We start from the raw sequence: 56,447 nt of genomic DNA on the forward strand, positions 1-56,447 counted from the left end.
GGTATTCCCCCCGTAAAGTAAGCGTCGCGGGAAGTAGAATTTTCTATCAGCGGTACCTTAGGAAATTTGCATGAAGACCTCCCGATTCACGGACAGCCAGATCATCGCCATCTTGAAGCAGGCCGAAGCCGGCACACCGGTTCCGGAGCTATGCCGGGAGCACGGCATGAGCAACGCTAGCTTTTACAAATGGCGGGCCAAATATGGCGGCATGGATGCGGCGCTGATGACACGGATGAAGGAATTGGAAGCCGAGAACGCCCGCCTCAAGAAGATGTATGCCGAGGAACGCCTGAAGGCCGATGTCCTGAAGGAAGCCATCGAAAAAAAGTGGTAAGGCCATCTCACCGACGTGAGATGGCCATGCGTGCCGTGCGAGAACGCGCCCTGACGGTCAAGACGGCCTGCGCTGCCTTTGGCGTGAGCGAGACGTGCTATCGGTATCAGGCCAAGAGCTCGACGGAGAATGACGTCATCGCCGATTGGCTGGTCAAGCTGACCCACAACCAGCGCAACTGGGGGTTCGGTCTGTGCTTCCTGTACCTGCGCAACGTCAAAGGCTTTGGCTGGAATCACAAACGCGTCTATCGTATCTACCGGCAGTTGGAGTTGAACCTGCGCATCAAGCCCCGCAAGCGGCTGGTGCGTGAGCAGCCCGAACCGTTGGCGGTGCCATTGACGTTGAATGAAAGCTGGTCGATGGACTTCATGCACGACCAGTTGGCCGACGGCCGCAGCATTCGGCTGTTCAATGTCATCGACGACTTCAACCGGGAAGGCCTGTGCATCGACGTGGACTTCTCGCTGCCATCACCGCGAGTGATCCGCGCTCTGGATCAGGTCATCGAGTGGCGAGGGCCGCCGCAGGCGATTCGGTGTGACAACGGCCCGGAGTATGTCAGCGAAGCATTGAAGAACTGGGCCCGCAAGCGGGGAATCAGGTTGCAGTTCATCCAGCCAGGCAAGCCTCAACAGAACGCCTATATCGAGCGGTACAACCGGACTGTGCGGTATGACTGGCTGGCGCATTACCTGTTCGAGACCGTCGCCGAAGTCCAGGACTACGCGACAAAATGGCTATGGTCTTACAATCACGAACGCCCCAATATGGCGCTCGGTGGCATTACCCCGAAACAACGATCGGCCATCATGGCCTAGCCTCTACTTCCAGCGACCGCTAGAAATGGGGGGAATACCATTGGAGCGGCATCAGTCTCGCGGCGCGGGCGCCTCAGGACACGCGAGAAGATCATTGAGGGCCAATCGCGGGAGAGAACACTAGTAATGTCGGCATTCTCGAACGTGTCAGCTGCCTGGCGCTAGCAGGCTAGGATGCCAGACTGGCGTCTGCTCGATCGTGGCCGCTCCACGTCAGGCGCCACGCCATATTTGGGGTTTTTTCCACCAGTCCATGGTCCTGCAGGAGCAGGAGATGATGGGCCAGTCTGGAAGGATCGACATTGCCAATAGCTTTGCCAAGCTGAAGATCGGTCATCGATGCCTGGATCTCGGCCCGCAGCGCCAAGAGGATTCTATCCAACAAAGATTTGTCTCGCTGCATTTGCACCTCGGACCTTATTGGCTTACGCCGTGCATTGTTTCTTGCTTCGCGGATTGGAATGTTATGGGGATCCAAAACTATATTCTCGCCCGGACCTCGACGAAGATGGCCTATTCCAAGATGGCGTCAACAATGATCGCTGTTTCAGGGAACGCGGAAACGCCGCATTCCCTGAAAGCTTGTGACGATAGTTGATGCATGTACTCCCCTTGATGCTGCCGCTTTCTTCGCTGTCACAACGCTCCATCGCACTAGAGCTCTATTGCGACGAGGACCGAGCATACGCTGATATGCCGGAATGTGTCCGATTTACTTTTCACGACAATGTAGCAACATCATCGCGAGCCTTTGCCTCTCCATAGTCAAGCGCCGCATCGACGCTACGAAAGTAGTTGGCGCCGTCGATGAGATCGAAAGAATGTACGCTGTGAAGATCGCCTCTGACGGGCACGCAATCCGTACAAGCAAGCGAGTAGCGTACGACGTAGCCAACCGTTCCGGCCAACTGAGTGGGACCGTGGTGTTGCCCCGCTTCGATCAACACTTCATATTCACCAATCGTGGCGCGTCTTTGCATATCTGACCTCCGCTCATTCATCCGGCCCAAGAATAACGTCCACCGCGGCCCGTCCTCCCAGCTCCGCCACCAGGTAAGCCCAACGCCTGGAGTATGGCCCACCAAAGACTTTGATTCGCTTGCCAATCGCTGCAACGCCTGGCGGACTCATGGGCCCCTCAACCTGGAACCAGACGTCGAACATGTCCCTGGATGCCAGATTGAGATCAACATGGATATCGAAACCACGGTACTCCGTCACGCGATCCATAGCCATCTTCAACCTTCCATTGATTTTTTCGAAGTAATACACGACCAGTAGGGATTGAAGCTGATGTGAGTCCGGAGCAGTAGGATCCACCATCGGCACCTAGGGATTCGAACGCCACAGTGCAAGGCGACCGATCTTGCCGCCGAGCAATCCGCAGAGCCACCATCCGATCACCGCGTCAAGCATGACGGCACCAACATACGCACCAGCCGTGGCGCCGGCGGCGGCAAGCACGCCGACGAAAATTCCAGTGATCGCAACCTCTTCGAGGTACGTTGTCTGACTGACGTCCATCGTCGGCAATCCGTCGACGGGTTGATTGTAGCGCTGGACACCACGGCCCTGCGACGAGTGCCGGGCGCCGGCCAAATCGCGCGATCACGCTTGTGCCAGTCGTGCCGCGGCAGTATCTCTCAGACTGAAATACAGCAACGTGCGCATGGACCATTTTTCAACACTGCCGTCGCTATGCCAGCCCGGCCGCCGTGGGCACCGAGCTCCCATTGCCAGCAGGTAATCATTTCCACCAATATCGCATTGCTCAGAATTGTTACGGCATCTTCATCACGATGAGAGGACGGCTCCGCCCGCCTGAAACGTGGAAGAGCAGCAACGATTGCAGAGACCAGCTTTGCGATTGGTCTTGCGGACAAGAGTCCTCCACGCCAGACATCGACTCCATCGATCCTGGAGAAAGACTGGCTTGCTTTGCTACTAGGGGGCTGAGCGAACGGCGGTCGCCGCTTGGCATCTTGCATGAATTTTCCAGGGATCCCCATGAGTGACTTCAGGAGTCACCAGTCCTAAGACGTCATCGAGGGGGAAGGCCCGGAAACGAAGATAGGCGGACCAGAAGCACTTAGCTTCTGAAACACTTCACCTAGCAGTATAGGGGTGCGATGCACCCCGTCCTAACCCGCTTACAAATTGGTCAGGCAGGCGGTACACCACGCACCTCTGCGGTGCCCGCTGCCACAGATCGCTCGCTCACTTCTGGCGCTACACTAAATTGGATGGGTCAGAGCCGTTCTAAGCGGCCGACATCGTCTCCACCTCCATGTCGCACAAGGTCAGAAATGAACCGCCTTCGGTACTCAGTGAACTTGTCTTATGAGATCCTGGATCCCACAGGAGACTTTCTGTTGATTATCGAAGCTGCAAAGACCGCAAGACAGACCGTTGTCTCCGAGCGTCTGGCGCTCACGCCACCGGTTGACGCCGCTCGCTACACGGATCCGCTCTGCAACCGCCTGCTCAGGCTACGTGCGAACAAGGGCCCGCTGGCCATCCATTATGAAACTGTGGTAGACATCGATCACCGTCTGGACGACGGCATGTCGCTAGCGGAGGTACCCGTCGCCAAACTCCCCTTCGATGTACTCTCGTACCTGGCGCCGAGCCGGTATTGCGAATCCGACCGCATGATGGAGTTCGCCATGCGCGAGTTTGGCCGCATGCGCCCGGGTTATTCGCGCGTGTATGCGATTCGGGAGTGGGTGCGCAACCATGTGCGCTTTCTTTCGCGATCCACCAATGAGCGGACCTCGGCGATCGATACGATTGTCGAGCGCACCGGCGTATGCCGGGACTTTTCCCACCTGATGATCGCAATCTGCCGGGCACTGAGTATTCCGGCCCGTATGTCCAGCAGCGTGGACTATGGCGCCGATCCTGCGTTGGGCGCGCCGGACTTTCACGCGGTGGTCGAGGTGTTCCTTTCAGGCGGGTGGTACCTCCTCGATCCTTCGGGGGTGTCCATTCCCACTGGCCTGCTGCGCATTGGCACCGGACGGGATGCTGCCGACATTCCGTTTGCCGCCATATTCGGCAAGGTCGAATCGAAGCGGCCCTTTATCGCGATCCAACCTATATCTGACCCGGCTGCCGGGATCGACCTGCCGCTCGCAACGACAAGCGCCATCTCCACCTGGTAACCGGCATTAGCGCGCTTCACCCTTCATCCTCTCAATTTACATGGCGGCACTCCAATCCTCGTATGACGCAATCGGCTCCATGGCATCGTCGACGAACGATGCCGCACGTTCTGCGGCAGCCGACAGCCCCAGAAGAACATCTTCCCTGCCACCGTCCTCGGACTTCGGAGGCAGCAACATGTCTTCGAGCATCCCACGTAGTTCCGGGGTATCCAATGGCTTGCCAAGCCTCGTTCTTCTGCTCTAATAGTAGCGAACCTCCGAGCCCTGCTCGGCGGTAAATGGCAGGCCTCGGATTATCGAGCCTGTGTCAGGATTGATCATGGTGCGAGTCCCTCATCGGTCGGCATTCGTTGAATGAAGATATATCGACCTGCGGTGATGTCGCACCTTGCCGGGGACTTTCCTGGCTTACGACTTCTTCTTGGCAAGACCGTCGCCCCGAACCCGCGACTGAGCCGTGCTGAATGGGGTTGCCGGTATGGAAGGTTTCTTGGGTTGCTTTGGCTTTTTCGCTTCACGGTTACCGCGTAGTTGGCTTTTTGCCATAGGAACTCCTGTTGCATTGCTTGCCGGTTGGCAGCCTTAGCATACGCGCTTAGTCTTCGGCATAGGGAACTATCCGTCCCACTCATGATCCAGGCGTGAGAGTCCTGTCGCAGGCATTGCGACTGAGATATTCCGCCTCCCACCCAAACGCCCAAGCGCGGGCGCGAGCGATCGCAGCCTTGTTGCCCGTGGTTGAAACAGGTGCGCGCGCGACCCAATTTTCCGATGCCGCTGTAACCACCAGGACCTCCGGTGCCACGTCTCTCACCGCCCTACGGCGGAAAGCACACATCTGCCCAAGCCTCTTGCTACCGCTCCCTGAATTTTCTCCGATAGGTCGGACGACGACCGTTGAAGAAGGCACAAACTAGAACTCCCTTCGTCTGAAAGGACATCGTCATGGACACCCAAAGCTCTCCTGCCGCACCTCGCACACCTTGGAACAAGGGAAAAATCACGGGTCAGAAGCCGCCATTGAAGCTCAAGGAAATCTGGGCCGTTCGAACAAGGCTACAGATGTCCTCGAACGCGCGAGAGCTGGCGCTGTTCAACCTAGCAATCGATAGCAAACTTCGAGCTTGCGATCTGACTCGGCTGCTGGTCCAGGACATTTGCCACGGCGGCCACGTGACTGCGCGCGCAATAGTAACGCAGCAAAAGACCCATCGATCGGTGCAGCTCGAGATCACCGAGCAGACACATGAAAGCGTTGATGCCTTCGATTGGGCTCGTCGATCAAAGACGACCGACCAGTCCGCAGCAGAAAGACAGAAAGAGTCTCATTGACTGTCGCTGCGTCGTCCCATATAACCAACAAAGCAGGACCTTCAAGTGGCCACGACACTTGGAATCGTCCGTCAAAATCTTCTACGCCGCTCCTCTTCAACGCAGTCTCCTTGATCTTCTCGCCGCGCCACACTTTGCGAGGCACAGATTGCTGTAAGACAGCGGGGAGACAAGCACCCCTGGTCGCATGCGAGTTCCATACCTGCGTATCGAATGCGAGTTGTGGAAATTCACTTGCCGACGATCCAATCCTAGCTGCTGCCTATTTCGTTCCTGCGCCAGCATGGCTGACTAGCCTACTGCAGCGGGTCTGCCGTTCAATCTCTGGGGAGAAGGTGTGGTAGCAATTTACTCCTGCAGCTTTACTTTGCTTGTCCTCTCGCACTTCTTTGAATGGCACCAACGACGAAGCGGTGCACCAGGCAGGAGGTTTTTTTGGCTTGGTGCTATCAGCTATTCCACATCCTTGCTGGTAATGGTCTGTGCGGTTGGGGTAAAAATATTGACCCAAGATATGCGATGACAATCAGCGTCCACTATGCACGAACGAATCCATTGGCATTGCCATGCGTATCGAGGCATGTTCATACATACTTTGACATTCCAGGCCTCTTGCGTGCCCTTCCGAGCAAGCGCTCCAGAACCGAAATGGAGCTACATGATGGCCATCCGATATACGGCGGAAAGGGATGATCGGATGTTTGGTGAATCCTTTGACGAAGACGACTACTACACCTGTACGGCAGCGGAGCAGGCAGCCTTGTACTATGGCAACTTCGCTGTCGACGTTATTCATGGACTGGCTTAACCCAAAGATCGTAAAGATGCGCCATCGCACGCAAGGGGTTACTTGTCGCAATGCCGGCAAGCAAGTTACCGTCAGCGACAGCGAACAAATCAACGACGACTGGGGCGACAGCGATTGCTGATGGACTTTGACACGTATTGAGCGCACTACGATCGGAGGGACCAGGCCATTAAGCGCTCGTACGCCGCCCTGTGGGCGTCGAACTCACTCAGGAAAGTGGGATGTGCTGCAGACATCAGGCAGCCATGACGTTCAACGAGTACATATAACAGTTGCCGTACGATACTCATTGACGATCACGAGGTATGCCTGTACAAGAGATAGTGCAGGATCTTCAAGCGTAATCTCGAAGCGTTAGGTGCTCGCCCCGGCAACGCCACTTTCTCTCCAGTTTTCTCCTTGATCGTCATGCCTCGCCAGCATTTCTGGCTCGGTGAGAACTTTAAGGAGTCCGTACATGGAAACCGGTACTGTAAAGTGGTTCAACGATTCAAAGGGTTTTGGCTTCATTACGCCTGACGCAGGTGGAGACGATTTGTTCGCACACTTCTCGGAAGTGCAAGGCAACGGCTTCAAATCGCTCCAGGAGGGCCAAAAGGTTCGTTACGTCGCCGGTGTTGGCCAAAAGGGCCCTGCTGCAACGAAGATTGAACCAATCTGATCTACATCTCAAAGCCTGAGAAACCCCGCCAAGAAGAGAGGTGGGGTTTTTTGTTGCTACGGAAATCAATTGTCGTACATGATGCTGAAAGTGCCGAGCCGACACGCGCTTTGACACATGCATCGACACGATAGCGCATTGCACGCGCAGCAGTCCGTCTCACAGGCCGACGATGGACCCGCCCGTGATCCGCCCTTCGATGATGTCTTCCCCGTACTGAACGGCGGCGCGCTTGGCCGACCCGAGGTCTGCCCACTGCGCGTCCGGTACCTGGAACACGCGCCCGCTCTGCGCCGACGGCGCTATCCCCTCGCGGCAAATCACGACCGAGGCGCTGTAGCTGCGGTCCGGACGTCGCTCATGCCATTCGCGCGGCGGATCGTACTTGTAGACGAGCGGGTACAGGTCAAAACCCTTGCTGTTTGCTGCTGGATAATTGTCCATGACACGCTCCCGTTGGGTAGGGTACCCACTCTACGCCGATTCTCCGTCGGCGCCGGCTTTTATTTGCGCATGCAGGTCCCGCGCAAATAAACACGCGTGGTATAGGACAACGGCTGACATCCCTGCCTTTCTTTCGGGCGCAGGCTGAAGTTGCCTCGCCACCTCCGGCGCCGCCGGCCAGCCGCCGCTTCGGCCAAAATTTCCGGAGAGGCAAGTGAACGATGCAATCAATACGACCATGCAGACCTATCGCGGTCTCGTGATGCGCGTGCGCGTTTTTTTTATCGAGGGCACTGAGGCGACCGCCATCGGCCGCCCTTGGGGCTATGAAGTCAGTATCCACGCCGGGTCAGGCGACACACGTCTCTCGGGACTACTGCATCATGTCAGTCCCTACGGTTCGCGTGAAGCGGCCGAACGCGCCGGGGTACAACGGGGTCAGTTGACCATCGACCTATTGCGCGGTCCACTCGCCTGAGGTGCACTCGACCTGAGCCAGCAGCCTCCCTGGCGCCGCCCATGCGGACCACATCGGCGTGAACGGGCCCTCAGAGGAATCGCTCATGCAGCGATGGGTGGTCGCGTGAGGCCTGCATGCTTCAACTGGGCGTAGGCTCTGAAATCGTTGTAGGCCATATCCCGGCTCGACCACGGACGAGATGAACAGGTGACGGCGTAGTGCGCGTACCATTTTCGTGTCGCGTTGTCAGATACTACTGATAGGCGCATTCCAGGCCCCGTCGGCTGAAGTGCAAGCTTCCAGGGGAGTGCTGTGGTACTCCGACAGTCATAGCGCCATTGGCACCCGTGGCCACGGCACAGGCCAGCGGCTGACTCCGCTGCGGCGGTCAGAAGGACACGCCCACGCTCGTCCGTCGCCATCATTGCCCTGCGAAGCGCAGGGCAACTTGCGGCATTGCCCCATAGCCCATCCCCGGCCGGCGAGGATGTCGTCATGGGATATCAGGCAAATTTACGTCCGACGACTTTCGGAAGCCAAGTGACGGCGAGAAGTGACGAACGTAGGCGCTCCGCGAGAAGTCACGGCTCCCGGCATGCCAAGAATTTGGGTAGATGGCGGGAGAATTGCCTCAAATCCATGCGTTTACGCTTGCATTTTGCGCATCAGCGTGTCGAACGCCGTTTCTGTGGCTCGGGCCAGCGGTGCCCGGAATGCGAGCTATACGTGCAGAAGAAAACCCGCATCAGTGGGCCCGCTCAAGGCGGGCATGCACTAGTTCGAAGAACGTGCCCCAAGTAGACCATGCGCGTGTCGTTTTGGCGAAATGGATAACATCACATACGTTAATCAGGCGGCGCTTTTCTACACGTTTCTCAAACGGTCAAGCGCCTCATTCTTGCCTCGATCAACGAGCGATGGCACTTTGTCGCTGCCCAAAGACGGCACCATCGCTGTTGCCTACCGCCCCGCCGTGTCGATACTCCGTGGGCAGTGAAGGCAGGCTCGCGCGGCGGCCTGCGAAGCCGAAAAAGACGCCCGGCACCAAGGGCTGGAGAAAGGTGAGCGGGCGCCGGGGTCTCCCAAGCATAGGCGGCCCCGGCGCCGCCGCCTATGCCATTGGCTCGGAATCCTCGCAACGATTGGTCACCGCCAACAGCCAGATTGCAACACTGGTCGAACGCCAGACCCGGTTCGTGATGCTGGTAAAGATTGCCAGCAAGGACTCTGAGGCTGTAGTCAACGCTTTGATCAAGCACGCAGGCAAGCTGCCACAGGAACTATACAAGTCGCTGACTTGGGATCGTGGCACGGAGATGGCTGGCCACAAGCGTTTCACCGTGGCCACTGACATCCAGGTCTACTTCTGCGATCCTCAGCATCCGTGGCAACGCGGCTCCAACGAGAACACGAATGGCCTGTTGAGACAGTACCTACCGAAAGGCACCGATCTCTCGGTGTACTCGCAAGCCAAGCTAAACGCCATAGCCAGGCGGCTCAATGAACGCCCACGCAAAACACTAAACTTCGATACGCCGGCAGAACGATTCCATCAAGCTGTTGCGTTGACCGGTTGAATCCGCAGCCAGTAGCGGCCAGTGGCATACGCCTGCGCAAAGCGGTCGTCCATCGGTCGCATGAGGACTTCACCGCAAAACAGGAGTTGTCAGGATCGAAATCAAGGAAGACATTACCGGCGACGGGTAGCGGCTCAACTGAAGAAAGCTTGTCCGGAGATCCAGTAGCTGGGCGACTAGGCCACGACCCGACCTTGAAGTATCCGGGTCGGCCGAGAAGAGGGACGAGTGTCAGCTTACAAACCGCCTGTCCGGCGCAGTCAGCGGCCTTCGCTTGCCGATGCCCCTTTCAAGAGCGACCAGCCTTGTTGATCATTGTCTTTCGCTTCGCGATAACGCCAGATCGCGCCGCAGCGCGAACAGCGGAACGTACTAATGGTGACGGTAACGGATCGAGGGATCCTACGCCGCTGGGTATCCACAATGCCCAGGTCAACATGACCAGGCGCTCCGGGCGTATCACACGTCAATGTGAGACAGTTTGCGCAGAGCGACATGCCCGCTGGCCTCTTGCCCTTCAGGCTTTGTGACAATAGTTGATCCGACCCTTCGTAAGGTCGTATGGCGACATTTCAAGCGTGACGCGGTCACCAGTGAGGACGCGAATGCGATTCTTCTTAAGCCGCCCCGACGAGTAAGCCCAGACCTCGAAGCCGTTTTCGAGGATCACTCGGAAGCGATTGTCCGGAAGGACTTCGGACATTCGGCCCCCGAATTCCACAAGTTCTTCTTTAGCCACGGGAGTTCGTGTCTGCGGCAGGGCCCTTTACGCGGCAGGCTGCGTCGCCCGCCCGCCGCTGCGCAGCCTGTTGCAGGCGCATGCGTGTGGCGACGATTTCACCCGCGCGGTGGGCGGCTTGCTTGGCCTTGGTCTCGGAGTGGTGCGTGGCGTGGCGCATTGAGACGTTGGCAACGATGCATTCTGCACCGTCCCTGTACTCGGAGATCATGTAGTTTGCAAACCATACGTCCGGCTCTTGTTGGATGGGGTACACGGATACGGTGAACGAAGTGATGTCGTGTTTCAAATATTTTCCTAATCGGAAGCGCGTGTGATCCCAAGGCAGCCTCCAACACCCACCCGTATGGGCTGTGCGCGCTTGCCTGGTAATCGCTCGTCGTTGCAGAAGTCAGTGTCACGGTCTGCGCATCAGCGCAGCGGAGGAACTGGCGTGAGATGGACCGTGCTTGCGCAAGCTGTGCGCCTAGTACATGCGCGAGAGTTGCGGAGCGGGCGTACCGCCGGTCGGATGGTTGTGGGCGACTGTCGCCCTATACGAATCGGGTGTACACCCGACAGGCCGCTGGTGCTTTTCTATTGGCCGGCGCATGTGACGTCGAACGGTGTCGACTGTCGCGATCGAACTTGAATCATACCACTATCTGGCGATGCGCTGCTGGCGCGCATCGCCGGCGCCATTTGCGGTGGTGATTCAGCAGAGAACACAGCGGCCGGTGCAGTTCGAGATCCTTGGCATCGAGGTAGACGACGCGCGCGAAATGGCGGAGCAAACCGAAGTCTGATGGGTTCCTGGCTGGCGATCGGGGCGCATCCCGGCCAGACTCGGACATTGCCGTTTGGCCGGCGAGCGTCTGCTGTACAGACATGAACTGCCGCTGAACTTGGGCGAACAGTCATTGGTTAGGGATGCGTGTTCGTCGTACACGTTTTCGCGCGCGTCGCCACATGGGCACGCCAAGCTGCCGCAAAGGTCAAATGCTGGAAAGGTTGCTCGGCCAACAGCGCGTCCCCAATGCCGGCCAACTAGTTGCCGTCTTCAGTTCTGCCCTCGCGCGACGAGGTGAATGTCCTCGTCCAGTTGGTCTTCATAGTGGATCAAGCCGTAGCGGGGAAAATCGATCATCACGCCCTTTTTGAGATGTCCCCACTGAGCTTCCGGATGTTCCAGCGTATAGATGCCAGATCCGATATCGCATACAACGACGCCTCCCTCGTCCTCTCCCATGCCGACGATGTCGCCAACCAGAACGTCCTGCCCATCAAAGTACCTCATTAAATTCCCCTTATTCTCAGTCCAAGAAAGGCTCAATTGGCATTGCACCTGCAGGTAATTCAGCAGGCCTAACCGCGCCTATCCGCTTCCACCAACACTTGCACGGACGAGGCGTGCCTCTGGGAGCCTGACGAGCTTCGTAAATGTTGTAGTGCGGTCCATCGATTCCATGTTGAACCTTGCCTGGTGGAGGAGTGTCCAGTGGGCGATGACCAATGGTTCGCTCCGGAACAATCTTTCCTGTCATCGTTTTACAGGGTGGACATGGTTCGTCGTTTCCGCAGACAGCTTCCTTGGCCGCCTGAATTCCCTTCTCAATGACCTGTGTTGTCCAGGTCGCCAAGATGACGCCGGGATCAGGCCACTGCCGCGAACCAGTTCCTTGTTCCAGTATATCGGCGTCGATCGAGCTTGAAGGGAAGCCGCGACTTTGGGATGGTCCGATCGGGGAAACAGGCGTTCGTTGCCACCCTGCTTGAGCATTGGCATCGCCGACCAAGAATCCAAGCCAGCGCTTGATCGTGGACCACACGCGCACCCACAGGCTTTCCTGCGGTGCCGCTTTGGTACTGTTCGAAGACATGCTTGAAGCAATCACAAATGGATTGGAGATGTCGCTCACCTGCATCGTCTGCCCTTCCGGCAGCAGGTATGCAATGAGCCGATGGGCCGCGTCATACTCGAACATGACGTTAGTCGCGCCTTGGACAGCCGTCAGCAGTCCAATCTCGTTGTATGTGTAGGTCGTGACGACACCGTCCACGTCTCTGGACGTGAGGCGGCCCATCGCATCGTACTGCATGAGCAGATGCTGTCCGTCAGTGTTCACGGCCTCCGTGATGCGCCCGCCAGCATCACGTGAAACAACGTTGCCAACGCGGCCATAGTCGTTCGCCAGCGAAAGCAACTGCCCAGCATTGTCATAGCTGAAGGTCCAATCACCCATGGCCACGCCATTGAGAATGTCGGTCGCCTTCTCTACCAATCCCTGACTGTTGTACGTCCAGGTGGTGCTGCTCTCTGCGCCCGTTGGAACAGCTTGGAATCCCTTGCTGCCACTGGCATCATCAGATGTGTGCCAGGCATAGGAAAGCAACTGACCTGCATTGCCATAGGTGAAATTGTTGATCTGTCCGGGCCTTGTGACGCGTGCCGGAAAGTTCCACGTCGGATGCCACTCGGTGGTCGTGGTCTTCGCATCGGCGGTGCCGTAGCCCTCGATGCGCTGGGTTTCGCGGCCGAATACGTCGTAGCTGTAGCGCGTCTCCTTGTCCGCAAAATCCACCTTGCTCGCGACATTCCCCGCCGCGTCGTAGGTCACTGCCTTGGCGATGTCCCCGCATGCGGGACAGGACGCCGAGGCGCCGGTCGCGCGCAGCAAGTTGCCCTGCAGTTCCGAGGTGAAGGTGCGGCTGCTGCCGTCCGCGGTGGTCACCGACGTCTGGCCGTTGCCGAGGAAACTCAGTTGGAACTTGTCGACGCCGCCAGCATGCTCAGTGCTGATGGCACGGCCGAGCGAATCATAGGCGTAGGTCGCGAAGCGGACGCCCTTCTCGTCAGTGATGCCGGTTAGGAGCCAGCGGTACTGAGTGTTCTCATAGTGGTACTTGCGCTGCGTGCCGTCATGATAGATCACGGCATTCAACATCCCATTGGCATCGTATCCATACTGAACGATCGATCCGTCTGGCATGGTCGCCGCGTTGATCCGGCCCAGCGCGTCATAGGTAAATCGGATCGTCTGGCCGAACTGGTTGCGGACCTCGATCAAGAGGTTTGCATAGGGCGCCACTGATGCCGCGGTACCGGTGTCGCTGTATTTGAGCGCGGTGGTCCAGCCGTTGCGCCCCCTGACCAGGAGAAGCTTGCCGTTCGCGTCGTAATCTTCCGTGCGGTCATTGCTACGGTCGTTGAGCCGAAAGCCCTGGCCAGTACCGCCCGCGTCCGACACGGCCACGACCTGGTCGCCCTTGCCGTCCGTCACGGTCCAGACGCCGTTGCTGACCGTAAAGGTCGTTGAGGTCCCGTCAGCGCGCAGCGCGGCCAATCTCGGCGTCGTACTGTAGTACCGAGATAGGTCAAGGCGGCGTTGCCACTGGTGCATCCAAAGCATTCCAAAGCCATCACCGGACGCCACGAGAGTGCTGGACCGATACACCCGCGAGAGGGTGAGCGGCTGAGGGCCAGTCCCAATGTAGTCCGTCTCGGTTTGTTGCTTTAATCCAGATCCAACAGAACATGGATTTCCAACCGTGCAGCTTTGTTCCCTAAGCGAATTAACGGGAATAGATGTCCCAGGAAAATTTGAGGTATTCCCGGTCGCGGAAATCCTCCATGGGGACTCTGGCGTGTATATGCCAACATGGTAGTTATATCCGTCTTTGTCCTTGCAGTACTGAATGACATCTGCATAGGCATAGTTCGACGGTACCGTACCCGGCGGAGGACTTACGGGAGAGGCTCCAACTGGACTAATATATCCCCCCGCGTAATACGCGAGCACCGATGGCTGTCCTTCTTTTGTGTATAACGCACGGATGATCTTGCCTTTCGGCACGTCCGCGCAGGTCAGATTGCTAGCGCTTTGCGACTTTGATGGCGCTGCGTGAGCCAACAGGATGATCAGCGCAATACTTAGCAGAATCTGCTTCATGCCCTTTGCCGGGGGGATGGTGCATTGACCCGAGGACAAATATCGCTTACGCGCGCAGGCGTAGACCTTTCCCAAAATATGAAATCGCACGTTTCGACCCTTCCCGTAAGCACGGCTACCGAAGCGCCGCGTTGATTGATTTTGGGCGAGTCTAAACAAAGGTGCGCTGCGCGAGGCATCGCAAAATTCACATCAGATATAAGCTGATTTGAAATCCGATACGCACTTTGGGTATCGGTCGTGCTCGGTGAGTCCTGCTGGCACGTTGGTGCACTCGGCCATCGGGCTATTTGGCACTGCAGATTGTCACCGCCGAGTGACGGCATCCCGGTCGATTTCGGCCATTGAGGACTTGGTAGTGCAATGACCCAGATGGGTCGATTCCAGCCAATCGCCGTGGTCGAACCGAGCGACGGCTCACATTAATACCCGACCTCCGACCACAGCTGACGCGACTCCCTGCTTTACTGCGGGCTGTCGTCGAGCCGCCTTAGGAACTCCGAATTCCAAGCACATCCTTCAGCGCAGCAACAAGCCTCCTTGCAAGGGAGTTGCTATGATCTTTTGACGTGCCCTGTTCCTTGAGCAGTTTCTGCCACTACTGCGAGGCTCCGGCGCCGCCAATGTAAGCTGATAGGTGCGTGTGCAAGAACTAGTGTTCCGCAAGCGGCGTCACAAGGCCGTTTGCTCGGTCAATACCTTTGCCGGCCATCCCATTCCATGTCTGAAGAGATTAAGAACACTGCGATAACCGCCGCCGGCTACATCTATCAGAATCGGCAGGGACTGAGGCTTCTTTGCGATTGGCTAGATGCGCCGACACGCTTCACCCGTGTGAAGTTTGAGTGTGACGACGAGGCCGTTGCGCCGAAGGGACTGGACGACATCGTCGCCGAGCGCGCAGATGACCTCATCGATCTGGAGCAGGTCAAGTACACACCGAACCCGGGTGCGCACGCGCTGAGCTGGGAGTGGATGCTTGAGAAGGCAGGCACGACTGCGCGGTCGAGGTCCATGCTTCGGAAGTGGTTTGACGCGTTCGCCGCTTTGGACCCCGCTCGGGTTGGCGTCCTATCGCTGAGGACGAATCGCCGGCCAGATGCGGAAGTTGAGGCGTGCTTGTCCGGGGGGAAGATCGACTTCGCCAAAGTTCCCGAGCCGCGGCGCTCAGCGTTAATCGCCGAGCTGGGCGACCAGGAGAAGTGCGAAGCCTTCTTCAGTCAGCTGCAGGTTCTTCACAGCGACAAGGGGTTCGAATCGCTCGAGCACGAGGTCGATGCTCGACTGCACCGGCACGGCACGCCTGAGGGCATTGCGAACCTCAAGAATGTCGCTTTGAACTGGGCGATTCGGAAGAATTCCCCGCCGCCTGACGGGTGGATCTCCTTGAACCAGGTGCACACAATCCTGCGAGCTGCGCCGGCGGCCCCCTTGCCTGAAGACTTTTTCGTGCCGCTCGGATATGAAGTGCCAGACGAAACGTTCCACCGGGACTTCGTGCGCGACACCGCCGCCGGTGCCGGACAGGCATTCGTGCTCACGGGGCCGCCTGGCCGCGGGAAGAGCACGTACTTGAGCGCGCTGTGCGACAAGCTTGCTAGCTTGGACATTCCCACGGTCCGTCACCACTACTTCCTGTCGACGACCGAGCGGGGGCGCGACCGCGTGCACAGCTATGTGGTTGAGCAGTCCATCGCGGCTCAGGTCAAGCAGTTTCATCCAGGGGTTCAGGCACTCGGCGGTGACTTGCGAGGGCTCCTCGAAGCTTGCGCGGCGTACTACGAGGGTAAGGGCAAGCCGTTCGTGCTGGTTCTGGACGGCTTGGACCATGTCTGGCGCATCAATGCCGCCGACAAGCGTCCGCTGGACGACTTGTTCTCGCAGGTCTTGCCGTGTCCGGACAACATGGTTCTGTTGGTGGGCACGCAGCCGGTTGACGACGCCCAGCTTCCTAGGGACCTCTTGGCGGTAGCCCCGAAGGCCAGTTGGCGTGAGTTGCCAGCGATGTCCGAGAACGCAGTGTTGTCGTACCTGCGCAAGGCTGTTGACGAGGGCAGGCTGTCGACCCGATTCGACGATGAGGGGCAGTCGGAGCGCCAACTGCAGGAGGCGGCGACCGCGCTTCGCAAGAAGACCAACGGCCACCCGCTGCACGTCATCTACGCCACCGCGGAGGTTGAGCATGCCGGGGGTGACCTGGACAGCTGGGATATCGAGCGGCTGCAAGGGGATATGACCAAGGAGGTTAAGTTCTACTACGCGTCCCTGTGGGAAGAGCTGCCACCCAGTCTGAAGGACACGCTGCGCTTGGTGTGCGCGTTCCCCTTCTTCTGGCCAAAGGCTGGGTTCTTGGAGATTGCGGCGAAGCTTGGCACTGCTCAGCCCGATGTCGCGAAGGTGGAGCACCTACTGCATTCCTCAGCGGCTGGCCTGAAGGTCTTCCACGAGAGCCTGGCCGTCTTTGTGCGCTCAACACCGGACTACGACGAGCGCATCAAGGAACTGATGCCGGCGGTGGCGGGCTGGCTTGAAACATCGGCACCGCCTTCTTTGCGCGTCAACTGGCTCTGGTCGGTTCAGGCCAGGCTCGGTGACCCCAAGAACCTCATTGCCGGGTTGACCCGCGACTGGATCATGCTCCGCCTGGAGGAAGGCTATCCAGAGTCGCTGTTCGACACCTTGTTGTCGGAGGCCATGGTCGCGGCGCTGGATACCAATGCGTTTGCCGACGCCTACCGCCTTGACCATCTCAGGGCGCGGATGGTCCGTGGCAGCGAGTTTCAGATGCAGGACGACGACATGGCTCGGCTTGTGTCGTTTACGCTGAGGCTGACAGCCGACGACTGTGTTGTCCGAGAGGCTGTGGCGTCGCGGCACGAGACGGACATCCTGCGTGTGGCAGCCCTTGGCTTGGCCTTGCAGGCGCGAGGACATGCGGTACTGGCCAAGACCTGTGGTTCCGAGGCACTGCGGCGTTTCAGAGGTCTCAGCCGCTTTTCCACGCGGTACTCGTCAAACGAAGGAACTGCTGATTTCAAGTTCTTGGTCGAGGCGTTCGCGCGCTTGGGTGTCATCGGTGCGACCTCAGAGGCGTTTGCCAAGCTGGTTCGCGAGAACGCCCCTGTCGTGTGGATGCCGAGAGCCCGGATGCTGGTTGATGAGGGCGTGCTGGACGACCTGATGGACGCGGCCACCCCGCTGCCGCCCGACGATCCGGATAAGAGTGTTCTCAGCGACGTCTGCGTCCGGGCGGCTGCAACGGCCGGGGTGAGCATCTTTGACCGCGACGACTTCAACAAACTGGCGCGAACCCCATTTGTTGCCGCATTGGAGGCCGCCCGCACACGGAGCTCCAAACCGCTGAACGAGCCCATCCCCATTGAGTGGCTCAAGGGTGACTACTACGAGCGCAAGGACGACCTGAGTGCGCTCGTTCATCATTGGTTCTTCAGCGGCGTGCACCTGAGCCTTTGCATGAAGGCAGAAGGACAAACCGGCTTCGAGTTCGTGCGGGCGCCCACCTACGAGGACAGGAGGAACATCAGCTACTTCTTGAATTCCCTCTCAGCAATTGCAGCTCAGGTTGCTGAGCGCTGGTGGCGCGGGGAGTTCGTGGACTTTCATGAGCTGTTCGAACTGCTCAAGCCTATCCAGTTCAGGCGCTTTAGGCAGGGTCACGATGCCAGCTCAGCAGCGGAGGATTTCCGGGCTGGACTGCATCGCATTGCCTGCGACATCCGGCTGGGGAGCTGCCTGCTTGCCGGTCGCGACGATGTTGAACTCACTGAGGCCACCATGGTCGCCTCAGCTACTGGCGAGTGGTTCGACCCTGCGTCCTTCCGCACCCAGTACGCGGCAGGATTGCTGACCAGGATGAGCGATGAAGCTGCAGCGGCCTTCATCCAATCCCAACGCGTCCTGCTCGATGCTGAGATCCGCCAGGAGACCAGCGTTCATCTTCAGACGCCTCTGCAACTCTGCGGCATCACCCTTAGCCACGGCTTAAACACCAGCGCCCGGGAGCTCTGCACGCAGACTTGGGAGCTGGTGACCGGCTACGGGCACCGCAAGGACCCCACGTTGAACAACACCGTCGACGCCATTGACTACCTGGTGGAGGTCGTGCCAGACGATGCTCGACGGCTGCTCAGCTTGATTTCGCCCCAGATCCACCGCGTGCTGGACTTCACGGACGGAAAGGGCACGAGGCACGTGCTCTCAGCCGCTGACCGCCTGTTGGTGAAGCTCTGCCCACCAGCTCTGGTGGTGAAGTATGAGGAGCACACGGACGCCGGCGATTGGTCGCATGCGGAGGACAGCCTGCGGGCGTACGTAGAGCAGGGCGTGCGGGACGGTTGGCCCCTGGATGCGCTTATGCGCACGGGTGTTCACCCAGAGGTCCAAGACGCGTTGATGCAGCTTGAGCGCAATGGTCAGGATGGCGCTGCCGAGCGGCTGCGTGTTCTCAGGGAGCATGCCGGCTGGGACGTCGGCGTGCTTCAGCGTGCAGACTCGTCTAGCGGCGACATTGACAGCAAGCCGTATACGGGCGATGTCACCACGTTTGCACCGGAGCTGGTCGACGAGATGCTGGCAAGCCTGTCGACCAGCTACAACGAGAAGAAGAGGCTCTTTCGGACATGGTACGAGCACTGGGATAAGGCCGGACATGGCAAGCGCCTTCTCGCGGCGTTGGACGGCTTTCTTCACTCAGACGAGGGGCGCATGAATGGCATCCTCGAACTGTCTGACCTCGCCTTTGAGACGAGGCGCAGGCTGAGCGGCTCGAAGGCTGCGTGGAATTACCTCGTTCAGGCACAGGTCCGGAAGGGTGCATGGCTGGGCTTCGCGGAAAGCGAAGAAAAGACGCGTGAGAGGCTGGATATGGTCGTTCAGCACTACCCGAGTCGTTGCGACGAGTTCGTCGCTGAGACGACGTATGGCATGTTCGGAGAGCCCGAGCCGCCGCGTGTAGCGCCGACGAATCTGATGGTCTATTTCTATGCACGGCAGAAGCGCGTTGCCGACGCCGTGAAGTTCGCCGAGATGATGGTGAATTGCGTTCTTGAAGACACCCGAACCCTTCCGCTGGAACGGCCGCGCTGGGCAGAAGAGCTCGACGCTGCGAGGGCGAAGGGCACATGATGGATGACATTCGCATCCTCGTCGCTAGGCTGGGCTGGCCGTCGACCGCTGCACGGTGGTGGACCATGCAGGAGCTCGCCGCTCGGCTGGGCGCGCCGGCGTCCAAAGCGGCGACGGAGGCCGCACTTCTTGAATTCCTCGGCACAAGGAAGCTCGAGGCCGAGGTGGTGGAGGCGCTCTTCGTCTTTTGGATGGCCGCGCAGGCGCACGGGTACGAGGCCAGCCAGAAACTGGCCGAGAGCATTCCTAAGACGTCCGTCCTCTCGGAGCTATTGCTAGAGAGCCTCGGGCTGTGGGCGGACATCCCGGACGAAGGCCTAGAAGAAGTGCCTGAGGACTTCGAGATTCCACAGGATTTCAACGGAGTGCAAGGTGCGGACCTTCCGCGGATGTTCCGTACCTCCATGACGGAACTTGAGGCCGCTACGCGGCTGCCGTTCGTCCGCCAGATGGCTTTCGAGTGGTCGATGAACAAGGAGGCCTATCCGGATGCTCCTTTTCAGGGTGACCCTTGGCATTTCTCGCGCCTCTTGGGCGACGGGTTCAGCGGTCAAATCTCATCCCGGACTGCCTTGCGGATGATCTCCGCCTACCACCGCACGTTGGCGGTTGCTGAGGAGTTCTGGGGCATGCCTCCCGATACAGCGGAAGAATGGGCTCTATTGGCTTTGCCTGTTCACCCGACACTTGCACTGCTTAGGCCTAGGCGGCCAGCTTGGTTTCCAGGCCGAACGGAGTTCGACGGCGATGACGAGGCTATTGGTGGGGCTGTCCGCAGTCTCGTTGAACGGGTTCAGCTAGAACGTCCCGGCGACGAACTGATGGCCTTCGCGTCTCCCGTTGTGATGTCAATGGACCGCTGTGTGGAGGTCTCGGTCGTCCGGTGGGCGCAGGTGGCAGGTAGCAGCGTCGCTGATGAAGGCTTGGCTGAACACTTGAAGGATCTGTGGAGAACTGGAGAGCTACTCGCTAGCGACTTCCACGAGCCCCTAGGAACGACGACGGTCCTGGAGTCACCGGCGCATCAAGCGATAGCCGATCGGGAGAGCAGAGCTTGGCCGCTGGCAAAGCTGCTCGACTTTGAGCGCCTCGGTTACCTGCAGCTCGATCTTTATCCCGGCCGCCTCTACTTGCCTGCAATTCCAGGGCGCGACCAGTTGGAGGTCACGCCTCGTGATGGGGTGCTGGAGGTTAAGTCGGGTAGCGCCGTCATCGCCGACCTCAGCTATTGGAATGCAGGCTGGGGTCCGGTTCGCCCCATGCAGTTCGACGGAAACTGCGGCATGGCCCTTGTCTCCAGAGGTACGGCATATCGCATATCACCGGATGATGCAGTTCAGGAGGTGCGATCGTTCTACTTCTGGCGTGTGAGAACGCTCCATAGGAAGGGCGGATTCAACGGCTTTGAAGAAAAGCTGTCTTTTGGTGCCACGTTCGTGTGACCCAGCCCTCCATTCAACTAACTTTCACAGGAGCGCAGCCAGAGCTAGTGGCCGCTTAGTGGCCGACAGCGTGAGTTCACCCGTTCAAGCCGACCGACAGCAATCGCTGCGAAGCAGACGTTGTTCAGCGAACCCCGATCGGGCAGCAACGGGTCGAGGGGTGTTTCCACACGGCCTCGGTCGCCGTCAGTCTTTCATTGCCGCTGCATACGGTTGAATCCGCCTAGTGAACCTCAATCTTAGCGCTCGTGTGGCAGAGCAAATCGATCAGCCTGATCGAAATACAAAGGGGACGTCGCGATCATGCTCTGGGGCGCTTCAGCGGGGTCGGCTGCCTCGAGTCGGGGCGCTGATTCAGTTGCAACTGCAAATCTGTGATTACTCGGTCTCGTATCCGGATCAATTCCTCCAACTCCCGAATCCTCGCGTCAAGACGATAGTTGATACGTGCCAAAGCCGCGACCTCGCTTTGGGCATCCTCAACCAAAGCACGATATTCCTTGAGTTTAGCTTCACTCTCAGTGAGGTTTCTGCGAGTCTTCTTTGCCGAAGGCTTCGAGTCGCCGGCCGCTTTTCGGATCGCGTCGAGCACCGGTTGATGGAAACGATATAGCGTGGCACGATCGACACCCGCCTCTTTAGCCACATTGGAGACAGTGAGCCGGGAGCCTATGATGACGGTCTCGGGTGTGCCTCGGGAAAGCCGTTGCAGCGCCTGCTCAAGGCGTTTCCGCGTTCTCCTGGTCGACACATCTTTCTGCTCCGATAACGCCTTCCGTGCGGCCGCCGACAGTACTCTCATGCCGGTTCTCCATCGAGGCGACGGAGAACCTTCTCAGCCTTGACCAGAATCTGTTGGGCGCGAGCCTTCCCGCTTTCACCAAGGTCGCCAATGGCGATGGCTTCGAATTGCTGATCTCGAATGCCCTCCCAAACGGAGCGGTGCTCCTGACCAATAATCCCGTGATTGCAATCAACACACATTTGGGCCTCGAATACGCATAGACCGCCACAACCTACGCCCTTGGCGTTACCTACGCACCACGAGTGGCCCGTGCCATTGAGGGTGCCCGCGTCGACGTGTTCGTCAATGGTTTTGCCGAAGTAGCGATCGTCTTTTGCCATGCTCAGCTCGCACTGCGCTGACCTGCGGCCGCGTGGTAGATGCCAGTGCCACAGTACGCGCAACCGAGATGCTCACGTTCCTGGGCCTCTGTTTCGTCGACCGGTGGCGGGCAACTCCGATGCGCGCTGGCGCGGACAAGCAGCTCCACCAGGCGAAGGGCAACCAACTGCCGATCCTCGTCCTTGGGCTGGCCAAGCAGGTCCGCGGCTACTAGCGACGCGGTTTGCCTGACCAAATGCAAGGGGGGATGGGAAACTCCTTGCAAACCGCCGCTCGCCGCCTGTTGCCACTTCTCGTGGAGTACCTGCAGTGCCTGTCCGCACGGCCGCGGCTGGCGGGCAGCGCAGGCCTGTATCGCCGATTCCAACGCATCAATCGCCCGCTGTGCTTCGTCCTCGGTCTCGAACTGCATGATGATACCCACGCCATCGAAGTCGGTAGTTAGGTATGCCGGCATGCCAGCGATAGCGTCCAGCTCGTCCATGAGCAAGTCGAGGCGGGCATCGTCCTCATCATCTGGAAAGCTCGCGAACACACCATTCGGCTCGTCGTCGGCGGCTTCGACGGTCAGACCGCTCAGATCGAGTTTTGGCGCTGCAGTGTTCAACGCATCGTGTCCGTCCTGTGGCGTCGAGTTCGACCATGCCTTGCACTGCGGGTCGTGCTCATCTTCCTCGTCGCAGACCTCATGCTGGCAACGCTCGTTCGTCCACGTGGAAGCTGACGTCTGGGCAGCTACGGCGCGTCGAATCAATGCCATGACAACCGCGATGATCCTATCGCCGCCCATTTGCATGGCATAGCCGCCGTCCAGCGTGTGCAGGACGTGTTCGACTTCGAGGCGGACATCGGCTTCCGCGACGCCGGTAGTCGGCTGGGAGAGTGCGGCGCGGATGAGCGCCATGTCGCGCTCGCTGGCCTTAACAGTAGCCGACCCCGGCGGTATGGCCAACAAGCCACGAGATGGGTCGAGCAGCGCATCCATACGATCCAAGGCTTCGCGTAGGCTGGAATCCGCAATGCTCCCCAAAGGGATGAGCGGGGCGAGATTGCTATCAATCCAGTTTTGGACCTCTGTGCCGCTCCATATCTTGCGGAGCATTGTCGGGAACACGGGCAGTGTCTTCATGGAAGGGAGGTGGCGTGTGTTTAGATCTCTACAGCCTATCGATCCGGATTCGAAGTCAAGTCGTGCCGACCGGCGCGGTAAGCCCGAATTCGATCGCGGCCGCGCGCAATTGGTTGGCATCGAGGTTGTCCTGGGAGAGCGCTGTGAGCACTACCTGAGCGAATCCGTGCAGGGCCGCCAGCTCTTCGCCTATCGGGCCATACGTGTAGAGAAACAGGCCGTTCTGCATTCGGCGAACGGCGGTCGTTTCACCGGCCATGCGATGGAGCAAAGCTTCGGCGGAATCGTGACTGACACCCAAGTGTCGCTGCAGCAGCGCGACCGAGGCGGCGCGGTGCTGGTGGACGAGCTCCAGCGCCGTGCGAAACAGCGCATCCCGATCAGCGTGCATCGGTCTTCCGGGTGCTGGGCGGAAGCCGCAGGTACTCAATAGGCGTACTCACGGCGTCCCATTCGATGCAAGGCATGCCGTTCTCGCGGTAGTACTGGCGCTTGGACGCCATCCGGGCGTCGTACTCGGGGTTGCCCGTCATGCCAAGTACCTCGATGACCGCTTCCGGGGCGACGTCGGTCAGGACGAAATCCGGGTGCGCGGCGGCGCGACCGACGTGGCGCAATGGTTTGCGGAAGGCGCGGCCGTGGCCGACCAGGCGGTCCGCCATCGCAACCTCGTGCGACGAGTCGCAGGGCAGGAACTGACGGTTGGCCAGCATCGCGGCGATATCGACTACCGTCAGGTAGTTGGACCGGGATTTTTCAACGAGCAGTACGACGATGCAGCGTTGATCGGCCTTGCCAGTGCCGGCAAGGGCATTGGCGAACGACGCCTTCAGGCGTGCGTAGATCTCGGCGGACATGAAAAACCGCTGCGTGCTCTGGCGCAGCACGACCTTGCCCCCATACTGGGTCGGCCCGTGGGACTCCAGCTCCCCGATCAAGATGCCGCGGGGTGTGCCAGCGGAAGCGGGGGAGAGGCGCGCCTGCCACGCGTCGAACTCGGCCAGGATTTCTGCCTTGCGAGTTGGATCCCATCGTTGCATGACGTGGAGCAGATCGGCTGCGGCCTTGCCGTTGATGCGGCAATCGGCCAATTCAGTGGTCAGCTGCGACCAGCAGGCGTTCCAGCCTCGGGAGCCGGTCCCCGACCAGACGGTGAGCCCCGCTTGTTCCCACGCATACTCCAGGAATGCCAGCAGGCCTGCCGAGCGCCGTTGGGGCTTGCTGCTTTCCCCCTTGGGTGTCCGTTGCACCGTTTTGGCCGGGGTGCGCGTGCTGGCTGACAGCGTGGCATCGAGCCGGATGTCGTGGTGGCCATCGCGCACGCGGAAGGCGTCGAGACTGTCTGCGGCGCCCCCTTTGGCAAGCGCCAGACGGTGAAACGGACATGCGCCCGCATGGTGGTGTGCCTGGTCCGGCCAACGAGCGAGGAGGAATATGTCGCGGTGGCGGCGGATCACGAGCTTGGGCCGTGGCCGGCTGGCCGTGCAGCCACACTCGGCGAAGCCTTGCACGGTCCTCGCGCGCTCCAGGTGGCCAGCATAGCGGCCCGGATCTTCCAGCACATCGTCGAGGGGGAACTCATTCCCGCCTATCCGCACGGTAATCATGGTGATGTTCTCCTAGACTCCAGCGTCCCGGAACATGGCATAGAGGTCGCGTCGGATTTCACTGACGTTAAGCACATGCTTGGCGCGGGTCATGGCAACGTAGAGCAGGCGCTTCTCTTCGGCGGTCATCGTCGTCTCGCCTTCCTCGCCGGTCTTGAACTTGAAGTCGCCTGCGAGATAGACCGAGTCGAACTCCAGCCCCTTTGCTCGGTGCGCGGTAGAGATGACGTAGTCCGCCTCGCTTTCTGGGCTCACGCGCGTCAGGATTAGCCGGAGGTAGTCCACCCCTTCACTGTCAATCAGCTTGACCAGCGGCTGCAGGTCGCGGCCGGCTAGGGACTCGGCGTATTCTTGGACTTCTTCCCAGGTCTCGAATAGTGCGAGGGAGGCCGGGTAGGCGATCCGTTCCCCGCGCATCAGGCGCTCGGCGCCGTCGGCGAAAGCGCGCAGTTCATCCAGCTTGGCACGGACAGCAACGCGGTCGCCTCTTGCGATGCCTTGCGCGAGGTGTGTAAGGACCGTGGCGTTCTTGCGGCAGAGAATCGCGTTGTAGCGGTGTTGGCCAAACTCCGAGTCGTGCTCGATCCGCGACGCAATGTGTTCCTGGCCACGGACCGGCGTGTCCTCGTCCATCAGGGAAAGCATGCGGCTGGCCATCTGGGCGATAGCCGGACCGAACCGGAAGGATTCGGTGAGGGCACGCTCCGGCGCCTTGATGAAGTCCATTGCATTGACGGCGCCGCGCCATTCGTAGATCTGCTGGTACGGATCGCCCACGTAGATGACCTGGCACTGCTGGGCGCGGAGGACAGAGAGCATCAGGCCATCCGCATCCTGCGCTTCATCGAACAGGATGAAATCGGCACCAATGCGCGGACGGCTTAGTTGCCAGAGTTTGAGATAGACGTCGTGGGTGATCGCGCCGGCGGCGGCTGGGTCGATGTATTCCTCCCAGAGGCGCTTCACGTAGGGGAGCAGCGAGGCGCGCAGCAACTCAGCTTCCTCGTCCGGGACGATCGATTCCACCGGGATATGCCACGCCAGTGGCTCGGGCTGGGCAGACCGGCAGAATCGCGCCACGCCGTCCGCGACCATCCGTGCCACCTTGCTGCCGCTGAGCTCCAGATCCTTGCCGATGGTCGTGGGCAACTTGAGCGGACCGAGGCCATAGCGGACGGCGAGGTGATGCGAGGGCTCCAGTGGGTTGTCGATCTTGCGGCTGATCTCAGGGCGCGTTGCAGCACGCGCGACGGAATGGGCGGTGCGGCATTTCGTGTTGGTGGGGAACTTCCGCGCGGCTTCGGCAGCGATATCCTTGTTGAAAGCCATGTACAGCCCGCGACTGCGGCCCAGCGCCTGGGCGGCCAGCTTTAGCGTGGATGTCTTGCCGGCGCCAGCATAGGCTTTGACCTTGAGCGCGCCACCCGCCTCGACGGCGTCGACAACGGCAACCTGTTCTTCGGTAGGGGTCATGGTGCGCAGATCTCCAGTGCCGCTTGCTCTGGCAGCATGGTCAGGACGCGCCGGCGGATCGCCAGTGCGTGCTCGCGGGACGCCGTATCGCGCCGTTCGGCCTCGCCGCTGATGCCGTCGACGATGTAGGCGAAATAGAGGGCGGTGGTGGGGCCGGTCCATGCCAGCCATTTGGCGCGGATTTCCGCTCGCTGTTCCGGGGTCAGGGAGAAATAGACCGCCCGCTTCTTTCGCCAGACGCGGGCGTGCAGGGCGCGTGTCGTACGCGCGAGGTTTTCCGAGCGGCGCTGGCGGCGTGCCAGTTCCTCGTCCAGCGTGTGCTGCTCCGCTGCCACGTGGTCCGCGAAGAGCGGGTACCTGTCGCGCTCGCGCTGCTGTTTGCGCGCGAATGCGGCCTGGCGGCGGGTATTGAAGTCGATGGGGTCGTGGCGACCGAGTCGGGTGAATCGCATGGCGGCTAAGTATGGAATGGTCTAAGACCAAGATACCGGCGCCACTGCGAAGTCAAGGCGGCCGGCGGGCGAAGTTCGCCGCCAACCATTTTCGGGGTGGTTTCTGCTGGGCTTTCCCCCAAAAGCTATAGAATTTCGAGCGTCTTTTACGGGAATCCCATGTCACAAGCCCCCACAACCACCGCCCGGGAAGTATCTCTGGGCAATCGCCCCAAGCGCGAGCCGCAGTTCATCGCTCCTGGGGAACCGCAATACGGCGAGATCGCCCGGATGGATGCCTTCATCTTCAAACGGTATCTCGATCGCGTGTTTTGGCACCCGAGGCCCGAGGTGCTGCGGTTTGAGGTCCGTGCCGTGCCTTCTCCCGTAGGCAGCGTGTACGACGTGGTCGCAATCGTTGGCAAGGGCGAGGGGGAGGTATGGTTCGCGGACGCCGCCGTGCCGGAACGCTGGGACTATGTGGCCATCACCGAGACGACTGACGGGCTGGGCCGCATCCAGCGCGACAAGCTCAAGGCGGAAGGGAAGCTACCTGAGGACTACAAGCCGTTCGTGGGGGATGGCCCAATGCAGGACTATTCGAACCTGGAGAATCCGGAAGAGGTTGCACAGCGGCGCTGGGAGGTGGTCAACCGGTTCCGGGCGGCGAATCGCCTAGCCCGCCAGTCACGGCATGAGGCATGACGATGTCCGTTGATATCCTGACCCGCTCGGCCGAACTGCACAATGCGGCTGTGACGTGCATGGGTAGTACCACGCCGACCGAGCATCCGAGGGCGATTTCGGCATATCAGTGCGCGCTGATGTCAGTGGAACACGCCGCGGGCGCCGTCGCACTGCTCACGATCGGCATGCCAAATGCGGCGATGGCCTTGTTCCGGCCGCAGTTCGAGACCCTGATTCGTGGCGTCTGGCTGCTTGAGGCGGCAGACGAGAAATGGGTACGGCAGTATCACGCGCCGCTCTCCGAGGAGTCGGTTCGGGCCGCGGACAAGGCACCAAGCCTGAAAGGCATGTTCGACGAGCTGCTCAAGCGAGAGGATGCACGCGTGAAAGGCATCGTGGAGCATCTCGACGAGTACCGTCAGCAGTCGTTGCGAGCCATGAACAGCTTCACACATGGGGGAATGCATCCATTGTCCAGGTCGGGCAGCGGATATCCGCTGGGCCTCATCGACAACGTGGTTCGTTGTGCGAACGGGCTTGTCTGCTATGCCGCCCAGATGGCAGCGCTAGTCTCGACAGATGCGCAGGCGAACATGGTCCCGGTGCGAGCGCTCCGCATGGACTTTGAGGACTGTATGCCGCCGATGAAGCCTAACGCGTGAGCGGTGGGCTTGTCCTGGCCGCAGGTGCGCGGTACTATCCGTCCGATTCCCCGCGCTACTGCGCATCGACCTCGCCGGCGTACCGGCCATCTGCTTTTCTTCTCCCATTGGGGCTTTGTCCCTAATGGGCCACGGCTCCATTCTCCTATTGGAGCCACCATGCCCCCCCGCGAAACCGCCATTGCAGTTGTTGCTTTGGTCGTGATTCTCTTTGCAGCGCTGTTCTTCATCGTGACAACGGAGAGCCTTGCACTGCTGTCCTTCCAGCTGACTACCCTTGTGACAACCGCCCTGGCGGTCGCTGTCGTCCGGGTGCTCGCCAAGTTCTCGCATCTCTCGGGCCAACCGGCCTGACCATTGCGCGCGCTGTCCATAGGGCACGCGCGGCCCTACAACACCCAGCCGGGAAACATCCCAGTGGGGCGTCTCCCGGAAAATCAGGAAACGCCCATGCCCCAACCCAAAACACTCGACATCGAACTGGGCCCGGCGCCTGCCGAGGAATCGTGCGCGCAGGTCGGCCACGACGACTACGATGAGCGCTCACGGCGCGAGTGCGCGGTCTATATCCGCCAGCTGCAACGGATTTTCCATTACCCCGATCCGACCGTTCTAAAGTTCGTCCGCCGTGGCTTCCCGCACGAACTCGGGCGGTACCACGAAGTGGTGGCCGTCATGACGGCGGAAGGTGCCCGCGTGTTCGATGAGGACAGAGTGCCGCACGAGTGGGATCACATTGCTCGTGCCGAACTGACCTGGCTGCGCCTGCAGCAGAAGTGGCACGAGACCGTGCTAGCTCGCCCGTCGGCCTTGGCCGTTGTCCCGGAGATCTTCCGCGAACGCGAGATTCCAGACTTTCCGAATCATCCTGTCGCGCAATGGTGGGCGATGGGGTTCACCCCGTTGGCGCCGTCGCTCGGTTTTCACTAAGCACTGCAGCCCACCCGCATGGGACCGAGTCCCTGCGGGCCGGTCCCGATTCATTCGAGACCATATGTACAACCAACTGATTGGCCAATTCCTGGCCGCCGAACACTTCAGCACGACCGACATGGATCGCGTCGCCAAGCTGGAGGCCAGCCTTTTTCCCAACGCCCAGCGTCTAGCTTGCCAGCGATCCAGCGATCCAGCGAGTCGCGGCTGCGCTACCGACGCGCCTTCCTGAAACGCTTGGCGGCGAACCTTGTCGACAAGGCAAGTACGCAGCTCGGTGAGCGTGTCGACGAGACTAGAGTGCATCTGGACGGTCCCCGGAACGTTTGGCAGGTGATCGATGCCGGCCAGATTCCGGATCTTGACAAGCTCTGGCACGCCCTTGTGGTGTCGAAAGCTCAGCCGTTGGCGGTGGAGCAGGCCGCAGTCGTGTTGCGGAACGCTTTCGCCGAGCACACGCAACTGAGCATGAAACTCACGCGCGACCTTGGCATCCTCCGGCTTTTCGCCCAGTCCGAACCCGCGGCGGGTCAGCCAGCTGGTATGCGGTGGCTTGCCGCTGGCGCCGTAGACCGCGTGAGCCTGGTCGTGACGGCATTGGCTGTCTTCGCCAAGCACTCGGGCGAGTCAGCAATGGCCGCGTGCCTGCGTGAGTTTCGCGTCGACGCGTCGTTTGCATCCCCGCAGCGCCGCGCTATTCCTGCCGTCGAAATTCGCCAGTTCAATGAGCACTGGGAGATCCGCTTGCAGCGCGATCTTGCCGAAGGCCTGGCGCGCTTCGTTGGCACCTGAACCCACTTCTTCCAACCCGTCCGGGACGCGTCCCGGCAGGGGCGTTTCCCGGACCATTCCCCGACAGAAATGCCCTCAACATCCTCTTCCTTTCGTTGCAGCAACCCTGAAGCGTACCCATTTCTGCGTAGGCGGTTCCAGTGAGCCGGGCCGCCAAGCGCAAGTTTGAAGGCACCGCCAGCGATCCGCACAAGCAGTTGCTGTCCTACTTCAAGGCCTTTGGCCACCGGCACTCGATGCACGAGGTTTTCTCAGACTTCGTGGAGATGTCGGCGCTTGCCATCAGCAATGCCGTCGATCGCCATCAGTTCGATGCGCGAGAGAAGCGTTACCTGGAAATCGTGAAGCGGTACGAGCGCGAGGATCTGGAGCGCTTCTCCCACATGCTCGGCGCCTTGACGCTGACATTCGAAGACCGGGTGCAGCAATTGGTACCGCACGGGGACGGCCTGGCTGACGTGCTTGGCCAAACGTACATGATGCTCGAACTCGGCAACGATCGGGCAGGGCAGTTCTTTACGCCCTACAGCGTCTCTCGCTTGATGGCTGGTATCAATATCGGTGACGGCAATCCGTACGTCGACCGAGACGGCTTTGTCACGATCAGCGAGCCAGCATGCGGGGCCGGTGGGATGGTGATCGCGTGCGCGGACGCACTGCACGATGCTGGCCGCAACTACCAGCAGACGATGCATGCGACGTGTATCGACATCGATCCGCGGTGCGTCCACATGGCGTACGTGCAGTTGTCGCTGCTGAACATCCCAGCCATTGTCGTACACGGCAACGCGCTCTCCGTCGAGGCATGGGGTACCTGGTTCACGCCGGCTCACATCCTTGGTGGTTGGGGCGCGAAGCTGCGTCTAAAGCGGCTCCGTGAGGCAATGGAATCGCTTACCGCGGAGGGCGTTGACACCGAGCAACCCGCTGTCCCGCCGTTGCAGACTGTCGCCACTGACCTCGAGGTTGAATCCGTTCTCCATGTCAACGCAGACCCCGAGCAGCCGCGCGTAACCGCGCCCGCCATGCGAGTCTTTGTGCCAGACGACCAGCTTGCGCTGTTCTGACGGTGAAAAGACGTCGAAATTGGCAAGCTTTTGAGGCCATCAACCCGACCAATCGGCCATAAGATTGTTTCTGTAGCGCGACCCCGCTACATGCTCTCTCAAGATGGACCCGTTCCTACCGCCCTCCTCGTGAGGGCGCTTTTTTTTTGTGAAGCGGTTGGTGGCGTTCGCTCGGTCTTTGAGTGGCAAGTGCCTGAGCCGGTCCCGGAACCGGCCGACACCGCAAAAGCGAGGGTATCAACGATACCTATACCTGCCAGGCCTCTGGCAAAGCGGCGGCCCAAGGCTGTGATTCGCGCTGTCGAGCTTCTCGCCGGCGATACGCCAGATGGGTGGGTGGGGCTGGGCGCCCTCGGGCAATACCTCAAGCGCACCGATCCAGCCTTTTCGCCGAAGGTTTTTGGCCATGCCGCGCTATCCGATATGGTTCGCACCTACCCGGACTTGGTAATGACTCAGCAGAACGGCACAGGGATTTGGGTCAGTATCAAGCCCAAGGTTGATGCAGTGGAAGGGTGATACACACCCCTTGCGACGTTGTGATTGGACCGACAATCGGTCGGCGGAGGGCCGTAGCCGACCGCTTCCGCCCTTCGATCCCGCATACGCTAAACAGCGGCTTCCGAGGTGCAACGGCCGTTGGCAGTCATATCGGTCGGCGTGCTCGGCCGACGCGGTCAATCGCATGATGCTGTATCAAACGATCCGGCGAACGGCCGCTTTGTCGGGGGAGGTCCGTAGTCGGCATTCCCGCAGTCCCACACACGTCCTGTCAGAAGCGCGGCGAGTCACAGAGCCTCGGTAGGCATGCGGCCTCGCCTCTACGGTGCCGTTGCGTGCCCCACGAACCCATTACAATGACCGCGCCACTAGAATTCGTTGAGGCTCAGTTTCAAGGAGACCACGTTGAAACAAGAAATGAATCCCTGCTGGGCAGAATGGCGCAGGGGGGCGACTGGCTCTCCTTCCGCAAGGAGATTGCCGACCTGCACGAGCGAGCGACAACCGAAGAGGAGCACGTGGCGTTGCTCGAAGCGCATAGAGTTCTCGTGGCCGTGGGCAAAGAATGTTTTGACGAAGCGTCCTATGCTAAATTGCTCCAAGTCGCAAACGCAGAATACCGGCTATTCCTCAACAAGGAATCGACAGAGGATGGCTTGGTCAATCCGGTGCTGCTGGATCGGATAACGCGCCGGGAAATCGCTGCAGGACGGCTTGCCCCCAACGACAACCTTCGAACATTGGCCGCAGCGGGCGCATCCGTTTTGGGCGACTCCGCGAAGATCACCGCCCATCGATGCAAGCCAGGCAATTGGTTCTTCTATGGGATGGGCTTCGCGGCCTTTCTGGCCCTAGCGCTAGAGAATGCTCACGTCTCACCGCTCTGGTTGATCGCGCTTGGTTTGATCGTTGGCTGGTTCTTAAACGAGCGTGAACGCAAGCGCATCGATTCATCGATTGATGCAAAACGCAAATAGAAAGCCGCCCAAAACGGCATGCGGCTCGATCAGCCTAAGCGCGGAGCAATCAGCCCAGCTTCCACGCGATATCCTCTGCATGGAGCGCGGCGTATCGCTGGATCGTCGAAAGGGTCTTATGGCCGCTCACCTCGTAGGTCGCGGAACCGTACGCGTGCCAACGGCCGCGGTCTGAACGGACCCGACGTTCAAACGTCCGTGGGAAGGCATCGGCCAGCGGCTGGAGATGGCCGACTCCGGAAGTCGAACGGAACTGGTCCCACATCGGCAAAGTCACTGAGCACGATTCGCGCGCCAAAGGGTGGGGGTAACGGCGTGGTTCAGAAGCAACAGCGAGCTGGCTGAATGCATCGGTTTCAAGCCACGTAAGCTCATCTTTCCCTCCGCAAAATGCGAAAATCCCGTGCCGGGGGGGCCAGTCGCCTACGCCGTTGCAGCTTTTCGCCGACGCCGCTGAGGTTCGCACGGGCGCCCGCACATTAAAACAATGAAAGCGCGGACATAGCCAGCAAGCAGACGGCTGCCGCGCGCAAAAAGGGTCGCCGGCTTGGCCGGTTAAAAATCCGCATGACAAGACATTCGAGTCTCTCCGCCGGTGAGCAGCCGTGCCTGCGCGCCATTGCCGGCGCCGTCGCCCTCTTCACGATGTCCGTTGCCGCGTCGCCGGCACAAGCCTCTGGCGGCAACGGCGGTGCCGGGGGCTACACCGCCTTCCTACCAGGTGGGTGGGGCGGCTACCTCGCTGGGCAGGCTGGGCAGAGCGGTCTTACGGTGTTCGATGGCGACGGGACTGGTGGCGGCGGTGGCGCTCGCAACGGGGCCGGTGGCTCGGGTGGCATCAGTTCGGCTCAGACAACGCCGCTGGGGCTGGCCGGCACAGCGGGTACCGCGCCAGGCCAGTTCGGCGGCAATGGTGGCGACGGGCAATTCGACTATGCCTCGTTCACAGGGGGCGGTGGCGGCGGCGGCGGAGGTGGGGCAGATGGCATGGTCAGGGCTGCCGTGCCGACTACCATCTCCACCGCAGTGTTCGGCGGCAACGGCGGCCGGGGCGGCAACGGCGGAAGCGATACGACCGACCCGCAAGCGGGCTACCAGGGCGGCGGCGGCGGTGGCGGCGAAGGCGGATACGGCCTGATCCACGCGGGCAGCGCCGATATCCTTGTGAAGGCGGGCGGCGCGGTGTACGGCGGCTCGGGTGGCAGCGGCGGGAATGGCGGCGCGTCAAAACCGATGTCCGGCTTCTCTGGCGCCGGCAACGGCGGCGACGGCGGTGTCGGCATATTGGTGAGCAGTGCGGCCACCGTACATATCGAAGCAAATGCCGTGGTGGCGGGCGGCAACGGCGGGGCCGGGGGCAACGGTGGCGACGGCGTCTACGATCTCTACGGCAGCCTGGGAGGAAAGGGCGGCGTGGGGGGCAGCGGCATGGAAATGGCCAGCGGGTCCACGCTGCTAAACGAGGGCATGATCATGGGTGGCGCGGGAGGCGCCGGTGGCTCGGGCGGCATGAACATGGATGGTTCGCGGGCCGCTAACGGCGCCGCAGGCGCCGGCGGCGTGGGCGTGCGCGGCAGCAACCTGACCATCGTCAACAAGGGGACCATCGTAGCAGGTGGCCCCAGCTTCGCGGCTGTCCAGTTCACGGGCGGCACGAACCGCTTCGAGTTCTGGACCAACAGCGTCGTGGGGAGAATCGAAGCCTACGGCACGGATGACACGTTCGTGCTGGCTGGCGACACAGGCGCTGCCACATTGACCGGCGGCATCGGCAACGCCGGCCTTTATCGTGGCTTCGAGCATTTCCAGAAAATCGGTGCCTCGGTCTGGACCCTCGCCGGTACCAACACCGATATCACAAGCTGGCAAATCCTGGGCGGTACGCTGGCGATTGCCTCGGACGCCAACCTTGGCGCGCCAGCCGGCACACTTGGGTTGAACGGCGGCACGCTGCGGACTACCGCAGCCATGAACACGGCGCGCGCAACGACGCTCGGGGCGGGGGGCGGTACGTTCGAGGTGACGAACGGCACGCTCGCGTACAACGGTGTCATCGACGGCCCCGGCAGTCTGACCAAGGCGGGGAGCGCCACGCTCGACCTGAACGCCGTGAACACCTATTCCGGTGGCACGCTGGTCAGTGCTGGCACGCTGAGCGCAAACGTCAATGGGGCGCTGGGCACTGGCGGGGTCAGTGTCGATGGCGGCACGCTTCGCCTTTATGGGAACTTTGATCTCGGTGGCCGGCAGGTGGTCAATCGATCCGGCTACATCCAACTCTTCGGCGCAGGCAGCCTTGGCAATGCGCAGGTGACGAACCTCGGCGGGTTCACATACCTGCTCGGCAGCAGCACGGCGGCCAATGCGACGATCGTCAACAACGGCGGCGTGATGTCGTTTCAGGAGGGTAGCACCGGCGGTAACAGCCAGGTGACGACCCGCAGTGGCAGCTACACCGAGTTCTGGGGCTGGAGTACCGCTGGCAACGCCTCGCTGGTGACGGAGGCTGGGGGCTGGGTCGATTTCTCGGGCACGTCCGGTCCGGCGTTCGACCATCGGATCACCGCCGGTGCCATCGCCGGGACGGGGCGCTTTCAGCTTGGCCAGAACGTCCTGACCGTAGGGGGCAACAACACGTCCACCACCGTAAGCGGCACGATCGAGGATGGCGGGGCCGGTGGCGGCAGCGGCGCGGGGCTGATCAAGATCGGCGCTGGCACGCTGACGCTGAGCGGCGCGAATACCTATACCGGGGCGACGACGGTGAACGCGGGCACGCTGGCCGTGAACGGCAGTGTGGCAGGGGCGGTCACGGTGAACAACGGCGCCACGCTGAGCGGCGCTGGCAGCGTCGGCAGTACCGTGATTGCATCGGGCGGCACGCTGGCACCGGGCAATTCCATCGGCACGCTGACGGTCAACGGCAACTTGACGCTGGCGTCGGGTTCGACCTATCGAGTGGAAGCCGACCCGGCATCGTCGGCCAGCGACCGCGTTGCGGTGAGCGGTACAGCCACACTCGGCGGTGCGGTGGTCCATGTCGGCCCCGACGGCAACTTCGCGTCCACGCGCCGCTACAGCATCCTGACCGCCGGCACGGTGCAGGGCCGCTTTGCATCGGTCAGCTCGAACTACGCGTTCCTCGACCCGACGCTGACCTATGGCGCCAACGAAGTCACCCTGGCACTCACGCGCAAGGTGGTGACGGACCCCGTGCCGCCCGTCTCGCCGCTCCTTCCGGGCGCAGGTGGTGGCGCTGGCGGGGGCACTCCGCGTGTGATGCGCTTTGCCGATGCCGCAGTCACCGGCAACCAGCGTGCCGTGGCTAACGCACTGGAGACGCTGCCGGACAGCAACCCGGTGCACGAAGCCGTGGTGACGTTGCCCGAGGGCGCGCCGCCGGCCGTCTTCGACAGCCTTTCCGGGGAGGCCCACGCCAGCGTGTCCACGGGTCTGATGACCCTGGCGGGTGGGGCGCGGGCGCTGCCGCTGGCGCATTTGAATGACAGCCTGTCCGCCGGCATGCTGCCCGGCGCGCCGATCGCCCAGCTTGGTGGCCTCCTGCCGGCTGCCGCACTGCCCATTTCCGCCGCCCAGCCGCTGTGGGTGGAAGTGCTTGGCAACTGGCAGAACTTTCATGGAAGCGCAGATGCAGCGCGCGTGCGCCAGCAGACTGGCGGCTTCTATCTGGGTGGCGACGGTGCGGTGGGGCAAGGCTGGCGCATCGGCGGCGCGTTCGGCTACGCCAACAGTACGCTGCGAGTGAGCGAACGGTCGTCGCGCGCCATCACCGATTCATTCAGCGCCACGCTCTACGGCGGCCGCGCATTCGCGCTTGGCGGCGGCAAGCTCAAATGGCTGTTCGGTACCGCCTATAGCTGGCACGACGCCGACACGGACCGGCAGGCCAGCCTCGGCGGCAGTACGGTGCAGTCCCTGACCGCCAGCTATCACGCCAGCACGGCGCAAGTCTTCACGGAAGCCGGCTTCGCCATGCCTCTATCGGCGACCATCCAGCTCGAACCGTACGGGGGCGTGGCGTGGAGCGACACACGCACGCGCAGCTTCGCGGAGACGGGCGGCTCGGCGGCCCTGCGCAGCCCTGGCGATAGCAACACGTTGACCACCACAACGCTCGGCCTGCGTACCAGCGCGCGCGTCCAGTTTGGCGGCACTGACGCGGCGTTCTACGTCGGAGCCGGCTGGCGCCATGCGTTCGGCGACGTACGCCCGGCTACCACGCTGGCTTTCGACGGCAGCCAGCCTTTCACGGTGACGGGTGCACCGATTGCGCAGAACGCGGCGCTGGCCGAACTGCGCGCCGACTTCGCCATCTCGCCCATGGCCACGCTTGGCTTGCGCTATACCGGCCAGTTCGGTGGCGGCAACCAGGACCATACCGGCACGTTGGGATTGCGCTGGAGGTTCTAGGGTTGAGGGCGAGCGAGGAGGGCGGTTCGGTCGCTCCGAAGGCGGCCTCTGCATGGCACCATCCGCAGGGTCATGCTAGGAGTTCGTGGCCGGTAGCAGCCCCCCACCTTGCGATATCAATAAGGTGCAATTGCCGATCGTAAGGTGTGCCGCAGCGGGTCGACTTCTACGGATGGTTGTCCTTGATGCGACACGTTTGGGTCGTCTGTAACGCGGCCTTGCCTCTGCGGAAACACTCCTTACGGATTGTCACGAGTTAGCAGTCAACTGAGCGTGAAGCTGCCCCGTTTTTTGGCTAAGCGCGGCACATCGCAGCGCCTAAACCTCTCAGAAGGATTGTCGATCATGAAGAAGCTGTTCGCTGCCGTTGCCGCTTTCGCCATCACTGGTGCCGCTTTTGCTCAGGGCGTTGCCCCGGCCGCTCCCACGGCGCCGGCTGCGAAAGCACCTGCCGCTACCGCGACCCACAAGCACGCAACCAAGCACGCCAAGGCAACAAAGGTGAGCGCCGAGAAGCCTGCTGCGCCGGCCAAGGCCGAGAAGGCTACGGTCAAGGCAGAAAACGCCGCGCCCGCAGCCGCCGTCAAGAAGCAGTAATCGCAAGCCAGTAGGTCTGCGGGTTGACGCCAGAGGCGCGCGCAAAGAAAGCAGTCGACGATGTCGGCTGTTTTCTTTGGAGCAGACCGTAGGCGCTTTAGGAGGCGAGTGCCGCCGACCATAGCGTGCGGTAGACGCACTCAACCCAGAAAGGCGCGCCGTGGAGCTTGGTGGCTTGGTGTTGAATCGGACGTCTGAACGGCCGAGCAAATTAGCGATCGGACGACGCCTCTTAGTCGGTCTCAGCCCTCGGCCAACCCGCGGCAGGCGCTTGCCGGAGCTAGGGGCCAGGTGGCGACAATCGGTGAGGTTCACGGGGGAATCCCCTTTTTCACCCGAGATGGTCTAGTTTCTGTCAACGCCTACCGCGTCAGTACTCCGCCATACTGGTCCGTGTTCACAGGCTCCATCCAATCCGCCGCCTTGCCATCTAACGCTTCCGTAATAGCAATGTGCACCATAGTGGAAGTTGCGGTGGCGCCATGCCAGTGTTTGGTATTAGGTGGAATCCAGACAAGATCCCCCGGCCGAATAGTCTGGACGGCTCGGCCCCATTGCTGGACGAGCCCCGTCCCTGCGACGACATGAAGCGTCTGCCCGAGCGGATGGCTGTGCCATACCGTTCTCGCACCTGGCGCGAAGGTGACTGTGGCGCCTCCAACGCGCGCAGGCATGGGAGACTGGAAAATTGCGTCGACGCGGACGCTGCCCGTGAAGTGGGCCGCTGCGCCGTCCATTGATGGCTGTGAGCCATGCTGAGTGATCTTGATCATTCGGGACGCGCCCTTCGGAACGGTGGGGGGGCCTTGCGCACCGGGCGTAATGTGAAACGGGGACTGGAACAATGTGAAGGCTGCATGGGGGATTCTTGGCAAAACACTTGCGCGCCGCGCGCGTTAGGCTGAACAATAGCGGGAACATTCATGAAATGCGTTCATAGCGCCATTTCGCAACGGGAGACGCCCGATGGCATTCCTTTGCAGAGAACCCGCCCATGCCCCGTCACAACCTCAATGATCTGCTTGCATTGGTCACTGTCGCCCGGGAGCGGAGCTTCACGCGCGCGGCAGCCCGCCTCGACGTCACGCAATCCGCGCTGAGCCACACCATCCGCAATCTGGAGACCAAACTGGGTGTGCGCCTGCTGACGCGCACCACGCGTAGTGTGTCAACTACCGATGCCGGTGAACGGCTGATCCGGTCCATTGGTCCCAAGTTCGAGGAAATCGAAGCCGACATCTCCGCAGTGGCAGAGCTTGGCGAACGTCCGGCTGGCACCATTCGCATTACGTCGGTCGACCATCCGATCGATGCCATCATCTGGCCACGCCTGGCCAAGGTGTTGCCGCAGTACCCGGACCTCAACGTCGAGCTCACGGTGGACTATGGACTTACCAATATTGTTGGAGACCGCTATGACATCGGCGTGCGGTTTGGCGACCAGATCGAGAAAGACATGATTGCGGTGCGTATCAGTCCCGATGTGAAAATGGCCATAGCGGGGTCACCCGCATATTTCAAGGGCCGCGAAAAACCGATGACACCTCGCGACCTGTTGTCGCACCGATGCATCAACCTGCGCCTTTCCACTAGCGGTGGCCTCTATGCGTGGGAGCTGGCGAAGGGATCCAAGAAGCTGCAGGCGCGTGTGGAAGGGCAGGTCATTTGCAATAGCATCAACCAGATGCTCAATGCCGCCCTTGATGGCTTCGGGCTGGTGTTCCTGCCGACGCAGGTCATCCAGTCCTACGCGGAGAAAGGCAAGCTCATCAAGGTGATGGAGGACTGGTGCCCGACGTTCCCGGGCTATCACGCGTTCTATCCGAGTCGCAGGCAGTCGTCGCGTGCGCTCAAGATCGTGATCGACGCCATCCGACACCGCCCGGATGGCGTCGCCGCTGCTAAGCCTTCGAAAGCTGGTCACGGATAGGCAGCGAACGGATCCGTGTCCCCGTTGCCGCAAAGATCGCGTTGCACAGTGCGGGCGCGATGGGCGGCACGGGCGGCTCGCCCACGCCGCCGGGCGGTACCTCGAAATCGCCCCCTACCATCCACGTGTGGATGGCCCGTGGTGCCATGTGCGAGCGCAGGATCTCGAAGTCGTGGAAGTTGCTTTGCTGGACGCGGCCGTCCTTGAACGTGATCTCGCCCAGCATCGCCAGGCTGATACCCATCACGCAGCCGCCTTCCACCTGTGAACGGATGCGCTCCGGATTGACCTGCGGCCCGCAATCGATTGCCATGTCCACACGCGGAATGGTGATCTGGCCCTTGCCGTCCACCGCGACTTCCACAACGGTGGCTACATAGGTCACGAAGCTGTACGCCATGGCAATGCCGAGGCCATGCCCCTTGGGCAGCTTGCGACCCCAATTCGCCCTGCGCGCCGCTTCCTCGATGACGCGGCGCATGCGGCCGGTATCCAGCGGATACACGTCCGGCGATTCGTTGTAGTTCCAAGTGTCCGAGAGTGTCGAGGGATCGATCTTGCGTGGCGGACCGATCAGATCCAGCAAGTAATCCTTCGGATCGCGCCGCGCCTGATGCGCCAGCTCGGCAACGAAGCTCTGCACCGCAAACGCGTGCGGAATGTTTGACACCGAGCGGAACCAGCCAATGCGCGTGTGCGCCGGCACGTCAGCCGACTCGAGCCGGATCGACGGGATCTGGAACGGGACGTTGATGGCCGTCATGCCCGCTTCGAATGCAGCTTTGCCTTCCGCGCCCACCTTGAACGTGGAGGCGATGGTCGGCGCGGCGGACCGGTGCAGCCATACCGTCGGCTTGCCGCTGGCATCCAGCACGGACTCCATGTGCTCGACCGATACCGTGTGGAAATAGTCGTGGTGGATATCGTCGTCGCGCGTCCATTGCAGCTTGACGGGCTTGCCGTCCATCGCCTTCGATACCAACGCCGCCTCGGAAATGAAGTCGGCCATCGACTTGCGGCCGAAGCCGCCGCCCAGCAGCGTGACATGCAGCGTTACGTCCTTGACGTCGAGGCCGACGTGCTTCGCTACGCTTTCCAATGCGCCCTGAGGCGCCTGAGACGGAGCCCAGATCTCGCACTTTCCGCCAACGAATCGCGCCGTCGCCACGGGCGTTTCCATCGAGGCATGCGCGAGGTGCGGAATGTAGTACTGGGCGGAGACCTTGCGCTGGCTGCCGGCCGCCGACAACGCCGCCACGGCGTCGCCATCGCTGCGTAACGCCTTGCCTGGCTGTCGCACTGCCGCTTCGAGCGTGCGGCGGAACACGGCGGAGTCGTAGCTGGCATTGGCGCCATCGTCCCATTCGATCTTGAGCGCCGCGCGGCCCTGCATCGCCGCCCATGTATTGGTGGCCACCACGGCCACCCCACCCACGGGATTGAACAACGGCGGACCGTCGTAGCCTTTCAGCTCCACTACGCGCAGAACACCGGGCACCTTCAGCGTGTCGGTGCTGTCGACCTTGCGCAGCTTGCCACCATGGACAGGCGGGCGGGCGATGACCGCGTAGACCATGCCCGGCAGCAGTACGTCGATACCGTAGGTCGCCTTGCCTTGCGCAATATCACGACTGTCGGCCGGCATGATCCTGCCCTTGCCGATATAGCGGAATGCGTCCGGTTGCTTCAGGCGCAGTTGATCACGTTTCGGCACTGGCTGCTGCATCGCGGCTTCGGCCAGATCGCCATATCCGATCCGGCGTCCGGTTGCCGCATGAATCACTTCGTGGTTGCGCGCCTGCACCTCCGTGACCGGCACCTTCCATTGCGCGGCAGCAGCGGCTTCGAGCATTTGCCTTGCCGACGCACCCACGCGACGCATCGGCGCCAGGAAATGCCGCATGCTGCGCGATCCGTCCACATTCTGGCTGCCGTAGCGCGCCTCGTTGGCATCCGCCTGAACGATTCTGACGCGGCTCCAGTCCGCCTCCATCTCGTCGGCGACAACCATCGGCAGGCTGGTTCGCACGCCCGTGCCCATCTCGGCACGATGCGCCACGATGGTCACGGTGCCATCCCGCGCAATCGAGACGAACATCAGCGGATCGTCAACGACACCGCCCGGCATCGCCGCGCCACCGTACTTCTTCTCGGACTCGGCAGCGGCGGCCTTGGTGACCAGTCCGCCGAACTGGAGAGACAGCGCGAACACCGCGCCCGCCTGCAGGATGCGCCGGCGCGCCGGTTGTTCGAGGGTTTCGAGGTCGGTGCGGGTCATGCCTTGGCTCCCGTCTTGTTGGCCGCAAGGCGTGACGATGCCAGCTTCACCGCAGCATTGATGCGCGTGTACGTGCCACAGCGGCACAGATTGCCGCTCATCCCCGCCACGATCTGCTCGTCAGTGGGCTTCGGATTCGCTTTCAACAGCGCGGTGGCCGTCATGATCTGCCCGGCCTGACAGTAGCCGCACTGGGCCACGCCCAACTCGACCCAGGCATCCTGGACGGCCCGGCCTACGCGATCGGCATCCATCGATTCGATCGTGCGTACGTGCTTGGTGCCAATACCGGAGATCGGCGTGACGCAGGAGCGGACGGGTTGCCCATCGACATGTACGGTGCAGGCGCCGCAAAGCGCCATGCCGCAACCGAACTTGGTGCCGGTAAAGCCCAAGGCATCGCGGAGCGTCCACAGGAGCGGGGTGTCGGGGGCGAGGTCGACCTCATGAACCTGGCCGTTGATGTTTATCGTTGTCATGGACGGAAGAGAGGCGGGGGGATCGCGGAATGGTATCGGATACGGAAAGATCCGATTAGGCGCAATAGCTCATTGCCGTCGTGAAAATGATTCATCAATCGTTTCATGAGGCCGGCTCATCAAGGCAACAAGTATTGACCGGCTAGTCGCCGGTGGCCGTTCTCCGGATCATACGGCCGATGGAAAACACCGCACTAACCAACACCTCACCAACATATCCGGCCTCGCCTTCGCACGTATCGCAGCCACCTGCCTACTGGAGCGGCGTCTTTGCGATGACGCTCTGTGTCTTCGCGCTGATTGCCTCGGAGTTCATGCCCGTGAGCCTGCTGACACCGATGTCCGCAGACCTGCATGTCACCGAAGGAATGACCGGCCAGGGTATTGCCATCTCCGGCGCTTTTGCCGTCGTCACGAGTCTGTTCATCTCTGCCATCTCCGGCAGCATGAACCGCAAGTTGCTGCTGCTTGGGCTTACGGCGGTCATGGCGGTATCGGGTGCCGTCATCGCAGTGGCCCCGAACTACGGGGTCTACATGGTAGGGCGCGCATTGATCGGGGTCGTGGTCGGTGGCTTCTGGTCAATGTCGGCGGCGACTGCAATCCGCTTGGTGCCGACGCACCTGGTGCCACGCGCATTGGCAATCTTCAATAGCGGCAACGCATTGGCCACAGTCGTGGCGGCACCGGTCGGCAGCTATCTCGGAGCACTCATCGGCTGGCGCGGCGCATTCTATTGTCTCGTACCGATTGCCTTCCTGGCACTTTCCTGGCAATGGTTCAGCCTTCCCGCCATGCCGGTGCCGACCCGTCCCAAAGGCAGCGGCAATGTGTTCGTGCATTTGAAGCGCCCGGTAGTCGCGCTGGGCATGCTCGCAGCCGGCGTATTTTTCTCCGGGCAATTCACGCTGTTCACTTACGTCCGGCCGTTCCTCGAAACGGTCACGCATGTCGATGCATCCGGCTTGTCCCTGATCCTGCTGGCCATCGGCGTGGCGGGATTTGTCGGCACCATGCTAATCGGCGCCGTGCTGAAGCGGGCGTTCCATGCCACGCTTGTGGCGATCCCCACGCTGATGGCTGCGATTGCACTCGCACTAATCGGCTTGGGCCATCACACCATCAGTGTCGTCATTCTTCTGGCACTGTGGGGGCTGGTGGCCACAGCAGCGCCCGTCGGATGGTGGAGCTGGATTACCCGCACGTTCCCGAATCATGCCGAGGCAGGCGGCGGGCTGATGGTAGCCGTTGTCCAATTGTCGATCGCACTGGGTTCCACGGTGGGCGGCATCCTGTTCGATACTTACGGCTATCGCAGCACACTGGAAGCGAGCGCGTTGCTACTGCTCATCGGCGCGGGCCTCGCATGGATGACGGCACGCGCCGCGACGACCAATGGCGCTCGGGATTCCGATGATCTTGCCGCTCACATGCAACCGAAGGAGGCACGATGAAGCTTATCGTGAGAATGATGGCGATGAGTGGGGTCCTGCTGGTCACCACCACCGTAATGGCGTCGGCGTTTGCCGCCGAGAAGGCGGAGGCTCAGCAGATCGTTCCAGCCGGCACGCAGCGGCCCACCGTCGGCTCTCCCGCCTTCTTTACCGGCCGTGTGCAGGTCGAGCCGGTTTGGCCGGCAGGCAAGCACATTAATGCCTCTGGCGGTCTTGTCACATTTGAGCCGTCGGCCCGATCCGCCTGGCACACGCATCCGGCAGGCCAGCGACTGGTGGTGTTGTCCGGCGTCGGCCTGACACAGGAGTGGGGCAAGCCTGTCCGTGAGATCCGGCCGGGTGATGTGGTCTGGTGCCCGCCAGGCGTCAAGCACTGGCATGGCGCGTCACCGGACACGGCCATAAGCCATCTGGCCGTCACCGGCAATTTCGAAGGGAAGAACGTTACATGGATGGAGAAGGTCACCGATGCCCAGTACCACGCCAGGTAAGCACGCCGTCCGGCAACTCAAGGCGATGGCGCTGGCGGTTGCGCTATGCGCATCGCTGGACGCCGCCCAAGCACAGGATTCCCGGAGCATGAACGAGATACGATCGAACACGGGCCGGAACATGGCGTCCGATAGCCTGACGGCCCGCCAGCAAGCCATCGTCCCGATCGCCGCCTTCGCAGCGGCTGGTGACATCGCCCCCCTCAATGCCGCCTTGAACGTGGGGCTCGATACGGGCCTGACGATTAGCGACGCCAAGGAGATCCTGGTGCAGCTATACGCCTATGCCGGATTTCCCCGCAGCCTGAACGCGCTCGGCGAATTGATGAAGGTGGTGGAGGCGCGCAAGCAGCGCGGACTTCACGACGAAGTGGGCAATGATCCGGGCACAACTATTCCCAAGGGCGATGCATTGCTGGCCGCCGGCATGGCCAACCAGACGAAGCTGTCGGGTGCACCGGTCAAGGGCCCGCTCTTCGAGTTCGCGCCGGCCATCGACGAATATCTCAAGACTCATCTCTTCGGCGACATCTTCGAGCGCAACAATCTCGACTGGCAGAGCCGGGAACTGGCCACTGTCGGCATGCTGTCGTCGCTCGCGGGCGCCGAGCCGCAGTTGCAGGCACATATGCGCATCAGCATGAATGTCGGCCTCAGTGCGGCCCAGTTGCGGCGGGTCATACAGGTGTTGGCCGATCGCGTCGGCGCAGACAACGGCCGTCGCGCGCGTGAGGCGCTAGATCAACAACTGGCTGCCGGGGCTGGCAGCCGTTAAACGTACTCTACGTCACGGGGTCATGGCTCGGGCTTCGGGCCACCGGCCATTTCATTCCTGTGCAAGCATTTCACCAGAGCGGGGGGTACTGACCGCAGTCAAGTGAGATGGCTGCAGATCGGACAGTAGCCGCAACCGCGTGCTTCGTCGTTGCCCAGCGCCATAAGGTATTGTGGATCTGCCTGGCATCACCCGGTCAACATCGGTGAACGTCATTGTGGACACGCACCACACATGGGCAATGGCTAAGTCTGACTGAGAAACGTCCGATCACCCCGCGGTCCGCCAGCCTGGCAATATGCGGCGATTTCCGCCCCCGAACTGCCGTTCAAATTGCCCGCTGCAACGGCCGCTGCCAGGGAGCAACCGCCGCTCGGCATCGCGTGTAAGCGGGCTGGCTCATCGGCGGCTGGGCGGACGCCTACCACTTCTCGGTGGTACTGATCATGTTCCCGGTCGGGGCGGGCAGGGCCATCCGCTGGGCACCGCAATCGCGCTGCCGCCGTTCAGGTGGAAGGCAGGCGCCGCCTCGGCCCTGTTCGGCTTCATGCAAATGGGCTGCGCGGCCCCGTCATGGAGTTGTCTCTGCGCAGGTTGTGCCCGCCTATTTGGCCTTCTTTATCGCCCTGGCGGCCAGCTTGTCGCTGTCGCCGCTGGTGTTCTGGCGATCGGCCTGTCGCTGAATGCCAGAAGTGCACCGGTCATGCGAAGAAGTGCTTGCTGTTGTGGACGCGCTCAGTGACGCGAGGATCGCGTCGCGGCAAACCGCCAGGATTTCGTCGGCCAGCGGCGAGTCGTCCGGACAGGCCCGCGACATGACGATGGCGCCCACCGCGTGCGCCAGTGTGTCGAGGGACCGGGCTCGCGCCCGCCCCGGATCGGCTCCGTCCGAAACAGTATCCTCGGGCCTCAGCGCAGCCAGCAGGCTCTCAATGCCAGTCGCGAACGCGGTCCGAACCGCTTCTGGCTGACGCGCGGCATCCCCGCCTAGTGCGGCCATCGTGCAACCGGTTGCGCGGGTGTCGCGGTGCTCGCGAGAAAGGTAATGCTGCACGAACTCTGGTGCGCTTACACCCGCGCTCAATGCCACCGTCTGCGCGATGCCGCAGGCAGCCGATTCCGCCATCAGGTCGGCCTTGGAGCGGAACTGTCTGTAAAAGCCGCCGTGGGTGAAGCCGGCGGCGCCCATCAGATCGGCAACGCCAACCCCGTCGTAGCCACGTTCCCGAAACATCTTCGACGCCGTCGCGACGACGTGCTCCCGGTTGGCCTGTGCCTGTGCCTTGGTGATCTTCATTTCCTGACCACGGTGAGTTCATGTCTGCGAAGGCTCCATTGTACATTGATGTTAATCGTCATCAAAACCTTGACAGTTAAGATTACGATCGTCATCATTGAATGTGTTTCCAACACCAGAGGCTGACGCAACGTGACCGACAAGATGCTTTTTGAGCCCTACACCCTTGGGCACCTGACACTCGCCAATCGTTTTGTCATGGCACCGCTGACCCGCAATCGCGCAGGCGCGGGGCTGGTGCCTAGCGAACTGGCCGCCACCTACTACGCCCAGCGCGCCTCGGCCGGCCTGATCATCACGGAGGCCACTCAAGTGTCGGCCCGGGCTCAGGGCTATCAGGACACCCCGGGCCTGTACACGCCCGAGCAAATCGCCGGCTGGCGCAAGGTCACCGAGGCTGTGCATGCCAAGGGGGGACGCATCTTCGCGCAACTCTGGCACGTCGGCCGTGTTTCGCACGTCGATGTCCTGCCTGACGGCGCTGCACCGGTCGCGCCTTCGGCCATCCGCGCGGCGACGAAGACCTTTGTCAACAACTGTTTTGTCGATGTGTCGCAGCCGCGTGCCCTCGAACTCAACGAACTGCCGGGCATCGTTGGCGACTTTCGTCAAGCCGCGGCCAATGCAATGGCCGCAGGCTTCGACGGCGTGGAGATCCACGGTGCTAACGGCTATCTGCTGGAGCAGTTCATCAAAGATGGGGCCAACCAGCGCACTGACGCCTACGGCGGCACGATCGAGAACCGTGCGCGCCTGTTGTTGGAAGTCGTCGCGGCAGTGGTGGCAGAAATCGGCGCCGACCGAACCGGTGTGCGCATCTCGCCTGTGTCACCGGCAAATGGCATTTCGAGCAGCGACCCTCAGCCGCAGTACGACTACATCGCCGGGCAGCTCAGCGCGCTGGGCATCGTCTACCTGCATGTGGTCGAGGGCGCAACCGGTGGCCCGCGCGATGTCGCACCGTTTGACTACGACGCGCTGCGCCGCCGCTTCAGGCAAACCTACTTGGCCAACAACGGCTACGACCTGGAACTCGCTACCGCCAGGCTCAACGAGGGCAAGGCAGACCTGTTCGCCTTCGGCCGTGCCTTCATCAGCAACCCCGACCTGGTCAAACGCCTGAAGACCGGCGCCCCGCTGGCCCAGCCCGACTTCGCCACGCTCTATGGTGGCGGAGCTGCGGGCTACACGGATTATCCGTCCATCACCGCCTGAGGCGCGCGCTGCTTGCGTCCGCGTCCGAACCGCCTTGAAAAGGAAATTATTCATGACCACGCTTCCGACTGTTCTCGTCACCGGCGCCTCCTCCGGCATCGGCGCCACCTACGCCGAGCGCTTCGCCCGCCGCGGCCACGACCTTGTGCTGGTTGCACGCGACAAGGCGCGCCTCGATACGCTGGCCGCGCGGCTGCGTGAAGAAAGTGGGGTGGCCGTGGAAGTTCTGCAGGTCGACCTCACCCAGCCCGCCGACCTTGCCGCGCTTGAGACTCGTCTGCGCGAGGATGCTCGCATAGGCATCCTGATCAACAACGCCGGGATGGCTCAGTCGGGCGGCTTCGTGCAGCAGACTGCCGAGGGCATCGAACGCCTGATCACGCTCAACACCACGGCGCTTACGCGGCTTGCAGCCGCGGCCGCTCCGCGCTTCCTGGAGTCGGGTACCGGCGCAATCGTCAACATCGGCTCGGTGGTAGGTTTCGCGCCCGAGTTCGGCATGTCCATTTACGGCGCCACCAAGGCGTTTGTGCTGTTCCTGTCGCAGGGATTGAACCTCGAGTTGTCACCCAGCGGCGTCTACGTGCAGGCGGTGCTCCCGGCAGCGACCCGCACGGAAATATGGGGGCGCGCCGGCATCGACGTCAATACGCTTCCCGAGGTGATGGAAGTCGGCGAACTGGTTGATGCGGCACTGGTCGGCTTCGATCGCCGTGAACTCGTGACTATCCCGCCGCTTCACGTGGCGGCGCGCTGGGACGCATTGGATGGCGCGCGTCAAGGGCTCATTTCGGACATTCGACAAGCCCAGGCGGCCGAACGCTATCGACCCGAAGCCTGACCGCCACAATGACTGGGGCGTCATCTCCGACGACAATCGACCATGACCTTCAAAGCGCTGCAGGCGTCTTATGTCCACGCTCAGACCAAGCTCGTAGAGGCGGGCGGAACCACGTTCGCTTATCGCGAACTGGGACAGCATGGTGGTATCCCGCTGGTCCTGCTTAATCACTGGGGCGCCGTGCTGGACAACTTCGACCCGCACATCGTAGATGGCCTGGCTCGTGAGCATCACGTTGTTGCCATCGACTATCGCGGAATCGGTTTGTCCGGCGGCACCGCGCCGGTGACCGTCGACGAGATGGCACGCGACACTATCGCGGTGATCCGCGCAATGGGTTTCGATCAAGTAAATCTGCTCGGCTTTTCGCTTGGTGGTTTCGTGGCGCAGGACGTGGCCCTGAAGGCGCCTGCCCTGGTGCGCAAGCTCATCCTTACCGGCACGGGTCCCGCGGGCGGTCAGGGCATCGATCGTGTCGGTGCGGTGTCGTGGCCGCTGATACTCAAGGGCCTGCTGACACTACGCGACCCCAAGACCTATCTCTTCTTCACCGCTACCGCCAACGGCCGGCAGGCGGCAAGCGCCTTCCTGAAAAGACTGAAGGAGCGCCGCGCCGATCGCGACAGGGGACCGACACCTCGCGCGTTCTCGCGCCAGCTCAGGGCGATCAAGGCTTGGGGCCAGCAGGTGCCCCAAGATCTCGCCGGCCTGCGCATGCCGGTCCTGATCGCCAATGGCGACAACGACATCATGGTGCCTACGATGCTGAGTCGCGAGATGGCCCGCCGCATTCCCCATGCGCAGTTGGTCATCTACGAAGACGCCGGGCACGGCGGCATCTTTCAATACCACGCCGACTTCGTGTCGAGGGCGATGGCGTTCCTGGCAACACCCCCATTGGAATTAGAGCAACATGAAAGCACTCACATTCAAACGCTATGGCAGATCACCTGAGATCGGATTCGCCGACGTTCCGCGCCCCACGTTAAAGGCTGATGAGTTGCTGGTGCAGGTCTATGCGGCGGGATTGAACCCGATCGACAACATGATTCCGGCGGGAACGTTCAAACCTGTCCTGAAATTCCAATTACCGGCCACGCTGGGCAGCGATATTGCCGGCGTTGTGGTTGAAGTTGGCAGCCGCGTGACGCGTTTCAAGCCGGGCGATGCCGTTTTTGCTAGCCTCTTCGATCTTGGCAGAGGCTCGATCGCTGAATTCGCGGCGGTGCCGGAGAGCGTTGCTGCACTGAAGCCGGCCACGCTCGACTTTGTGCAGGCCGCCGCCGTCCCGATGGTCGGCCTCACCTCGTGGCAAGCATTGAAGGAACGCGCAAATGTTCGAGCTGGCCAGAAGGTGTTCATCCCTGCGGGGGCGGGCGGTATCGGCACGTTCGCGATCCAGCTGGCAAAGTACCTTGGCGCCAGGGTAGGAACGACCACCAGTACGGGCAATGTCCAGCTGGTCACCACACTGGGTGCAGACGAGGTGGTTGACTATAAGAAGGAGGAATTCGAAAAAGTGCTGCGCGGCTACGACGTGGTGCTCGGTACACTGCGGGGCGATGCGATCGAGAAAGCCGTCGGCATTCTCAAACCAGGGAGCATGATTGTCTCGCTCATCGGTCCGTTGGACGCTGCTTTCGCACGCGCACGACACCTGAATTTTTTTCTGGCGTTCGTGTTCGGCTTGATGAGCCGAAAAATCGTGCGCCTTGCAAGGAAGCATGACATCACTTACTCGTTTCTGTTCGTGCGTCCCGACGGCGCCCAACTCGCCGAAATTGGAGGGCTCCTCGAGTCCGAGCACATTCGTCCGGTGATCGACAAGGTTTTTTCGTTCGAGCAAGCGAAGGAAGCGCTTGAATACTTGTCCCAGGGACGCGCGAAGGGCAAGGTCGTCGTGAAGATCAAGTGAGTGGCCAAATGGTTGGCTGTGGTGGAGCTTACCTTAGCGATTGGAGAGGCGGGTGACTAGGTTAAGCCGGATGGCCGGTCAGGGTGCAGAGCCGACGCCCGGACGTCCGAGCAAAAGCGTGAGCGAATGACGTTTGTTGGCTGAACTCTGCCCTATACCTCGGACTTCGCATCGCCACGCCGGTGACTTGTCCGCGGCCCGATTTTTGGGTATTCTCTGCCCACCTACCGCGTCCCAGACGCATCGACTCCGCACCGCAAGGTGCCACTTCTGCAGTACGTTGGCCGCCCAGCATAGCCTGGTAGTCCATCCTTCCATCCCATCGGGAACCATGTTCCCGGTGCGGCAACGGGTTCCCCATTCCTGCGAGAACCCACAATGCAAAACCCTACCGTCGTTATTGGCAGCATCCGTCCTGGCCGCAATCCGCGGAAGTACTTCGATCCTGGCCAGATGGCTGAACTGACCGAATCCGTTCGCCTGGACGGCATCATCCAGCCCATTCTCATTCGGCCCATCGAGGACGATGAGGCTGGCCGCGCGTACGAACTCGTAGCCGGCGAACGCCGCTACCGCGCCGCTTTGGCTGCCCACGGCGATGGTTATCAAATCCCTGTCAATATCCAGGTGATGACCGATGCGGAAGCCGACCGTAAGGCGCTGATTGAAAACATCCAGCGTGCCGACATGGCGCCTTCCGAGGAGGCCGTGCAAGCCGCCCTGATTGTTGGCCAGCTGCAGGGCGACCGCGACGAAGCGGCCCGCCAGCTTGGCTGGTCGCGCTCGACGCTCGACAAGCGCCTGGCGTTGATGAACTGCAGTGAATCCGTTCTGGATGCGCTCAATACCCGTACCATCCAGCTCGGTCACGCCGAACTGCTGGCCACGCTCGGCAAGGACAAGCAGGACAAGCTCCTGCCGGTCATCATCAGCGAGAAGAAGCCCATTGCAGAATTGAAGAAGACGATCGAGGCGGCCGCGTGCAGTCTCGAGGCCGCCATCTTCGACAAGACCGAGTGCGCGGCATGCCCGCACAACTCCTCGTTGCAAACGGAGATGTTCAGCGAGGCCATCGCTACCGGCAATTGCACCAACCGTGCGTGCTACGACGGGAAGCTCAGCAAGAAGCTCGAAGGCATTGCCTATGGGCTGAAGGACGAGTATCCCATCGTGCGCATCATCAAGCCGGGTGACAACCATACCCGGATCCAGTTGAAGGTCGAAGGCCCGACTGGCGTTGGCGATGAACAGGCGAAGGCCTGTCACGCTTGCCAGAGCTTCGGCGCCGCCGTCAGTGGCCTGCCCGATTCGATGGGCAAGGTCTACAGCGGCCAGTGCTTCGATACCGTCTGCAACCAGCAAAAGGTTGCCGCGCGTATCAAAGCCGAGAAGGATGCCACCAAGGCGCCCGCGGCCAAACCGGCAGCAGGTGGCAAGGCGGCGCCTGCGAAGAAGGGCGAACAGTCCTCTACCGCGGCCGAAAAGCCCGTAACGTCGATCAGCGAGAGCGAGAAGGTGAAGAACTACCGCACCGCGCTCTGGCGCAAGGCACTGCGCAAGGAAGTTGCGCAGAACGCCGACCAGGCGAACTCGTACCTCCTGTCGATTGCACTGAACGGGCTGGCGCGCAACATCGCAGGCGACGTGATGGGCAAATTCTTCGAGAAGCTGACCGAGCAGAAGTCGTCGTCCTCGCTGCAGGGTTGCCTGACCGCCATCCACGCGTTGGATGAGCAGAAGCGACAGCAACTGACGATCGGCCTGACCGTGGCTGCCATCGATGGCGTGGAAGTGGGCAATCTCCGCGAACTGTGCCGGTATCACAAGCTGGACCTGCGCGCCCACTGGAACCTCCAGCAAGCGCAGGACTTTTTGGAAATGCTCACCAAGTCCGAGATGAAGGTTCTCGCGGACGAGCTGGGTATCCGCAAGGTGCTGGGCGATGGTTTCGCCAAGCTGTTCAACAAATCGAAGCCCGAAGTCATCGCCGGCCTGCTAGCGGTTGACGGCTTCGACTACACCGGCAAGGTGCCCAAGGTTCTGGGCTACTAATCCGTTCACCTATCCATCTGCAGAGGGCGCCAGTCGGCGCCCTCTGTCATTTCATTCCCCAAGAGGTTTCACCATGTTCACTGAATTGGTTCCGCTCGTTCGCGCGAGCGACAAGGTTGTTCTTACGCTGACGATGCAAGGCGACGCGATGTCCGTCGTTGTGATGCCCGTCATCAAGGACGCTGCGGACCCGGCACTGACCAGGCCTCTGATGCTGTCGGCTACGCCGGCGGAATTGGATGCCGACTTCGCGGCGGCCGTCACCAGCGTGACCGAATCGCATCGCTCGCTTGCCGAGCAGGCAGAGGCAACGAAGTCGATTCTCGATGCAGCCAAGTCCACGCAATCGTCCAAGGCGACGAAGGCGCTTGCCAAGGCCGCGTTCCCGTCGACGTCCGACGCCACCAGCGATGCCGGTGACGATGACGAATCGGAGAGCGGTGCCGGCGCGCAACCGAAGGCGAAGGCCGACGCAAGCGCACCGGCTTCCACTGGTACCGACCTCTCTTCCCTGCTGTAAAGGAGAACCGCAATGGCACTCGAAGTCACGCAGCTTACCCGTGAGTTTTCCTACAACGGCATGACGTTGCCTGATGTGGGCCCGCAGTTCTCGCCCGACCAGGTGCGCGATGTCTACTCCGCCCAGTACCCCGAGCTGACGACCGCCGCGGTGGACGGCCCGGAAGTGAAGGGCGGTATCGCACGCTACACGTTCGTCCGCGCCGCTGGCGCCAAGGGCGCGTATGCGCAAGTCTGACCTGATGAAAGCGCTGGCCTCCGACCAGTTTGCTTCCGCTACGAAGCCGCCCGAGAGGGCGGTTTTTTTACATTCTGAGGAGACTCAACAATGTTGTTCGACCCTCGGTCGTTTGTTTCAGCGGTCGATGCAGGACAACCCGCATGGACGCCTACGCGACAGCATCCCGTTGCCAAACGTCGACCTGCCCATGATTTTCTGACGCTGCCTGCCATCCCGGAGGCAACCCCCAGCCGTGCGCTTCTGACCTTCGGGGATGAAGTGGACGTAAAGGACCTCGTCTTCGCGCAGTTCAAGGCCGGCGTGCTGAAGGCCAGCCACGTCTCGAACGCGTCTGGTGCTGGCGATGCCTTCGCTCAGGCATTCTATGCGTGGCTTGCCACGCGCGTTCCTACGACGAAGGTGCTCAGTTTTGACTTCGCCCTAGTTGATCAGGCTGCCGTCGACGTAGAACTATCCGATTTCGGCTTTGACATACAGGAGCGCTCGTCGCTGTATCTCGGGATCCGGCTGGAAGAGGAAACCGTCTACACGCTCAACACAGAGCGTGCTGACGCGTTGCGTCAACTCGATCCGTCGCTGGTGTACATGACGTTCCATCTGATCCGGGCGGCGGCTGGCAAGTCGCTTCACGTTCGCACACCTGATGATTTGCTCGACATGTTTGGTCGGTGGCATTGGGACTACGAAACGCTGACCGATGACGACGAGGCGCGAGAGCACCTCAAGGAGCGGTTTGGCGACGACGATCCCGACATCGATCGATATCTGCCGTCTGTGGTGCGGGCCGCAATCGCGCCTGATGAGGTACTTCCAAAGTGGCAGTGGGTCCAGTCTGACTGGCCGTTCACGTTACTGAGCCGCCGGAAGCTGCGACAACTCGCACGCCTGGGCCAGGATGACTGGCGCGGCGGCCTGTGCAGCGCACTGGCGGACCTGGATCTGGCGTTGGTGCGCATGGGAGATGCATCCCTCATGCGCAATGCACAGTGGGCCGAACCGGCGTACTCCGCTGCGACAATTGCCTACCAGCGCAGCGACTATGTTGGCGAAGTGCTCGACGATCACTTCGAATGTGCCAACAACGGCGGCTATGCCACGTATTTCCAGTGTTTCATTCCCCTGGCCGACAAGGCCAAGGCCATCCGGGCCCAGTACAGCGCTCTTCACGAGACCCTCAAGCTGATCGCACTGCTGGATCGGGTTCTTGAACATTTTATTTGAAAGGAGGCCTCATGGCCGCAATCCTGACCGCGTCGCGGTCGCATGAAGTGGCCCTCCAGGGGGCCATTTTGCTTTATGGGCAAGCGTCAGGTCAGTTTTCCTACGCCACCGCTCATCGCATCGAGCCGGAAGCCTCCGGGCGTCCGGTGCTCGGCGCTGGGGTGCCACTGAACCGTATGGCACTGATCCACGCAGTTCGCGAGGTCGCAGAGCATGCCCTTCCCAAGGGCGAGTTCCTGACGCCCAACGTGCTCTCCATCAGTCCCAGCGCGGTGACGTGGTGGTGTCCTGCAGCCCGCAGGCGTGTGTTCTTCAAGTGCAAAGAGCTTGGGGAGCGAAGCGCCGTTGTTTCGCACCCCGCGTTGGTCTTCCAGGCGTCGCAATCCGGCTTCAAGGTCTTCGCCCTGCAAGGGGAGGAGCGCCCGGTACCGGAAAGCGCGTTGTTCGAGCCGCCTTACTTCAACACGTGGGACCACGGGAAGATCTGCATTGGCTCGGCCCATGTGCCAAAGCAGATCGACGTGGCCTCGATTAAGGGCTGGGAAGACGGGTTCTTCAACTCAGCGTTCACCCATCCCAATCACGGCGGCAAGCGCGTCAAGTACAAGCGCGGCGCCTATGCCTTCTGGAAGGACATGCTGGACGGTCAGTTTCCTGACTTTCCGAAGCAAGTCCTCGTTCCCATGAAATCCACGCTGGCCGATCTGATCGCCGGCAAACAGGAGAAGTAACCATGCATCCTGCTGACGCTGCCCTGCAGCAGTCTTTTCCCTCCGTGATGGTCCCGCGCTTCGGCGCGCTGGCCTCGATGGAGCGGCCCGGTGAGCGCCTGCTCATTGCTGCCAACGGTGTCTTCCTTGAAATCGTGCGCCCCTGGCTGCGCGTGGTCCGTCGTCTCGGTGCATTCCAGTACCGAACGGCGATTCCCTATGGCGAGGTAGCGGAAGCCACCGAGCTGCACTGCGGTCGCGTCCCCCCCGAGCTGATCGGTGAGTTCGCCATGATGGCGCGCGCTGCGCACCCCAAGGAAACGGGCGGGTGGGTAGTCTGGAATGCCGCAACCGCGGCATTCCGGCTGGTTCCTGTGCGGATTCTGGATCATAGCGGCGGTCATCTGAAGTACGATCGTCCGGCACTGGCGGAAGACGAGGTTCTGGTGGTCGACTGCCATTCGCATGGTCGCCATACCGCGGGGTTCTCCCCGACGGACAATGCCGATGACCAGCACGACGTGAAGTTCGCATTCGTGATGGGCAACTGCGACGCTGCTAGTCCGTCGCTGGCCCTGCGTCTGTGTGCCAAGGGAATTTTTGAGAACGTAGAGAAAGTTCCGAGTGAATGGCATGACGCGGTGCGAGAGGAGCTGCTGGCATGACCTTCGTACATCGCATCCCCGCTGAGATGACCACACGCGCTTGGCAAGTAGCGGTCGTGGGCGCTGGCGGTACCGGCAGCGTCTTGCTACCTAACCTCGCGCGGCTGCATCACGCCATGCTGGAGCTAGGACACCCCGGTGGTATCGACTGCACGGTCTACGATGACGACACCGTCAGCGAGACCAACGTCGGCCGCCAGGGGTTCTACCCGGTTGATGTGGGCCAGCCCAAAGCGACGCTGATTGTTAATCGTCTGAACAACCTGATGGGTACGCGCTGGGACGCCGAGATACGTCGGATTGGGAATGACGATCGCTTTGATTGCGACCTGGTGATCGGCTGCGTCGACACGCGGAACGCCCGCAAGGCGATCCTCGACGCGATGCAACGTGGCGAGGGTGGCTACTATCTCGACTGCGGCAACGAGTCGGACAGTGGGCAGGTGATCCTGGGACAGGTCGGTGGCCAAGCCGCGGAACGGCTTCCCCATGTGGGAGACCTGTTTCCGGAGCTGCTGGACCCAAAAGGGGACAAGGCCGACACCGCACCGTCATGCTCGATGGCCGAGGCGCTGCAGAAGCAATCACTGGTGATCAATCCGGTGATTGCAGTGCAGGCGTACAACCTGCTGTGGACGCTGTTTCGAACTGGGACGCTGCAGTACTGCGGCGCATTTGTAAATTTGGCAACAGGGCGCACCAGCCCGCTGCCACTGGATCCGGTTGCCTGGGAGCGCTTCGGCTATAAGCCGGGTGCGACCAAAGTCCGTGCTAAACGCAAACCGCGACAATCCGTTTGAACAGCCACTCCCAAAAAGGGAGTGGCTTTTTTCTTTGTGCAGCCGTTGCGGCACTGTTGGCCTGGCTGCTACTATTGCTCCACACCTCGCGCCTCTGGCGCATCGACCCGTGGCACGTGGCCACACACTCGTTTCATCCCGTTGGGGCACTTGCCCTGGCGGAGTGCTCCATATTCCTCGGAGCACTTCATGAGCAATTCCACTCTTCAAGTCCCGGCGCATTCGCCGTTCCGTCGCATCTTCGTGACGGGCCCCTGGCTGCCTAATGGCGTTGTCGCCGCCGCTTACT

General features: G+C 61.3%; 54 protein-coding genes and 3 pseudogenes (1 of these 57 running past the window's edge). 37 read left to right on the top strand and 20 right to left on the bottom strand.

Features of this window, described 5'->3' with window-relative positions; translation table 11 throughout:
* Positions 1-70 precede the first annotated feature (70 nt).
* Both AC3FLX_RS28865 and AC3FLX_RS28870 read left to right on the top strand, forming a co-directional pair.
* Positions 71-1,158 (top strand): IS3 family transposase gene (locus AC3FLX_RS28865; protein WP_488696234.1). Its coding sequence is split into 2 segments (ribosomal slippage): positions 71-323 and positions 323-1,158, totalling 1,089 coding nucleotides; the frame shifts between segments, so codons are not numbered across the junction.
* 274 nt (positions 1,159-1,432) lie between these two features.
* Positions 1,433-1,756, top strand: coding sequence for a hypothetical protein (locus AC3FLX_RS28870; protein ID WP_488700767.1), 324 nt, complete (start codon positions 1,433-1,435; stop codon positions 1,754-1,756).
* A gap of 121 nt (positions 1,757-1,877) precedes the next feature.
* On the opposite strand, the gene AC3FLX_RS28875 is transcribed toward AC3FLX_RS28870, so the two are convergent.
* Genes AC3FLX_RS28875 through AC3FLX_RS28885 form a run of 3 tightly spaced genes read right to left on the bottom strand, consistent with a single transcriptional unit; the run spans position 1,878 to position 2,682 of the window.
* Positions 1,878-2,138, bottom strand: coding sequence for a hypothetical protein (locus AC3FLX_RS28875; RefSeq protein WP_488700768.1), 261 nt, complete (start codon positions 2,136-2,138; stop codon positions 1,878-1,880).
* Positions 2,139-2,151: 13 nt separating this feature from the next.
* Positions 2,152-2,481: a hypothetical protein gene (locus tag AC3FLX_RS28880; RefSeq protein WP_488700769.1), complete on the bottom strand. Its 330-nt coding sequence runs from the start codon at positions 2,479-2,481 to the stop codon at positions 2,152-2,154.
* Between the two features lie 6 nt (positions 2,482-2,487).
* Positions 2,488-2,682 carry a hypothetical protein gene (locus AC3FLX_RS28885; RefSeq protein WP_488700770.1) on the bottom strand — a complete coding sequence of 65 codons (195 nt, stop codon included), beginning with the start codon at positions 2,680-2,682 and terminating at the stop codon, positions 2,488-2,490.
* 782 nt (positions 2,683-3,464) lie between these two features.
* On the opposite strand from AC3FLX_RS28885, the gene AC3FLX_RS28890 reads away from it, so the two are divergent.
* Positions 3,465-4,322 carry a transglutaminase-like domain-containing protein gene (locus tag AC3FLX_RS28890; RefSeq protein ID WP_488700771.1) on the top strand — a complete coding sequence of 286 codons (858 nt, stop codon included), beginning with the start codon at positions 3,465-3,467 and terminating at the stop codon, positions 4,320-4,322.
* A gap of 36 nt (positions 4,323-4,358) precedes the next feature.
* On the opposite strand, the pseudogene AC3FLX_RS28895 reads toward AC3FLX_RS28890, so the two are convergent.
* A pseudogene (locus tag AC3FLX_RS28895) lies at positions 4,359-4,646 on the bottom strand (hypothetical protein).
* 624 nt (positions 4,647-5,270) lie between these two features.
* Here AC3FLX_RS28895 and AC3FLX_RS28900 point away from each other — a divergent pair.
* The 3 genes and pseudogenes from AC3FLX_RS28900 to AC3FLX_RS28910 all read left to right on the top strand — a co-directional run.
* Positions 5,271-5,621: pseudogene (locus AC3FLX_RS28900) on the top strand (site-specific integrase); the annotation flags it as partial.
* 803 nt (positions 5,622-6,424) lie between these two features.
* Positions 6,425-6,586 (top strand): hypothetical protein, encoded by a 162-nt coding sequence (locus tag AC3FLX_RS28905; RefSeq protein WP_488700772.1) that lies wholly within the window; start codon positions 6,425-6,427, stop codon positions 6,584-6,586.
* 336 nt (positions 6,587-6,922) lie between these two features.
* Positions 6,923-7,126 carry a cold-shock protein gene (locus AC3FLX_RS28910; protein ID WP_008646235.1) on the top strand — a complete coding sequence of 68 codons (204 nt, stop codon included), beginning with the start codon at positions 6,923-6,925 and terminating at the stop codon, positions 7,124-7,126.
* 159 nt (positions 7,127-7,285) lie between these two features.
* Here AC3FLX_RS28910 and AC3FLX_RS28915 read toward each other — a convergent pair whose 3' ends face one another.
* Positions 7,286-7,570: a hypothetical protein gene (locus AC3FLX_RS28915; RefSeq protein WP_474230696.1), complete on the bottom strand. Its 285-nt coding sequence runs from the start codon at positions 7,568-7,570 to the stop codon at positions 7,286-7,288.
* Positions 7,571-7,784: 214 nt separating this feature from the next.
* Here AC3FLX_RS28915 and AC3FLX_RS28920 point away from each other — a divergent pair, with 214 nt between their 5' ends.
* A complete protein-coding gene (locus tag AC3FLX_RS28920) occupies positions 7,785-8,048 on the top strand; it encodes a hypothetical protein (protein ID WP_488700773.1) in 264 nt (87 codons plus the stop codon).
* A 1,130-nt stretch (positions 8,049-9,178) separates the two neighbouring features.
* A pseudogene (locus AC3FLX_RS28925) lies at positions 9,179-9,607 on the top strand (IS30 family transposase); the annotation flags it as partial.
* Positions 9,608-10,124: 517 nt separating this feature from the next.
* On the opposite strand, the gene infA reads toward AC3FLX_RS28925, so the two are convergent.
* Both infA and AC3FLX_RS28935 read right to left on the bottom strand, forming a co-directional pair.
* Positions 10,125-10,346 (bottom strand): translation initiation factor IF-1, encoded by a 222-nt coding sequence (gene infA, locus AC3FLX_RS28930; protein WP_488700774.1) that lies wholly within the window; start codon positions 10,344-10,346, stop codon positions 10,125-10,127.
* Positions 10,339-10,635, bottom strand: a complete 297-nt coding sequence (locus AC3FLX_RS28935) for an isochorismatase (protein ID WP_488700775.1) — start codon at positions 10,633-10,635, stop codon at positions 10,339-10,341. The genes infA and AC3FLX_RS28935 overlap by 8 nt, the downstream gene beginning before the upstream one ends.
* A 316-nt stretch (positions 10,636-10,951) precedes the next feature.
* Here AC3FLX_RS28935 and AC3FLX_RS28940 point away from each other — a divergent pair, with 316 nt between their 5' ends.
* The gene (locus AC3FLX_RS28940) at positions 10,952-11,131 is read left to right on the top strand and encodes a hypothetical protein (RefSeq protein ID WP_488700776.1); all 180 of its coding nucleotides are present in this window, start codon (positions 10,952-10,954) and stop codon (positions 11,129-11,131) included.
* 254 nt (positions 11,132-11,385) lie between these two features.
* On the opposite strand, the gene AC3FLX_RS28945 is transcribed toward AC3FLX_RS28940, so the two are convergent.
* Together AC3FLX_RS28945 and AC3FLX_RS28950 are read right to left on the bottom strand one after the other, a co-directional pair.
* Entirely contained in the window at positions 11,386-11,622 is a 237-nt protein-coding gene (locus tag AC3FLX_RS28945) for a hypothetical protein (protein ID WP_488700777.1), read from the bottom strand.
* Between the two features lie 16 nt (positions 11,623-11,638).
* Positions 11,639-14,275 (bottom strand): RHS repeat domain-containing protein, encoded by a 2,637-nt coding sequence (locus AC3FLX_RS28950; RefSeq protein ID WP_488700778.1) that lies wholly within the window; start codon positions 14,273-14,275, stop codon positions 11,639-11,641.
* 720 nt (positions 14,276-14,995) lie between these two features.
* On the opposite strand from AC3FLX_RS28950, the gene AC3FLX_RS28955 reads away from it, so the two are divergent.
* Positions 14,996-19,420 carry an ATP-binding protein gene (locus AC3FLX_RS28955; protein ID WP_488700779.1) on the top strand — a complete coding sequence of 1,475 codons (4,425 nt, stop codon included), beginning with the start codon at positions 14,996-14,998 and terminating at the stop codon, positions 19,418-19,420.
* A 65-nt stretch (positions 19,421-19,485) separates the two neighbouring features.
* Positions 19,486-20,862, top strand: a complete 1,377-nt coding sequence (locus AC3FLX_RS28960) for a multidrug DMT transporter permease (protein ID WP_488700780.1) — start codon at positions 19,486-19,488, stop codon at positions 20,860-20,862.
* Between the two features lie 301 nt (positions 20,863-21,163).
* Here AC3FLX_RS28960 and AC3FLX_RS28965 read toward each other — a convergent pair whose 3' ends face one another.
* Genes AC3FLX_RS28965 through AC3FLX_RS28995 form a run of 7 tightly spaced genes read right to left on the bottom strand, consistent with a single transcriptional unit; the run spans position 21,164 to position 26,649 of the window.
* Positions 21,164-21,664 (bottom strand): hypothetical protein, encoded by a 501-nt coding sequence (locus AC3FLX_RS28965; RefSeq protein WP_011514894.1) that lies wholly within the window; start codon positions 21,662-21,664, stop codon positions 21,164-21,166.
* On the bottom strand, positions 21,661-21,987 hold the full coding sequence (locus AC3FLX_RS28970; protein ID WP_488700781.1) for a hypothetical protein: 327 nt from the start codon (positions 21,985-21,987) through the stop codon (positions 21,661-21,663). Before AC3FLX_RS28970 ends, AC3FLX_RS28965 begins: the two co-directional genes overlap by 4 nt.
* Positions 21,988-21,989: 2 nt before the next feature.
* A complete protein-coding gene (locus tag AC3FLX_RS28975) occupies positions 21,990-23,117 on the bottom strand; it encodes a hypothetical protein (protein ID WP_488700782.1) in 1,128 nt (375 codons plus the stop codon).
* A 55-nt stretch (positions 23,118-23,172) separates the two neighbouring features.
* A complete protein-coding gene (locus tag AC3FLX_RS28980; protein ID WP_488700783.1) occupies positions 23,173-23,508 on the bottom strand; it encodes a DNA translocase FtsK in 336 nt (111 codons plus the stop codon).
* A complete protein-coding gene (locus AC3FLX_RS28985; RefSeq protein ID WP_488700784.1) occupies positions 23,498-24,724 on the bottom strand; it encodes a DUF1173 family protein in 1,227 nt (408 codons plus the stop codon). Before AC3FLX_RS28985 ends, AC3FLX_RS28980 begins: the two co-directional genes overlap by 11 nt.
* Before the next feature lie 12 nt (positions 24,725-24,736).
* Complete coding sequence (locus AC3FLX_RS28990) at positions 24,737-26,197, bottom strand: 3'-5' exonuclease (protein WP_488700785.1); 1,461 nt, start codon at positions 26,195-26,197, stop codon at positions 24,737-24,739.
* Positions 26,194-26,649, bottom strand: coding sequence for a hypothetical protein (locus AC3FLX_RS28995; RefSeq protein WP_488700786.1), 456 nt, complete (start codon positions 26,647-26,649; stop codon positions 26,194-26,196). Before AC3FLX_RS28995 ends, AC3FLX_RS28990 begins: the two co-directional genes overlap by 4 nt.
* A gap of 159 nt (positions 26,650-26,808) precedes the next feature.
* On the opposite strand from AC3FLX_RS28995, the gene AC3FLX_RS29000 reads away from it, so the two are divergent.
* The 10 genes from AC3FLX_RS29000 to AC3FLX_RS29045 all read left to right on the top strand — a co-directional run bounded on the left by AC3FLX_RS29000 (position 26,809) and on the right by AC3FLX_RS29045 (position 37,275).
* The gene (locus tag AC3FLX_RS29000; protein ID WP_488700787.1) at positions 26,809-27,333 is read left to right on the top strand and encodes a hypothetical protein; all 525 of its coding nucleotides are present in this window, start codon (positions 26,809-26,811) and stop codon (positions 27,331-27,333) included.
* Positions 27,330-27,977 (top strand): DUF6988 family protein, encoded by a 648-nt coding sequence (locus AC3FLX_RS29005; RefSeq protein WP_488700788.1) that lies wholly within the window; start codon positions 27,330-27,332, stop codon positions 27,975-27,977. The genes AC3FLX_RS29000 and AC3FLX_RS29005 overlap by 4 nt, the downstream gene beginning before the upstream one ends.
* A gap of 159 nt (positions 27,978-28,136) precedes the next feature.
* On the top strand, positions 28,137-28,331 hold the full coding sequence (locus AC3FLX_RS29010; protein ID WP_488700789.1) for a hypothetical protein: 195 nt from the start codon (positions 28,137-28,139) through the stop codon (positions 28,329-28,331).
* Between the two features lie 96 nt (positions 28,332-28,427).
* Positions 28,428-28,907 (top strand): hypothetical protein, encoded by a 480-nt coding sequence (locus AC3FLX_RS29015; RefSeq protein ID WP_488700790.1) that lies wholly within the window; start codon positions 28,428-28,430, stop codon positions 28,905-28,907.
* A gap of 177 nt (positions 28,908-29,084) precedes the next feature.
* On the top strand, positions 29,085-29,702 hold the full coding sequence (locus tag AC3FLX_RS29020; RefSeq protein ID WP_488700791.1) for a hypothetical protein: 618 nt from the start codon (positions 29,085-29,087) through the stop codon (positions 29,700-29,702).
* A 140-nt stretch (positions 29,703-29,842) separates the two neighbouring features.
* Positions 29,843-30,769 (top strand): N-6 DNA methylase, encoded by a 927-nt coding sequence (locus tag AC3FLX_RS29025; protein WP_488700792.1) that lies wholly within the window; start codon positions 29,843-29,845, stop codon positions 30,767-30,769.
* Positions 30,770-31,057: 288 nt separating this feature from the next.
* Positions 31,058-31,288: an OST-HTH/LOTUS domain-containing protein gene (locus AC3FLX_RS29030; protein ID WP_488700793.1), complete on the top strand. Its 231-nt coding sequence runs from the start codon at positions 31,058-31,060 to the stop codon at positions 31,286-31,288.
* A gap of 338 nt (positions 31,289-31,626) precedes the next feature.
* Complete coding sequence (locus tag AC3FLX_RS29035; RefSeq protein ID WP_488700794.1) at positions 31,627-32,247, top strand: hypothetical protein; 621 nt, start codon at positions 31,627-31,629, stop codon at positions 32,245-32,247.
* A 567-nt stretch (positions 32,248-32,814) separates the two neighbouring features.
* On the top strand, positions 32,815-36,678 hold the full coding sequence (locus AC3FLX_RS29040; RefSeq protein WP_488700795.1) for an autotransporter outer membrane beta-barrel domain-containing protein: 3,864 nt from the start codon (positions 32,815-32,817) through the stop codon (positions 36,676-36,678).
* Between the two features lie 273 nt (positions 36,679-36,951).
* On the top strand, positions 36,952-37,275 hold the full coding sequence (locus AC3FLX_RS29045; protein WP_488700796.1) for a hypothetical protein: 324 nt from the start codon (positions 36,952-36,954) through the stop codon (positions 37,273-37,275).
* A 362-nt stretch (positions 37,276-37,637) separates the two neighbouring features.
* On the opposite strand, the gene AC3FLX_RS29050 is transcribed toward AC3FLX_RS29045, so the two are convergent.
* Positions 37,638-38,048, bottom strand: a complete 411-nt coding sequence (locus AC3FLX_RS29050; protein WP_488700797.1) for a (R)-mandelonitrile lyase — start codon at positions 38,046-38,048, stop codon at positions 37,638-37,640.
* 221 nt (positions 38,049-38,269) lie between these two features.
* Between AC3FLX_RS29050 and AC3FLX_RS29055 the strand changes: the two genes are divergently transcribed.
* The gene (locus AC3FLX_RS29055) at positions 38,270-39,205 is read left to right on the top strand and encodes a LysR family transcriptional regulator (protein WP_488700798.1); all 936 of its coding nucleotides are present in this window, start codon (positions 38,270-38,272) and stop codon (positions 39,203-39,205) included.
* On the opposite strand, the gene AC3FLX_RS29060 is transcribed toward AC3FLX_RS29055, so the two are convergent.
* Positions 39,177-41,483, bottom strand: a complete 2,307-nt coding sequence (locus AC3FLX_RS29060; protein ID WP_488700799.1) for a xanthine dehydrogenase family protein molybdopterin-binding subunit — start codon at positions 41,481-41,483, stop codon at positions 39,177-39,179. The genes AC3FLX_RS29055 and AC3FLX_RS29060 overlap by 29 nt on opposite strands.
* Positions 41,480-41,962: a (2Fe-2S)-binding protein gene (locus tag AC3FLX_RS29065; RefSeq protein ID WP_488700800.1), complete on the bottom strand. Its 483-nt coding sequence runs from the start codon at positions 41,960-41,962 to the stop codon at positions 41,480-41,482. The genes AC3FLX_RS29060 and AC3FLX_RS29065 overlap by 4 nt, the downstream gene beginning before the upstream one ends.
* A 179-nt stretch (positions 41,963-42,141) precedes the next feature.
* Between AC3FLX_RS29065 and AC3FLX_RS29070 the strand changes: the two genes are divergently transcribed.
* From AC3FLX_RS29070 to AC3FLX_RS29080, 3 genes are all read left to right on the top strand, one after another.
* Positions 42,142-43,416 carry an MFS transporter gene (locus AC3FLX_RS29070; RefSeq protein ID WP_488700802.1) on the top strand — a complete coding sequence of 425 codons (1,275 nt, stop codon included), beginning with the start codon at positions 42,142-42,144 and terminating at the stop codon, positions 43,414-43,416.
* Positions 43,413-43,907 (top strand): (R)-mandelonitrile lyase, encoded by a 495-nt coding sequence (locus tag AC3FLX_RS29075; protein ID WP_488700804.1) that lies wholly within the window; start codon positions 43,413-43,415, stop codon positions 43,905-43,907. Before AC3FLX_RS29070 ends, AC3FLX_RS29075 begins: the two co-directional genes overlap by 4 nt.
* A gap of 121 nt (positions 43,908-44,028) precedes the next feature.
* Complete coding sequence (locus AC3FLX_RS29080) at positions 44,029-44,682, top strand: carboxymuconolactone decarboxylase family protein (protein WP_488700805.1); 654 nt, start codon at positions 44,029-44,031, stop codon at positions 44,680-44,682.
* Positions 44,683-45,286: 604 nt separating this feature from the next.
* Here AC3FLX_RS29080 and AC3FLX_RS29085 read toward each other — a convergent pair.
* Positions 45,287-45,979, bottom strand: coding sequence for a TetR/AcrR family transcriptional regulator (locus tag AC3FLX_RS29085; RefSeq protein ID WP_488700806.1), 693 nt, complete (start codon positions 45,977-45,979; stop codon positions 45,287-45,289).
* A gap of 132 nt (positions 45,980-46,111) precedes the next feature.
* Here AC3FLX_RS29085 and AC3FLX_RS29090 point away from each other — a divergent pair, with 132 nt between their 5' ends.
* The 12 genes from AC3FLX_RS29090 to AC3FLX_RS29145 form a co-directional block, all read left to right on the top strand.
* Positions 46,112-47,194, top strand: a complete 1,083-nt coding sequence (locus AC3FLX_RS29090) for an alkene reductase (protein WP_488700807.1) — start codon at positions 46,112-46,114, stop codon at positions 47,192-47,194.
* A 52-nt stretch (positions 47,195-47,246) separates the two neighbouring features.
* Positions 47,247-48,035, top strand: coding sequence for an SDR family NAD(P)-dependent oxidoreductase (locus AC3FLX_RS29095; RefSeq protein WP_488700808.1), 789 nt, complete (start codon positions 47,247-47,249; stop codon positions 48,033-48,035).
* A 42-nt stretch (positions 48,036-48,077) separates the two neighbouring features.
* Positions 48,078-48,989: an alpha/beta fold hydrolase gene (locus AC3FLX_RS29100; RefSeq protein ID WP_488700810.1), complete on the top strand. Its 912-nt coding sequence runs from the start codon at positions 48,078-48,080 to the stop codon at positions 48,987-48,989.
* On the top strand, positions 48,949-49,950 hold the full coding sequence (locus AC3FLX_RS29105; protein WP_488700812.1) for an NADP-dependent oxidoreductase: 1,002 nt from the start codon (positions 48,949-48,951) through the stop codon (positions 49,948-49,950). Before AC3FLX_RS29100 ends, AC3FLX_RS29105 begins: the two co-directional genes overlap by 41 nt.
* Positions 49,951-50,328: 378 nt before the next feature.
* The gene (locus AC3FLX_RS29110) at positions 50,329-52,002 is read left to right on the top strand and encodes a PRTRC system ParB family protein (protein WP_488700814.1); all 1,674 of its coding nucleotides are present in this window, start codon (positions 50,329-50,331) and stop codon (positions 52,000-52,002) included.
* 73 nt (positions 52,003-52,075) lie between these two features.
* The gene (locus AC3FLX_RS29115) at positions 52,076-52,522 is read left to right on the top strand and encodes a PRTRC system protein E (RefSeq protein WP_488700815.1); all 447 of its coding nucleotides are present in this window, start codon (positions 52,076-52,078) and stop codon (positions 52,520-52,522) included.
* A gap of 12 nt (positions 52,523-52,534) precedes the next feature.
* Entirely contained in the window at positions 52,535-52,759 is a 225-nt protein-coding gene (locus tag AC3FLX_RS29120; RefSeq protein ID WP_008645396.1) for a PRTRC system protein C, read from the top strand.
* Positions 52,760-52,849: 90 nt separating this feature from the next.
* Positions 52,850-53,983, top strand: a complete 1,134-nt coding sequence (locus AC3FLX_RS29125; protein ID WP_488700816.1) for a PRTRC system protein F — start codon at positions 52,850-52,852, stop codon at positions 53,981-53,983.
* 11 nt (positions 53,984-53,994) lie between these two features.
* Positions 53,995-54,714, top strand: a complete 720-nt coding sequence (locus AC3FLX_RS29130) for a PRTRC system protein B (protein ID WP_488700817.1) — start codon at positions 53,995-53,997, stop codon at positions 54,712-54,714.
* A gap of 2 nt (positions 54,715-54,716) precedes the next feature.
* Positions 54,717-55,358: a PRTRC system protein A gene (locus tag AC3FLX_RS29135; protein WP_488700818.1), complete on the top strand. Its 642-nt coding sequence runs from the start codon at positions 54,717-54,719 to the stop codon at positions 55,356-55,358.
* Entirely contained in the window at positions 55,355-56,158 is an 804-nt protein-coding gene (locus tag AC3FLX_RS29140) for a PRTRC system ThiF family protein (RefSeq protein ID WP_488700819.1), read from the top strand. Before AC3FLX_RS29135 ends, AC3FLX_RS29140 begins: the two co-directional genes overlap by 4 nt.
* 189 nt (positions 56,159-56,347) lie before the next feature.
* Positions 56,348-56,447, top strand: partial view of a hypothetical protein gene (locus AC3FLX_RS29145; protein ID WP_488700820.1) — the beginning only. 623 nt of this gene lie beyond the right edge of the window; 100 of the gene's 723 nt are visible here — the first part of the coding sequence; it begins with the start codon at positions 56,348-56,350; the stop codon falls past the right edge of the window.

It is taken from the genome of Cupriavidus sp. 291-E7, from assembly GCF_057798835.1.

Coding starts and splice junctions, on each gene's coding strand:
- AC3FLX_RS28875 (WP_488700768.1), bottom strand. CDS start 2,138: ATGCAAAGACGCGCCACGATTGGTGAATATGAAGTGTTGATCGAAGCG.
- AC3FLX_RS29065 (WP_488700800.1), bottom strand. CDS start 41,962: ATGACAACGATAAACATCAACGGCCAGGTTCATGAGGTCGACCTCGCC.
- AC3FLX_RS29095 (WP_488700808.1), top strand. CDS start 47,247: ATGACCACGCTTCCGACTGTTCTCGTCACCGGCGCCTCCTCCGGCATC.
- AC3FLX_RS28985 (WP_488700784.1), bottom strand. CDS start 24,724: ATGATTACCGTGCGGATAGGCGGGAATGAGTTCCCCCTCGACGATGTG.
- AC3FLX_RS29125 (WP_488700816.1), top strand. CDS start 52,850: ATGTTGTTCGACCCTCGGTCGTTTGTTTCAGCGGTCGATGCAGGACAA.
- AC3FLX_RS29085 (WP_488700806.1), bottom strand. CDS start 45,979: ATGAAGATCACCAAGGCACAGGCACAGGCCAACCGGGAGCACGTCGTC.
- AC3FLX_RS28910 (WP_008646235.1), top strand. CDS start 6,923: ATGGAAACCGGTACTGTAAAGTGGTTCAACGATTCAAAGGGTTTTGGC.
- AC3FLX_RS28975 (WP_488700782.1), bottom strand. CDS start 23,117: ATGAAGACACTGCCCGTGTTCCCGACAATGCTCCGCAAGATATGGAGC.
- AC3FLX_RS28950 (WP_488700778.1), bottom strand. CDS start 14,275: ATGAAGCAGATTCTGCTAAGTATTGCGCTGATCATCCTGTTGGCTCAC.
- AC3FLX_RS28885 (WP_488700770.1), bottom strand. CDS start 2,682: ATGGACGTCAGTCAGACAACGTACCTCGAAGAGGTTGCGATCACTGGA.
- AC3FLX_RS29050 (WP_488700797.1), bottom strand. CDS start 38,048: ATGATCAAGATCACTCAGCATGGCTCACAGCCATCAATGGACGGCGCA.
- AC3FLX_RS29140 (WP_488700819.1), top strand. CDS start 55,355: ATGACCTTCGTACATCGCATCCCCGCTGAGATGACCACACGCGCTTGG.
- AC3FLX_RS29040 (WP_488700795.1), top strand. CDS start 32,815: ATGACAAGACATTCGAGTCTCTCCGCCGGTGAGCAGCCGTGCCTGCGC.
- AC3FLX_RS29070 (WP_488700802.1), top strand. CDS start 42,142: ATGGAAAACACCGCACTAACCAACACCTCACCAACATATCCGGCCTCG.
- AC3FLX_RS28960 (WP_488700780.1), top strand. CDS start 19,486: ATGCAGGAGCTCGCCGCTCGGCTGGGCGCGCCGGCGTCCAAAGCGGCG.
- AC3FLX_RS29130 (WP_488700817.1), top strand. CDS start 53,995: ATGGCCGCAATCCTGACCGCGTCGCGGTCGCATGAAGTGGCCCTCCAG.
- AC3FLX_RS29010 (WP_488700789.1), top strand. CDS start 28,137: ATGCCCCCCCGCGAAACCGCCATTGCAGTTGTTGCTTTGGTCGTGATT.
- AC3FLX_RS28955 (WP_488700779.1), top strand. CDS start 14,996: ATGTCTGAAGAGATTAAGAACACTGCGATAACCGCCGCCGGCTACATC.
- AC3FLX_RS29080 (WP_488700805.1), top strand. CDS start 44,029: ATGGCGTCCGATAGCCTGACGGCCCGCCAGCAAGCCATCGTCCCGATC.
- AC3FLX_RS28905 (WP_488700772.1), top strand. CDS start 6,425: ATGGCAACTTCGCTGTCGACGTTATTCATGGACTGGCTTAACCCAAAG.
- AC3FLX_RS29075 (WP_488700804.1), top strand. CDS start 43,413: ATGAAGCTTATCGTGAGAATGATGGCGATGAGTGGGGTCCTGCTGGTC.
- AC3FLX_RS29055 (WP_488700798.1), top strand. CDS start 38,270: ATGCCCCGTCACAACCTCAATGATCTGCTTGCATTGGTCACTGTCGCC.
- AC3FLX_RS28990 (WP_488700785.1), bottom strand. CDS start 26,197: ATGACCCCTACCGAAGAACAGGTTGCCGTTGTCGACGCCGTCGAGGCG.
- AC3FLX_RS29005 (WP_488700788.1), top strand. CDS start 27,330: ATGACGATGTCCGTTGATATCCTGACCCGCTCGGCCGAACTGCACAAT.
- AC3FLX_RS29060 (WP_488700799.1), bottom strand. CDS start 41,483: ATGACCCGCACCGACCTCGAAACCCTCGAACAACCGGCGCGCCGGCGC.
- AC3FLX_RS29000 (WP_488700787.1), top strand. CDS start 26,809: ATGTCACAAGCCCCCACAACCACCGCCCGGGAAGTATCTCTGGGCAAT.
- AC3FLX_RS29100 (WP_488700810.1), top strand. CDS start 48,078: ATGACCTTCAAAGCGCTGCAGGCGTCTTATGTCCACGCTCAGACCAAG.
- AC3FLX_RS29035 (WP_488700794.1), top strand. CDS start 31,627: ATGACCGCGCCACTAGAATTCGTTGAGGCTCAGTTTCAAGGAGACCAC.
- AC3FLX_RS29105 (WP_488700812.1), top strand. CDS start 48,949: ATGAAAGCACTCACATTCAAACGCTATGGCAGATCACCTGAGATCGGA.
- AC3FLX_RS28890 (WP_488700771.1), top strand. CDS start 3,465: ATGAACCGCCTTCGGTACTCAGTGAACTTGTCTTATGAGATCCTGGAT.
- AC3FLX_RS28915 (WP_474230696.1), bottom strand. CDS start 7,570: ATGGACAATTATCCAGCAGCAAACAGCAAGGGTTTTGACCTGTACCCG.
- AC3FLX_RS28965 (WP_011514894.1), bottom strand. CDS start 21,664: ATGAGAGTACTGTCGGCGGCCGCACGGAAGGCGTTATCGGAGCAGAAA.
- AC3FLX_RS29115 (WP_488700815.1), top strand. CDS start 52,076: ATGTTCACTGAATTGGTTCCGCTCGTTCGCGCGAGCGACAAGGTTGTT.
- AC3FLX_RS28880 (WP_488700769.1), bottom strand. CDS start 2,481: ATGGTGGATCCTACTGCTCCGGACTCACATCAGCTTCAATCCCTACTG.
- AC3FLX_RS28945 (WP_488700777.1), bottom strand. CDS start 11,622: ATGAGGTACTTTGATGGGCAGGACGTTCTGGTTGGCGACATCGTCGGC.
- AC3FLX_RS29135 (WP_488700818.1), top strand. CDS start 54,717: ATGCATCCTGCTGACGCTGCCCTGCAGCAGTCTTTTCCCTCCGTGATG.
- AC3FLX_RS29015 (WP_488700790.1), top strand. CDS start 28,428: ATGCCCCAACCCAAAACACTCGACATCGAACTGGGCCCGGCGCCTGCC.
- AC3FLX_RS29120 (WP_008645396.1), top strand. CDS start 52,535: ATGGCACTCGAAGTCACGCAGCTTACCCGTGAGTTTTCCTACAACGGC.
- AC3FLX_RS28980 (WP_488700783.1), bottom strand. CDS start 23,508: ATGCACGCTGATCGGGATGCGCTGTTTCGCACGGCGCTGGAGCTCGTC.
- AC3FLX_RS28970 (WP_488700781.1), bottom strand. CDS start 21,987: ATGGCAAAAGACGATCGCTACTTCGGCAAAACCATTGACGAACACGTC.
- AC3FLX_RS28870 (WP_488700767.1), top strand. CDS start 1,433: ATGATGGGCCAGTCTGGAAGGATCGACATTGCCAATAGCTTTGCCAAG.
- AC3FLX_RS28995 (WP_488700786.1), bottom strand. CDS start 26,649: ATGCGATTCACCCGACTCGGTCGCCACGACCCCATCGACTTCAATACC.
- AC3FLX_RS29110 (WP_488700814.1), top strand. CDS start 50,329: ATGCAAAACCCTACCGTCGTTATTGGCAGCATCCGTCCTGGCCGCAAT.